The following is a 57,671-nucleotide window of genomic DNA, read 5'->3' as shown; positions in this document are numbered from 1 at the left end:
TCGCCAAAGATGGCGCGGAGCAGGCGCTCCTCAGCGGTCAGCTCGGTCTCGCCCTTGGGGGTGACCTTACCAACCAGAATATCACCGCTCTTGACCTCAGCGCCGATGCGGATGATGCCGCGCTCGTCCAGGTCTTTCAGAGCGTCCTCGGAAACGTTGGGGATATCACGGGTGATCTCCTCAGGTCCGAGCTTGGTGTCACGAGACTCTGTCTCGTACTCTTCAATATGAATGGAGGTATACACATCCTCGCGGACGATCTTCTCGTTCAGCAGGACGGCGTCCTCGTAGTTGTAGCCCTCCCAGGTCATGAAGCCGATCAGAGCGTTCTTGCCCAGAGAGATCTCACCGTTGCGCATAGCCGGGCCATCGGCCAGCACCTGGCCGGCCTTGACGGTCTCGCCCACTTCCACGATGGGGCGCTGGTTGATGCAGGTGCCCGCGTTGGAGCGGGCGAACTTGACCAGCGGGTAGTTGTCCAGGGTGCCCTGCTCGTTGCGGACCACCACATGGTCGGCATCCATCTTCTCCACAACGCCGTCGTTCTTTGCCAGAACAGCGGTGCCGGAGTCGGTAGCTGCCTTATACTCCATACCCGTTGCCACAATGGGCTGCTGGGTGACCATCAGAGGCACTGCCTGACGCTGCATGTTGGAGCCCATCAGTGCACGGTTACAGTCATCGTTCTCCAGGAACGGGATGCAGGCGGTCGCAACAGAGACCATCATACGGGGCGAAACGTCCATATAATCGACCTGTGCGGCGTCGATTTCCAGAATGTCGTCGCGGCGGCGGGCAGAAACGCGGGGACGGATGAAGTGCTTGCCCTCGTCCAGCGGCTCGTTGGCCTGTGCCACAACGTACTCGTCCTCGACATCAGCGGTCATATACTCGACCTCGTCGGTGACGACCTGATCGATCAGCTTGCCGTTCTCATCGTAGGTCTTCTTCACCTTGCGGTAAGGAGCCTCCACGAAGCCATACTCGTTGATCTTGGCGTAGGATGCCAGATAGGAGATCAGACCGATGTTGGGGCCTTCAGGGGTCTCAATGGGGCACATACGGCCATAGTGGCTGTAGTGGACGTCGCGGACCTCGAAACCCGCGCGGTCACGGCTCAGACCGCCGGGGCCCAGAGCGGACAGACGGCGCTTGTGGGTCAGCTCAGCCAGAGGGTTGTTCTGGTCCATGAACTGAGACAGCGGGGAAGAACCGAAGAACTCCTTGATGGCTGCCACCACAGGGCGGATGTTGATGAGGGCCTGCGGGGTGATGACGCTCTGATCCTGGCTCTGCAGGGTCATGCGCTCACGGATGACGCGCTCCATGCGGGAGAAGCCGATGCGGAACTGGTTCTGCAGCAGCTCACCGACGCTGCGGATGCGGCGGTTGCCCAGGTGGTCGATATCATCGGTGGTGCCGATGCCATGGCCCAGGCCGTTCAGGTAGTTGATGGAAGCCAGAATGTCGGTCACGGTGACCGTACGGCCGATCAGCTGGTCGTGGTTGCGGCGCAGCATCTCTTTCTGCTCTTCCACATCGGAAGTGGTGTCCAGGATCTTCTTGATCTCGTCAAAGGAGCAGCGCTCGTTGATGCCGCACTCCTTGACGTCAAAGGAGAAGAAGCCCTGTGCGTCCACACAGCCGTTGGTGATGACCTTGACGTTCTTGTCCTCGACTTTCAGGATGACGACATTGACGCCTGCGGCATCGGCTTTCTCAGCCAGCTCGCGGCTGATCTTGGTGCCAGCCTCCACGATCAGCTCACCGGTCAGGGGAGCCACGATGTTCTCAGCGGCAACATAACCCATGATGCGGCGTGCCAGAGAGAGCTTCTTGTTCATCTTATAACGGCCGAAACGGGACAGATCGTAACGGCGCGGGTCGAAGAACAGCATGTTGATCTGGCTGGTAGCAGACTCCACTGTGGGAGGCTCGCCGGGGCGCAGCTTGCGGTAAACTTCCAGCAGGCCCTCTTCCTGGTTCTTGGTGGTGTCCTTTTCCAGGGTAGCCAGGATGCGCTCGTCGTCACCGAAGAAGTTCAGGATGTCCTCATTGGTGGACAGGCCCAGTGCACGGCACAGCACGGTGACAGGCAGCTTGCGGTTCTTATCAATACGGACATAGAACACGTTGGAAGCGTCGGTCTCGTACTCCAGCCAGGCACCGCGGTTGGGGTTCATGGTAGCGCTGTACAGGTCGTTACCAACTTTATCCTTGGCATCTCCGTAGAATACGCCGGGAGAACGGACCAGCTGGCTGACGATGGCACGCTCCGCACCGTTGATCACAAAGGTGCCCGCATCGGTCATCAGCGGGAAATCACCCATGAAAATTTCCTGGTCCTTGACTTCGCCGGTCTCCTTGTTCAACAGACGGGCGGTAACGCGCAGGGGGGCAGCGTAGGTCACGTCGCGCTCCTTGCACTCCTTGATGCTGTACTTGGGCTCCTTATCCAGACGGAAGTCCACAAAGCTCAGCGCCAGGTTACCAGTGTAGTCCTCAATGGTGCCGATATCGTGGAAGACCTCTTTCAGGCCCTCGTCCAGGAACCACTGATAAGAGTTCTTCTGGACCTCGATCAGGTTCGGCATACTGATGACTTCGTCGATGTGGGAGAAGCTCATGCGCTCGGTTTTGCCGAGCTTTACGGGCTTGACTTTCATCATAAAATCAACCACTCCTTACTTTTATACTCTACGGATTTGCAATAACGCAGGTCGAATTTTGAGCAGACACACATAATCCGACCCACGCTCCGCGGAGAAGTTCGGCGTTTTTCACAAACTTTTCGGTTCAGTCCTCCAAGCTCGCTCCACGCAAACTCCCTTTTTGGCGCACTAGGCCATTATGTGATACTGGTTTAGTATACCCCCTAAAAGCCTTGCTGTCAAGCCATTTTTCGCATTTTGGTGCAAAAAATTTCCCGGAAGCCCTGTTTTGCAGGACACCCGGGGGCGTGTAGCTTTTGGTTGATTTAGGCCTTGATTTTTTCGTTTTTCATGTTCCTGCCAAAAACAGGGTTGTGCATTTTGTACAGGTTGGCTCTTGCACAGGGCTTACTCCTCCAGATAATCCCGCAGCCGTTTGGCCCGGCTGGGGTGGCGGAGCTTGCGCAGGGCCTTGGCCTCGATCTGGCGCACTCGTTCCCGGGTGACATGGAACTCCTTGCCCAGCTCTTCCAGTGTCCGGGCCCGGCCATCTTCCAACCCGAACCGCAGGGCAATGACCCGCTCTTCCCGGGGCGTCAGGCTCTTGAGCACATTCATCAGCTCCCGCCGCAGCAGCTGCCGCCCGGCCTCGTCCACCGGGACGCCCGCCTCCTCGTCCTGGATAAAATCCTCCAGATGGGCGTCCTCTTCCTCGCCCACCGGCGTTTCCAGGCTCACGGGCTCCTGGGCCAGCTGTAATAATTCCCGCACCCGGGCGGGCTCCATCTCCAACTGGGCCGCGATCTCCTCCGCCGTAGGCTCCCGCCCGTTTTTGCGGAGCAGCTCCCCTGCTGTCTTCTTCACCCGGTTGATACTCTCCACCAGATGCACCGGGATCCGGATGGTCCGCCCCTGATCGGCAATGGCCCGGGTGATGGACTGCCGGATCCACCACGTCGCGTAAGTGGAAAACTTGAAGCCCCGATCCGGCTCAAACTTTTCTGCCGCTTTCATCAGGCCCAGGTTTCCCTCCTGGATCAGATCCAGGAACGGCAGGCCCCGCCCGGCGTACCGCTTGGCCACCGAGACCACCAGCCGCAGATTTGCCTCACTCAGGCGTCGGCGGGCTTCCTCGTCCCCGGCCTGCGCCGCCCGAGCCAGCTCTGCTTCTTCGTCGGCGGAAAGGAGCGGCACCCGCCCGATCTCCTTTAAATAGGTCTTTACCGGGTCATCCAGCGCCACGCCCTCCGCCGAGAGCTCGTGTTCCAGCCGTCCGATCTGTGCCTCATCCAGCGGGGGCAGGTCGGGGTCTTCCTCTTTCACGGTCACGCCCCGGGCTTCCAGCGCCGCATGGAGCGCATCCAGCCCAGCCGCATCGTACTCCTGCTCGTCCATCGCCCGGCCGATCTCCTCCGGCGTCAGAGTATGCCGCCGGGCACGGGCCGCCAGCAGCCGGGCCAGTTCCTCTGTTTGTGACATTTTCTGCATGATTCTTTCTCCTTCCGGCTCCAGCCGGGTGGAGGAGGGTCATGCCCTGTTATTCTTCCGGGGGAAGATTCCCCTGTTTTTTCTCCCGCATCGACTGGAGATACTGCTCTAATTGATCGTTGGACATTTCGGCCGCCTTTTTTGCTACCGGGGTACCCCGGGCAATGCGGTCCAGGTAGAGCCGGATATCGTCCGGCGTACAATTCACATCGCTGTATTTTGCCGCAAGGGCGCTCAATTCATTCAGCGCTTCTTCGCTGACGTAGGCACGCAGGGTGGCCAGACTCAGCTCGATCCCCTGCTCCCGGCACTGGATCATGGCCTGATACAGCTCCCGCTGCTGGGGCAGCAGGAACTTTTCCGCCGGGAGCTGGCTGCGCACCATGTCCAGATAGCCGGGCTCCCGCAGGATGGCGGCCAGCAGCCGCTGCTGCGCACTGGCCACACCCAGCGCCTCGGCCCCGCCCATGCTGTAGGGCACGTTGATCTGGTTCATCTCGCCCTCTTTGAGCCGGGCACGGCTCCGCTCCTGCCGGCGCTTGTAGCCTGCCCGCTTGACCGCCGTTTCCAGCTGGGTCATAATGGCCGTCTTGGAAACATTGGTCTCCTCGGCCAGCCGCCCGGCGTAAACTTCCTGTTCCGTGGGGTTGGAGCGCTCGGCCAGCATGTCCACGGCTTCTTTGATGTATTCCAGCCGCTGGCCGTCCTGGCTCAGGTCATATTTGTCCCGCAGCCGCTTGAGGCGGAAATCCAGCGCGTTGCCCACGCCGTCCAGCAGAGCCTTGAACCGCTCTGCCCCGTATTTCTTGATGTACTCGTCCGGGTCCTTTGCCCCGGGGATCTGCAAAACGCCCACCTTGACCGGACTGTTCCGGAACAGCTCCAGCGAGCGGAGGGTGGCTTTCTGGCCCGCCTCGTCCGAGTCGTAGCTGAGGATGACTTCCTCTGCATACTGGCTGATGAGCTTGACCTGATCCGGCGTCAGGGCCGTGCCGCAGGCGCAGACCGCCGTGTCAATGCCCGCCTGCTGCATACTGATGACATCCATATAGCCCTCGCAGAGGACAAAGCGGCGGGAGGCACTCTTCTTGGCGATCTGCAGTGCGAACACCGTATCAGACTTGTGATACACCAGCGTTTCCGGGCTGTTGACATACTTGGGCTTGGAGTCGTCCAGCACGCGCCCGCCGAAGGCGATGATGTTGCCCCGCAGGTCAAAAATAGGGGTCATCACCCGCTTCCAGAACAGGCAGTAAATGCGGCCGGACTGGCTGCGCTTGAACAGACCGCTGGCGTCCAGCTCCTGCTGGTTGTAGCCCTTATCCCGCAAAAACTGGTAGAGAGCCTGCCCGTCGTTGGGGGCATACCCCAGCCCGAACCGGACAATGGTCTTATCGTCCAGCCCGCGCCGCCGCCAGTAAGCCCGGGCCTGCCGGGCCTCCTCCACGGTAGAGTTGAGGCAGGCATGGAAGAACCGCGCGGCCTCCTTGTTCATGGAGAGGATCCGGCTGCGCATCCGCCCGGTCTTATCGTCCTCTTCGGGCTCCGGCATTCCGGCCCGGGCCGCCAGCAGCTTGACCGCCTCCGGGTAATCAATGCTGTTGATCTTCTTGGTAAAAGTAATGGCATCGCCGCCCGCGCCGCAGCCAAAGCAGTAAAAGCTCTGGGTGTCCGGGTAAACATAGAACGAGGGAGATTTTTCGCTGTGGAACGGGCAGAGCCCGCCGTACAGCCGCCCCTTGCGCTTGAGCTGGACATAGCTGCCAATGAGCTCGGTGATGTCCGTCCGGCGGGTCAGCTCTTCAATGTATTCGTGTGGGATCATGGTCTCTTTTGCTGCTCCTTTTTAAAGAACGTGCCATTTGCGGGGCACAAAAACATCCTCGAACGTCCGGATGGCAAACTCATCGCTCATGCCGCTGATGTAGTCCGTCACCGCACGCTCCCGCCCCTCCTGATAGGCCAGCTGCAAATAGAAGTTGGACATCTGATCAATGTGGGTCAGGTAATATTCGTAAAGCTCCGTGAGCACTTTTTCCACTTTCTGCTCTTCCCGCTTGGCGGTGCGGTCCACATACACGTTGGCGTACATGAAATCTTTCAGGGCCAGAAACGCTTCGTGCTCCTCGGCTCCCACGCCAACATCTCCGTCGCTGTGGGCAAGGATGCTGCGGATCATGGTGGTGATGCGTTCGGATTTGGTATTGCCCAGCACCGCCGTGCACTCCTTGGGCAGGATGTCCGGGTCCAGCACACCGGCCCGGACGGCGTCCTCAATATCGTGGTTGACGAACGCGATCTGATCCGCCATCCGGACGATGCGCCCCTCCGGCGTGGCCGCCCAGGTACCCTTGGTGTGGGTCACAATGCCGTTCCGCACCTCCCAGGTCAGGTTGAGGCCCTGGCCCTCTTTTTCCAGCTTGTCCACCACCCGCAGGCTCTGCATATAGTGCTTGAAGCCATCGGGGCAGAGCTTGTTCAGGGCAGCTTCGCCCGCATGGCCAAACGGCGTGTGGCCCAGGTCGTGTGCCAGGCCGATGGCCTCGGTCAGGTCCTCGTTGAGCCGCAGCGCCCGGGCAATGGTCCGGGCCACCTGGGTCACTTCCAGCGTGTGGGTGAGGCGGGTGCGGTAAAGGTCGCCCTCCGGCGAGAGGAAGACCTGTGTCTTCTGTTTGAGGCGGCGGAACGCCTTGCAGTGGATGACGCGGTCCCTGTCCCGCTGGAACACGGGCCGGATGTCGTCCGGTTCTTCCTGCCGCTGCCTTCCCCGGCTCGCATCGCTGAACGTCGCCCAGGGGGCAAGGGTCAGCCGCTCGATCTCTTCGGTACGTTCCCGCACATTCATCCACAGTCCCTCGCTTTCTGTTATGTTGTCCTGCTCTCCCCTTTCTCAGCGCGCAGCGGATCCCAAACGCCGCGCCTTGGCAGTATTGTACCGCGTTTGTGCTGTCGAAAGGGGAAGATGCCTGTCTATTCTAAAAATAAAAGTTTATTTTGGATGGCAGGCCCTCTGCCTGTCATCCAAATTTTCTCTTTATGCCATCCAAGCCGTTCAGAACGGGGCGTAAAACGGCTTGGAAACGCTCACATTTGCCCCGCCCCGGGTCAGTTCCCGCAGCTGCTCCAGCAGCGGGAACTCGGTGCCCTCCGGCATCTGCCAGCGCAGAGCCACCCGATCCGTGAATTCCGGTTCGGCCAGCTTGGCCCCTGCCCCCTGGATCAGGAGGCTTGCCCGCTCATAGAGGGAGTAATCCACGGTCACGCTCAATTCAATGACGCTGCGCACCGTGACGACCTCCGCATTTTCCAGTGCCCGGGCCGTAGCCGTGGTGTAAGCCCGTACCAGGCCGCCCGTGCCCAGCAGCACCCCGCCAAAGTACCGGGTCACCACCACGATAAGGTCGGTCAGGCCGCTGTGCTGCAGCACTTCCAGTGCCGGGGTGCCCGCCGTCTTCGCCGGTTCGCCGTCGTCGGAGTAGCGCTCCCGGTTGCCCTCCCTCAGGCGGTAGGCATAGACGTTGTGGCGGGCGGTGCGGTTTTCCGCCCGCACTTTTTCCAGAAATGCCACAGCGGCCTCCTCGCTGTCCGCAAAGGAGAGCTGCGCAATAAAGCGGCTCTTTTTTTCTTCGTACTCGCCAATGGCCGTGCCCCGTATGGTGCGATAATCCTCCACAGTCTTCCTCCACAGTCTTCCTCCATATCCTCTCTCCGGCTCCCCTGGTAGGACAGACTCCCTCCGGCCGGAGGGAGATGCCGCGTCAGCGACAGAGGGAGGACGGCTGACCGCGCCAAAGCGCGGTTTGAGAGGTTTATTATCAAAATAAGTATAACATAAAAAAGAATACAAAAAAAGCCCGACAAATGTTCCTGCGCATCTGTCGGGCCGCGGTAATGGCTTATGTATTTGATTGTGGATCACTCGGTGACCAGCATTGCCCAGTTGGTACCGTAATCGCTGTTGGTGTCATAGTAGCAAGAAACGCACATCTTGCGGGCTTCCGGATCGAGGAGGATGGCACGGTGGCCATCGGAATTCATCCAGGAATTGACGACCTCTTCCGGCTGCGGCTGCCCCAGGCAGCAACTTCGCCAACGGCCTGATCTTTCACGTTAAAGGTGTTCAGCACGGTGAAGCAGCTGGTACCATCGGGACGGGTGTGGGAGTTGACCTCTGCCAGCTCACGAGCGCGGAGCTCGGTAGCGGCGTTCAGGTTTGCACCGCCCAGAACCAGGGCGTTCAGGCCGCGGCTGGTGCGCTCTTTGTTGACCAGAGTCAGGACCTGCTGAGAGAACTCGTCAGCGTTCACCGGGTAGGTGCAGATGACCACCCAGTAATCGCCGTACTCACCGCCATGATAGTGGCCGACGCCAATGTTCTTGACATTGCCATCCAGCAGGCAGGCGCGGAAGTAATCATTGCTCATCCAGGCTGCAACGGTCTCTTCAGGAGTCTCGGTGCCTGCCCAGTAAGCTTCGCCCACGGAAGCATCGGTCACGCCATACTCGCTGAGGATGGTGAACTCGCGCTGGCCATTGGGACGGACATAAGAATAGCGGGAGGTGAGCTCCTGTGCACGAGCCTGAGCGGCGTCGTTCAGGTTCTGGCTGCCGATGGTCACGGCAGAAACGCCAGCGTTTGCACGCTCCATGTTGATCAGCTGCAGGAACTGCTCGCTCTCGCTGCTGGAAGCAGCGGAAGCAGATGCTGCAAAAGCGGATACGACGCACAGCATAACAATGCAGAGCATCATTTTCAGAACATTGTTCTTACGCATATTCAAGACTCCTCGTTGACGATGTTGCAAAAAAGAGCATTGTAAACGCACCAAGAGCGTATACAATACTCTTTCAAGGTGCAACTGGCTGCCATTTTACAGGCCCTATAGCTTTGCGTCACAGCCTTTCGACTGCTTTGCCGGCTTATGAAAATTTACAATCTCTTCAACGAACTCCGAAGACTGCGTTTCTGTTCAGGCAAAAGAAAAAGAGCATTGAATTGCAACATACAGCAAAACAACACTCATACAAGTAATGTGCAACTGGCTGCCATTTTACAGGCCCTATAGCTTTGCGTCATAACCTTTCGGTCATTTTGCTAAATATTCAATTCGCAGTCTCCTTTTCAGGAGCCTTCCGGAAACTTATCCTCAGGGGAAAGTGTTCTGCTTTTCAGCACTCCGCTTTCCACAGCTGTAGTATAGCACGGCCTGTCATCCCTGTCAACCGTAAACCGTCAGAAATTGAAGATTTTTTTCACATCCTGTCGCGATCCGTCTCTCCCCTGCCTTTTGCAAACAAAAAAGAGAGGGCGGCTCTCCGGTACCGCCCTCTCTCAATGTTCAAAACGCCTCAGATTACTGAGCAGCCTTGGCTGCCTCGATCTGCTTGACCAGCTCGGGCACGACCTTGAACAGATCGCCCACGATGCCGTAATCGGCCACACCAAAGATGGGTGCGCCTCATTTTTGTTGACAGCGATGATGCACTCAGAATCCTGCATACCTGCGGTGTGCTGGATGGCACCGGAAATACCCAGAGCCACATAGATCTTGGGGTGCACGGTCTTGCCGGTCTGACCGACCTGATGGTCAGCAGTCATCCAGCCTGCATCGGTCACGGCACGGGAAGCGCCGACCACGCCGCCGCCCAGGGCTGCCGCCAGCTGCTCAGCCAGCTCGATGCCCTTGTTGACATCCTTGCTGATGCCGCGGCCCACAGAGACGATCACGTCCGCGCCGATCAGATCGACCAGCTTCTCAGCGGCCTTCTCAACGCTCAGCACTTCCGTCTTGATGTCGTCAGCGGTCAGGCTGAATGCGGGCTTCACAATCTGGCAGGCATCAGCCTTAGCCTGATCGAACGGAGCCTTCTTCATAACGCCGGGACGGACAGTGGACATCTGGGGACGGAAGCGGGGGCAGATGATGGTAGCCATCAGATGGCCGCCGAACGCGGGACGGGTCATCTTCAGGTTGCGATCCTCATAATCGAACTTCTGCTTGGAGAGGTCGATGGTGGAGCTCTCTTTCAGGAACTCGACATACTTTGCGGTATCCACATCCAGGTGGGTAGCATCAGCGGTCAGGCCGGTGTGCAGACGGGCTGCGCAGCGGGGGCCCAAATCGCGGCCAATGTTGGTCGCGCCGATCAGCAGGGCCTCGGGCTTGTACTCGTTGACCATGTCGCAGAGGACCTTGGTGTAAGCGTCGGTGGTGTAGTCTTTCAGCAGCGGGCTCTCGCAGACCATGACCTTATCGGCACCATAGCCGCCCAGCTCCTTGGCAATGCCTTCCACGTTGTCGCCCAGCAGCAGGCCGGTGACCTCGCAGTTCAGCTCGTCAGCCAGCTTACGGGCCTCGCTGACCAGCTCGAAATCGGTGGGCATCAGTTTGCCCTGGCGCTGCTCACAGAAGACCCATACGCCCTTGTACTCGTTAAAATCAGCCATTGTAATCCTATGCTCCTTTCATCAGATCAGGTGCTTCTTGGCCAGGATACCAGCCAGCTGAGCAGCGACATCGTCGCCCGTCAGCATGGTACCTGCGCCCTTCTGCGGAGGAGTGAAGGACTTAAAGACGTTCGTCGGAGAACCCTTCAGACCGATGGTATCGACCTCGATCAGCGGATCGTCCTTCAGAGCGTTGTAATCGAACACTTCCATCGGCTTGTCGTAGCAGGTGAAGATGCCATTGACGCTCATGTAGCGGGGCTCGTTCAGCTCCTTGATGCAGGTCAGCAGGCAGGGAGTCTGAACCTTGACCATCATGTAGCCGTCTTCCAGCATACGCTTCACGGTCAGGGTGTTGCCGTCTTTCTGGATGTCGGCAACGTAGGTCACCTGAGGCAGGTGCAGCTTCTCTGCGATCTGCGGGCCAACCTGAGCGGTATCGCCATCGATTGCCTGACGGCCGCAGAAGACAACGTCCTCGGGGCCAACGCCGATCTTATTGACAGCAGCAGCCAGAATCTGGCTGGTTGCAAAGGTATCAGAACCGCCGAACTCACGGCCGGAAACCAGAACAGCCTTGTCAGCGCCGCGGGCCAGCAGCTCACGCAGCATACCCTCTGCCGGCGGGGGACCCATGGTGACAACAACGACCTCGCAGCCGGTGGCGTCCTTGAGCTTCAGGGCAGCCTCCAGAGCGTTCAGGTCATCGGGGTTGGTGATGGTTGCCATGGAGGCACGGTCCAGCGTACCGTCCGCCTTGACGGCCACCTTACCGGAGGTATCAGGAACCTGCTTTACACAAACAATTGCTTTCATTGTAAATCTTGCCTCCCTTACTTCAGCAGAGCGCCGGAAATGACCATCATCTGCACTTCGCTGGTGCCCTCATAGATCTCCGTGATCTTGGCATCACGCATCATGCGCTCGATGGGATAGTCACGAGTGTAGCCGTAGCCGCCGAACAGCTGCAGGCAGCGGCGGGTCACGTCGCTGGCGGTGCGGGCTGCGATCAGCTTAGCCTGAGCGGCCTCAACACTATAGCGGACCTTTGCACCGTCCATAGCCTGCTGCTTCTTCAGAGCAGCTGCATAGACCAGGTACTTGGCAGCTTCCACGCGGGCCTTCATCTCAGCCAGCTCGAACTGGGTGTTCTGGAAAGCGGAAATGCTGCGGCCGAACTGCTTACGCTCTTTGACGTATGCAACGGTCTCTTCCAGAGCGCCCTCGGCAATGCCCAGAGCCTGGGAAGCGATGCCGATACGGCCGCCGTCCAGGGTAGCCATAGCCAGCTGGAAGCCCTTGCCGCGCACGCCCAGCATACGGTCTTTCGGAATGCGGCAGTCCTCAAAGATCAGCTCGCAGGTAGAAGAACCGCGAATGCCCATCTTGTCCTCAGCCTTGCCGACGGAGAAGCCCGGGTCGGTACGCTCCACGATGAAGGCAGAGCAGAGCTTAGTGGGACGACCGCGCTTATCCAGCACGTTATCGGTAACGGCGATGACGATGAACACATCAGCAAAGCCAGCGTTGGTGATGAAGATCTTGGAGCCATTCAGCACCCAGTAATCGCCATCTTCCTTAGCAATGGTCTGCTGACCCTGTGCATCGGTGCCAGCGCCCGGCTCGGTCAGGCCGAAAGCGCCCAGCCACTCGCCGCTGCACAGCTTGGCAGGTACTTTGCTTTCTGCTCAGGGGTGCCATTCTCATAAATAGGAGCAGCGCACAGGCTGGTATGAGCAGAGACGATGACACCGGTGGTGCCGCAGACCTTGCTCAGCTCCTCAACTGCCATGACGTAGGACAGGACATCGCCGCCTGCGCCACCCACGGAAGTGGGGAAATAAATGCCCATCATACCCAGCTTGCCCATCTTCTCGACGGTCTCTTTGGGGAAGTACTCTTCGGCGTCAACTTTCTTAGCCAGGGGCTTGACTTCGTTTTCAGCAAACTCGCGGTACATCTTCTGTACCATCTGCTGCTGCTTGGACAGAGTAAAATCCATCGCTATATCCTCCTAACGGGTATTTTTTCAGTTCCTGAGCAGTGCTTGTCCGCTCAGTGCAAACAAATTCCTCCCGGCCGCTTTCCCGCGGCCGGGAGAAACGTTTTTCAGAAATTACAGCTCATCAACAGGGGTCTTGGTGCGGTCTGCGTTGTAAACGTAGAAGCCCTTGCCGGTCTTGCAGCCCAGGTTGCCGCCGCGGACCATCTTACGGATCAGCGGGCAAGCACGATACTTGCTGTCGCCGGTCTCCTTGTACAGGACGTCCATGATGGCCAGGCAGATGTCCAGGCCGATGAAGTCGCCCAGCTCCAGGGGTCCCATGGGGTGGTTTGCACCCAGCTTCATAGCGGTGTCGATGCCAGCAATGTTGGAGACGCCCTCCATCTTGATGAATGCAGCCTCATTGATCATGGGGATCAGGATGCGGTTGACGACGAAGCCGGCAGCCTCGTTGACCTGCACAGGGTTCTTGCCGATGGCAACGGAGATCTCCTTGATCTTCTCAACGGTCTCAGCGGGAGTGTTGCAGCCTGCGATGACCTCGATCAGCTTCATGCGGTCTGCGGGGTTGAAGAAGTGCATACCGATCATGGGGCGGCTCAGGCCCTTGCCGATCTCAGTGATGGACAGGGAGGAAGTGTTGGAAGCAAAGATGCACTCGGGCTTGCAGATCTTATCCAGCTCGCCAAAGGTGGTCTGCTTGACTTTCATGTCCTCAAATGCAGCCTCAACGATCAGGTCGCAGTCCGCGCACAGGTCCTCTTTCAGGCCCGGGGTGATGGCACCAACGATGGCGTCCACTTTCTCCTGGGTCATCTTGCCCTTAGCGATCAGCTTCTCGTAGCCCTTCTTGATCTTTGCCAGACCATTCTCGGCCCACTCCTGCTTGATGTCACACAGAGCAACGGTGTTGCCCTCAACCTGTGCAAATGCCTTTGCGATGCCCTGGCCCATAGTGCCAGCGCCAATAACACCGATCTTCATAGGATATCTCTCCTTTAAATATTTGATGTTAAGTAATCTTTTCTTACGCTCTCCCCTCTCCCGGGGAAAGCTTAAAACCGGAATGTTTTAGTTGTTGGTGAACACTGCCTTGGGCTTCGGCTTCTCACGAGAGAGGAAGCATGCCATACCCTCGACCTGATCGTGGGTCTCGAAGCAGTCGCCAAACAGCTTTTCTTCCACTTCCACAGCCTTTTCAATGGGGAGGCTGATGCCGTCATTGATGGCTTTCTTGCAGTTGCGCACTGCAATGGGAGCGTTCTTGGCGATCTTGCCAGCCAGCTTCAGGACATTCTCCATCAGCTCAGCCTGCGGATACACGGCGTTGACCAGGCCAATGCGCAGAGCCTCGTCAGCCTTGATGTTCAGGGCCGAGTAGACCAGCTGCTTTGCCATGCCCATGCCGACCAGACGAGCCAGCCGCTGGGTGCCGCCGAAGCCCGGGGTGATGCCCAGACCGACTTCCGGCTGGCCGAAGACAGCGTTGTCGGAGCAGATGCGGATGTCGCAGCTCATTGCCAGCTCGTTGCCGCCGCCCAGTGCAAAGCCGTTGACCGCTGCAATGACGGGGACGGGGAAGCTCTCGATCATGAGGAAGACATCGTTGCCCAGCTTACCAAAAGCTTCGCCCTCTGCCTTGGTCATGGTGCTCATGGAGCCGATATCCGCGCCGGCCACAAAGCTCTTGTCGCCCTCGCCCGTCAGGACGATGCAGCGGATGGTGTTCTGATCCACAGCCTCAAAAGCTGCTTTCAGGTCAGCCAGAACTTCGGGGTTCAGGGCGTTCAGTGCCTTGGGACGATCGATGGTGATGATCTCGACAGCGCCCTGCACCTCGGTTTTTACAAATGCCATTGTGAAAACCTCCATTCATTTTTCAAAGCAGTCCCCGGGCAGAGGCCACTCCCCTGCCCGGGACTGTTATTCTACTTATTTGTTTCCCGTGGAGAACTTAGTCCATCTCAACGATGGTAGCGCAGCCCATGCCGCCGCCGATGCACAGGGTAGCCAGGCCCTTCTTAGCGCCGCGATGCTTCATCGCGTACAGCAGGGTGACCAGGATACGAGCGCCGGAAGCGCCGACCGGGTGGCCCAGAGCAATTGCGCCGCCGTTGACGTTCAGCTTCTCCTGATCAAAGCCCAGAGCCTCGCCGACAGCCACAGACTGTGCCGCGAATGCCTCGTTAGCCTCGATCAGATCCATATCAGCAACGGTCAGGCCGGTCTTTGCCATGACTTTCTTGGTAGCAGCGATGGGGCCCAGACCCATGACTTCGGGCTCAACGCCAGCCAGAGCGCCTGCGACCCAGGTAGCCAGAGGCTTCACGCCCAGCTCCTTGGCCTTCTCCTCGCTCATCACGACCAGAGCAGCAGCACCGTCGTTGATAGCGGAAGAGTTGCCGGCGGTCACGATGCCGTCCTTGGTGAAAGCAGGCTTCAGGGTGCCCAGCTTCTCAACAGGGGTCAGACGGGGGCCTTCATCGGTATCGAACACGGTGTCGCCCTTCTTGCCCTTGATGACAACAGGAACGATCTCATCCTTGAACGCGCCGTCCTTAATGGCCTTGTCAGCCTTGACCTGGCTGTTGTAGGAGAACTCATCCAGCTGCTGACGGGTGATGGGGCTGTAGCCGTACTTCTTCTGGTAGGTCTCGTTGGTGCAGACATTCTCAGCGGTCATGCCCATGTGCTTGTTGAAGCCGCATGCATCCCACAGAGCATCATTGACCATGGTGTCCACCAGCTCGCTCTTGCCCATGGGAGCGCCCATGCGGTAGCCGTAGCGGCCCTTCATCATTGCGAACGGAGCCATGTCCATGTTCTCCATACCACCGGCGACCACGATGTCAGCATCGCCAGCCTCGATCATCTGAGCAGCCATGTTGACGCAGTTCAGGCCAGAGCCGCAGACCACGTTGACGGTGACGGCGGGGGTCTCAATGGGCAGACCGGCTTTCAGGGCAGCCTGACGGGCAACATTCTGACCCAGGCCAGCCTGGATGACGCAGCCCATGTAAACATGATCGACCTGCTCGGGAGCCACGTTAGCGCGGTTCAGAGCCTCCTTGATAACGATGGAGCCCAGCTCCGCAGCGGGGACGTTTGCCAGGGTGCCGCCGAACTTGCCAATGGCGGTACGGCATGCAGATGCGATAACAATTTTCTTCATGTTAAAAGCCTCCTGAATTTATGTTGGGTGATTTTAGAGCCTTTGTTATTCAAAACGCCCGTGGGCGCTTTTGCATGGGATTCAGAGCTTTCCGGCTTCCCGCAGGGCGTTCATCTTCCGTTCGACCGCCGCCTCCACATTGGGGGTAACGAACTTGGAGATGTTGCTGCCGTAGTGGGCGGCCTCCTTGACGATGGTCGAGGAGAGGTAGCTCCATTTGATGCTGGTGGCAAGGAACATTGTTTCAATGCCAGGCATCAGCGCGTGGTTCGTCTGGGCCAGCTGGATCTCGTTTTCAAAATCCGTCACGGCCCGCAGGCCCCGCACCATCACCGAAGCGTGCTTCTTTTTGGCAAAATCCACAGTCAGGCCGTCGAAGCTCTCCACGGTGACATTCGGGATGTCCTTACAGCACTCTTTCAGCAGCTCTACCCGCTCCTCAATGGTGAACAGAGGGTCTTTCGCGCTGTTGATGAGCACAGCCACGATCAGTTTGTCGTTGATCTTTGCCGCGCGCTTGATGATATCGAGATGGCCCCGGGTGACAGGGTCGAATGAGCCGGGATAAATTGCCGTTACCATGGTGTCCTCCTTGTGCGCTTGGGTGAAAAGCGCGTTTTGGTTCTGCCATGATAGCACTTTCCAGTCTCCGGGGCAAGCAGCGCCTCGTCATATCGTTAATTTTTAAACAATTAACGGTGCACACCAGCGCGCACACTTGCTACGATACTAGTAAACCATATTGTCAAAATTTTATCAAGACCATTTTCTGAAAAATTTGTTTTTGCCGTACCAAACTATCGTCATAAAATGCTAAGATTTTTAGTCAAATTGCCATCAGCTCCGATTTTTTCGCAACAGGGTATTGATTCTGCAATTTGTTAATGTTATAACTAAGTTGCATGGCATCAGGATATCACTCACCTGTGAAAGTCATGTGTACAGATTGCATCCATTTGGTAAATACTCTGTACATTTTATATCGTTCCGCAGGGAACTGTAAGGTTATATTGTTCCGCAGGGAATTGTAAGAATTTACAATTTCTTTATGTTATTATCGGAGAGGATGGTTTATAATGGATTTTATGGAACTGTACGCGCAGAAAAAGATGACTGCCGAGCAGGCTGCCGCTCAGGTCAAGAGCGGTGACTGGGTCGATTACGGCTGGGCGGTCAACACGCCTGTGGCTGTGGACGCGGCGCTGGCCAAGCGCCTGCCCGAGTTGGAGAACGTCAACTTCCGCGGCGGTATCCTGATGTGGGTGCCCGAGATCTTCCAGATCGACGACCCGGCTGCCCACATGACCTGGAACAGCTGGCACATGGGCGGCATTGAGCGCAAGGCCATTGCACAGGGCTTCTCGTTCTACTCCCCCATCCGCTACTCGGAGCTGCCCCGCTACTACCGCGAGAGCCCGGACCCGCTGGATGTTGCCATTTTCCAGGTGACTCCCATGGACGAGCACGGCTATTTCAACTTTGGCCCCAGTGCAAGCCATCTGGGTGCCGTGTGTGAGAAAGCCAAGAAGATCATCGTGGAAGTCAACACCAACATGCCCCGGTGCCTGGGCGGCATGGAGAACTGCGTGCATATTTCCAAGGTAAGCGGCATCGTGGAGGGCAGCAACCCGCCCATCGGCCAGATGGCTGCCGCCGGCCCCGCCTCCGAGGTGGACCTCAAGGTGGCAAACCTGGTGGTGCCCCTCATCCCCAACGGTGCCTGCCTGCAGCTGGGCATCGGCGGTATGCCCAACGCCATCGGCAGCCTGATCGCACAGAGCGACCTGAAAGACCTGGGCGTCCACACCGAGATGTATGTTGACGCGTTCGTCGATATCGCCAAGGCCGGCAAGATCACGGGTGCCCACAAGCAGCTGGACAAGGGCCGTCAGGTCTACGCGTTCGGTGCCGGCACCAAAAAGATGTACGACTACCTCGATAACAACCCCGAGTGCATGTCCGCTCCCGTGGATTACACCAACGATATCCGCAGCATCTCGGCTCTGGACAACTTCATCTCCATCAACAACGCGGTGGATATCGACCTGTTTGGCCAGGTGAATGCTGAGAGCGCCGGTATCAAACACATCTCGGGTGCCGGCGGCCAGCTGGACTTCGTGCTGGGTGCTTACCTTTCCAAGGGCGGCAAGAGCTTCATCTGCCTGTCCTCTACCTTTATGAATAAGAAGACCGGCAAGCTGGAGAGCCGCATCCGCCCCACGCTGGAGAACGGCAGCATCATCACGGATACCCGTGCCAACCTCCACTATCTGTGCACCGAGTACGGCTGTGTCAACCTCAAGGGCCTGACCAGCTGGGAGAAAGCCGAAGCCCTCATCAGCGTGGCGCACCCGGATTTCCGTGAGCAGCTGATCGCCGAGGCCGATAAAATGCATATCTGGCGCAGGAGCAACAAGCGCTAAGCATCGCCGCAGGGATTCCTGCTGTCTGCGGCGGGAATGGAGTCTGCCATGATGGACAAAAAACCACACATCAAGCCCTACCTCTACGGGATGCTCGCAGGGTTCGGGGCCATCAGCCTGAGCATCATCTTTTTCTTTTTCATCTACCGCTTTGAGGGTTTTGGCGACGCTGTCTCCAAACTGACCAGCATCCTGATGCCGTTCATCTACGGCGCGGTCATCGCCTACCTGCTCAAGCCGGTGTGCAACACGGTGGAAAACTTCCTCCACCGCCTCTTCCCGGAAAAGATGAAAGGGCTGGTCAGTGCGCTGTCCGTCGCGGCCACCCTTCTGTTCGGCCTGCTGGTGATCTATGCCCTGTTTATGATGATCATTCCCCAGCTGGTCACCAGCGTTACCACCTTGTACTACACGGCCCGCGCCAACCTGAACAACTTCATCCGCTGGGTCAACAATCTGGAGTTCGTGGCCGACAACGAGGTCATTATGGACTACGTCAATAAGGCCTACAACGCCATCTCGGTGGATCTGGACAGCTGGATCAAAAACACCCTGATGCCCTCCATGCAGAACATCGTCAGCGGCGTGGGCATCGGCGTGCTGAATGTGGTCACCGTCTTCAAAAACCTCATCATCGGCATCATCGTGGCCATCTACCTGCTGGCCAGCCGCAAAAAGTTTGCCCAGCAGGCCAAGCTCATCCTCTACAGCATCCTGAAGCCCCGCTGGGCCGACACGATGCTCAACGAGGTGCTCTATGCCGATAAGATGTTCGGCGGCTTTATCAATGGCAAGATCATGGACTCCGCCATCATCGGCGTGCTGTGCTACATCGTCTGTGCCATCGTCAAGTTCCCCAGCGCGCTGCTGGTGTCGGTCATCATCGGTGTCACCAACGTCATCCCGTTCTTCGGGCCGTTCATCGGCGCGGTTCCTGCCACCCTGCTCATCCTGATCCAGAGTCCCATCAAGGCGCTCTGGTTCGTCCTCTTCATCCTGATTCTGCAGCAGCTCGACGGCAACGTCATCGGGCCCAAGATCCTGGGCAACTCCACGGGTCTGTCCAGCTTCTGGGTGCTGTTCGCCATCCTGCTGTTCGGCGGCCTGTGGGGCTTTGTGGGCATGATCATTGGTGTGCCGCTCTTTGCCGTCATCTACGACGTGGTCAAAAAGCTGGTCATCCACGGCCTGCGCCGCAACGATGAGCTGGAGATGCTGGGCACCTACCACGAGGCCTTTGGTGACCCGGAGGAGGACATCCCCGCCGCGCCGGAGGCCCCCGCCCAGAACGAAGAATAATTTCCCGGACCGTATAAAAGAGCTGCCGCGCAAGGGTTTTATCCCTCACGCGGCAGCTCCTTTTTGCGTTTTATTACAGCTCGATGACCTCCAGGTCTTCCGGCACAAACAGATTGCCGTGGAAATACTGCCTGCCCTCGGCGGTGTACAGCTCCTTGCGGCGGGCGATGTTCTGATCCTCCGTGTGGTAGAGCAGCAGGTTCTTCACGCCCAGGCTCTCGGCCAGCTCTGCCGCGTCTTTCACGGTGGAGTGGTGTTTCTCATAGGGGTGGAAGATATCCGCCTGCCCGTGGAGGCAGAACGCCTCATGCAGCAGCCAGGTGCTGTGCTCGGCGTACTGCTTCTCGCACTCGTTGTAGGGCTCGTCACCGCAGCAGGTCAGCTTTTCGCCGCTGCCCAGCTCCATGCAGAAGCCATACTGCTTGGCCTTGGTGGAGCCGATATCAAAAAACGTGGTCTTCCGGCCCAGGATGGTCTTCTCTTCCCCGTCGGCCACCGCAATGAGGTGCAGGCGGCTGTCCAGGAACGGCAGCTCCTTTTTCTGCAGCAGCTTGCCCGCCAGGTCCCGCAGCAGGGCAATGACCTCATCGTGGGCGTAGATGGTCGCCTCGCCCTCGTAGGTACCTTCCGCATGTGCTGGCAGATCATCCGCATCATCCAGATGATGCCCAGCAAGTGGTCGATGTGCTTGTGGGTGACAAAGATGGTGCGCATCTGCCGCCAGTCCAGCCCGGCGTACTTGAGCTGATGCAGCACGGTCATTCCGCCGCCGCCATCCACCATAAAGTGGTCATTGCCATCGCTCAGAACAAAACAGGTATTGTAGCACTCCGTTACCAGTGCATTGCCTGTGCCCAACATAGTCAGTTTCATAGTCTGCTTCTCCTCAAAAACTCTCTTGTTCCCGGCCAGAACCGCCGGCTTTTAGTATAACATAGTGCAGGCCGTGTTTCCACCGGCAGGGCCATTCCAAAATCGAATTTTCCCCGGTATGCACAAAGGCCCCGCCTCCGTGAAAGAGGCAGGGCCTTTGGCATCATTCATTCGAAGAGTAAAACCCTCTCCGTCAGCGCCCACGCGCTGCCCCCTCTCCCAAGGGAGAGGCAAGTCTTCCCCCTTTGGGGGATCTGGCAAACCCGACAGGATTTGACTGAGCGGGTCAGACAGCGGGTTTCCAATCTTTATAGTTCTCGTAGCGGCTCTCTTTGATTTCGGTGTGGGACCAGATCTCATCCGCCATGGGCTGCCAGCTCTCCGCATAAGCCTTGCACTTATCACACAGGTGGTCCACCGTCTCCGGCGACTGCATATCCGTGTTGTGGGCCCCCGTCTCGTGCACCATCTGGCGCAGCAGCTCGGGGTTTTCCAGCATCGGGCAGGGGCGCAGGTGGTTCTTGTTGAACGGCTGGCCGTTGTGGTACGCCATAAACAGCGGGCTGTGCAAGATCTCCAGAATGCTGCTGTCGTGGATGTTGGCGTTGGAGTAGTGGATAAAGACACAGGGCTCCGCGTCGCCCGCCGAGTTGATATGGAAGTAGTTGCGTCCGCCGGCGATGCAGCCGCCCACAAACTCGCCGTCGTTCTGGAAGTCCATGGGGTAGAACGGGATATCGCTCTTCTCAGAGCGCAGGTAGCGGATGCGGTCGATCATATATTTGCGCTGGGCAGGGCTGGGCATCAGCTCCGGAGCGGCATCGTTGCCCACCGGCATATAGTGGAAGTAGAACCCGAAGTGGGCGCCTTTCTCGCAGAGCATCCGCATAAAGTGGTCGCTGGTCACGGCCTCGAGGTTGGCACTGGTGTAGCAGATGGAAGTGCCAAACAGAATGCCGTACTCCTTGAGCAGGTCCATGGCGTGCATGACAGCGTTATAGTGGCCGTCGCCGCGGCGGGCGTCGTTGGTGGAGGGAGTGCCCTCAATGGACAGCATGAACGCAATGTTGCCCAGCCGGACCACCTCTTTGCAGAACGGCTCATCAATGAGGGTGGAGTTGGTGTAGATGGCAAACTGCACATCATTGTGCTTCTCGGCCAGCTTGAGGATATCCGCCTTGCGGACCAGCGGCTCGCCGCCCGTCAGCATATAGAGGTAGACGCCCAGCTCCTTGCCCTGAGTGATGATCTTATCCATATCTGCAAAGCTGAGGTTGTTCTTGTGGCCGTACTCCCCGGCCCAGCAGCCCACGCAGTGCATGTTGCAGGCCGAGGTGGGGTCAAACAGGATCAGCCAGGGGATGTTGCACTGGTACTTGACGCGGTTCTCCCGGATGGTCTTGGTGCCCCGGAAAAACGCCTCGTACCCCAGGTTGAGAGCCGTGGTGCGGGCCACGTTGGGGTTGGTCTGGTCCAGCACGCAGTTGATGAGCTTGGACCACTTGCTGTCCGGGTTGCCCAGCACCAGACGGGCATGGTCATAGGTCTCCTCGCTGAAGCTGTCGCCATAGAACTGCTTTGCAAAATCGACCATCTGAACCATGGCTTTCTGGCGGTCTTTATGGACATGGGAAAGCGCTACATCGATCAGCTTCCCCGCTGCGGCGCGCTCCATCTTATGGGTCAGGGAATCAAATGTCGTGTTGCTCATAACCTGTTTCCTCCTGCGTGTTCTCTCCCGGGCGGTGTGGGTCGCCTGGGAATTTCTCTTTGCTCAAAGTGTAGCATTCTCCGCGCGGGCAGGCCATAAACAGACAAAGCGCCGTGATGGAAAACCCATCACGGCGCCTGTTTTGATGAAACTTTGTTAATCCTTTGGCAGGGCAACCGTACCGCCGCCGGCCTGAAACTTGAGCAGCGTGCGGCGGATGCCGCCGTGCAGCAGCTTGTTGAGCCGCCGGGTCAACAGTATGGGGTCGGTCTTCATATCCTTGCGGATCCATTCCAGCACCATGCCCACCAGCGCATACTTGAAGAAATCAATGACGAACTGTTTGTCCTCATCCTGAATGGAGATGTCCTGCGTTTCCTTATCCACAAATTCGTGGAGCAGCGGGTCCACTATTTTATAGAGGTACTGTTCCACCTGCTCCTGGCTGATGGAACGGTAAACATTGAGAACCAGCAGCTTATTCTCCTGAATTTTGAGCAGAACGTCCAGGAACGCTTTATCCCAGTCGTCGATGTCTTTCCGGCCCTCCATCGCCTGCCGGGCATCCTCCACCATGATCCAGTCCACCAGATCATAGATATCCTTAAAATGGTAGTAAAACGTCATCCGGTTGACACCGCAGTCCTCGGTGATATCGTTGATCGTGATTTTATTGAGCGGCTTTTGAACCAGCAGCTTTTTGAGCGAAGCTTCCAGCGCCCGTTTTGTCGTCTGTGCCACAAGACCCATCCTTTCCCGGCTGTGCTCCGCGCGGGCACGGCCTGTTTCACTGGGAAGCAACAGCTTCCATAGGTAAGCATACCGCAAAGCAGGAACGGTTTGCAAGTAGATTTTCCGTCTTTTCCATGAATATTCTGTGTTTTCAGCAAGTTGCAAAGAATCTTTTCCAGACTTTCGTCGGTTTTCCTCTTGACAAGCGTAAACTGCACATTGTTTCTTTCTTCCATAACACCCGGCAAAAAATTCCGCCCTCCTCTTGATTTCTCCCCCCTCCCCGCTTACAATGGAATCACATGGCGAAACAGGTTCGCCACGGAGAAAGCGAAGCGCGCTTTGTATTGGGAAAGAGGTTTTTGCTATGATCAAAACCATTGGATTTTTAGGCTGCGGCAACATGGGCGGTGCCATCGCCCGGGCGGTGTGCAAGGCCGCCGACCCGCAGAACGTCTATCTGGCCAACCGGACGGCCTCCAAAGCCGAAAAACTGGCCGGGGAGCTGGGCTGCAATACCACCACCAACGCGGAGGTGGCGGCCCGGTGCGACCTGATCTTCCTGGGTGTCAAGCCTCAGATGATGGAATCCCTGCTGGCCCCGCTCAAGTTCAGCCTGAACGAGCGGCCCGGCCGCTTCATCCTCTGCAGCATGGCGGCAGGCCTTTCCATTACCCGCATCCAGGAGATGGCAGGCGAAGATTACCCCGTCATCCGCATCATGCCCAACACCCCCGCCATGGTGGGTGCCGGCATGATCCAGTACTGCTCCTCCAACGTGACCGCTGAGGAAGAGGCCGAGTTTTTGAAGCTGATGGCCCCGGCCGGCCGGCTGGATGCCGTGCCGGAATCCCTCATCGACGCGGCCAGCTGCGTGTCCGGCTGCGGCCCGGCCTGGGTGTACCAGTTTATTGAGGCACTGGCCGACGGCGGCGTGGCCTGCGGCCTGCCTCGGGCCAAGGCGCAGGAGTACGCCGCCCAGATGGTGTTGGGCAGTGCCAAGATGGTGCTGGAAAGCGGCCAGCACCCCGGTGCCCTCAAGGACGCCGTGTGCAGCCCCGGCGGCAGCACCATCCAGGCGTCCGGGTGCTGGAAGAAAAGGGCCTGCGGGGCGCTGTCATCGACGCCGTGCTGGCCGCCTACGATAAGACCAAAGAGATGGGAAAGGGTTAACGCGTTATGCGCATCGTGATCAAAGTAGGCACCTCCACCCTGGCTCACTCCACCGGGCGGCTGAACATCCGCCATGTGGAAGAGCTGGTCAAGGTGCTGAGCGACTTGAAAAACGCCGGGCACGAGGTCATCCTCGTCTCCTCCGGTGCCATCGGGATGGGCGTGGGCAAGCTCTCGCTCCCGGCACGCCCCACCGATATGTCCACCAAGCAGGCCTGTGCGGCCGTGGGCCAGTGTGAGCTGATGTACACCTACGACCGCCTGTTTACGGCCTACAGCCACACCGTGGCCCAGATCCTGCTCACGGGCGTGGACATTGAGCACACCGAGCGGCGGCAGAATTTCCAGAACACCCTCTCCCGCCTGCTGGAACTGGATGCCCTGCCCATCATCAATGAGAACGACACCGTGGCCACCGATGAGATCACCTCCATTGGTGATAACGATACGCTGGCCGCCATCGTCTGCTGCTGCGCCAAGGCCGATTTGCTGGTGCTGCTGAGCGACATCGACGGCCTGTACACCGCCAACCCCCACACCCACCCGGAAGCAGCGCTCATCCCGCTGGTGGAAGAGATCACCCCGGACGTGATGGCGCTGGCCGACGGGGCCGGCTCGGCACTGGGCACCGGCGGCATGTCCACCAAGCTCCGCGCCGCCCGGATGGTGACCGCCAGCGGAGCCGATATGGTCATTGCCAACGGTGCGCACCCGGAGCTGCTCTATGACATTGCCGAGGGCAAACCGGCAGGCACCCGCTTTGCCGCACACCGACAGGAGGGCTGACCCATGACGACACAGGAAATTCTCGAAGCTGCCCGCGCGGCCAAGCAGGCCGTGGCGCTGGCCAGCAGCCGCACCCGGCAAAGCGTCCTGGAGCGGATGGCAGACGCCCTCTGCGCCCCGGACAGCGTGGAAGCCATTCTGGCCGCCAACGCGGAGGACATGGCTGCCGCCAAAGGGCACATCAGCGATGTGATGCTGGACCGCCTGGCTTTGACGCCGGAGCGGATCGGTGCCATGGCAAAGGGCATTTTAGAGGTGGCCGCCCTGCCAGACCCGGTGGGCGCGGTCCTGAACCGGGTGGAGCGCCCCAACGGGCTGGTGATAGAAAAGACCGCCGTGCCCATGGGCGTTATTGCCATCATCTACGAGAGCCGCCCCAACGTGACCAGTGACGCCGCCGCCCTTGCCATCAAGAGCGGCAACGCCTGCATCCTGCGCTGCGGCAAGGAGGCTGGCGGAGCGCCAGCGCCATCGTCACCGCACTGCGCCGGGGCCTGCGGGAGAACGGCCTGCCCGAAGCCGCCGTCTCTCTCATTGAGGACACCACCCACGCCTCCGCCAACGCCCTGATGACAGCCGTGGGCTATGTAGACCTGCTCATTCCCCGGGGCGGGGCCGGGCTCATCCGGGCCTGCGTGGAAAACGCCAAGGTCCCCTGCATCCAGACCGGCACCGGCATCTGCCACATCTTTGTGGATGACAGTGCCGACCAGCCCAAGGCACTGGAGATCATTGAGAACGCCAAAGCCAGCCGCCCCAGCGTCTGCAACGCGGAGGAAGTCTGCCTGGTGCACAGCGGCATTGCGGCAGAGTTCCTGCCCAAACTTGCCCAGCGGCTGGGCCCGGACCGCGCGGCCAGAGGGCTCCACCCCGTGGAGCTCCGGCTGGACGAGCGTGCCGCCACCCTCCTGCCCGGCATCGGTGTGCCCGCCGGGCCGCAGGATTTTGACACCGAGTTCCTTGATTACATTCTGGCCGTTAAAATCGTGGACAGCGTGGAGGAAGCCATTGCACATATCGCCGCCCACTCCACCGGCCACAGCGAGGCCATTCTGACCCAGGACAATGCCCATGCCGCTCAGTTTACCGCCGCGGTGGACAGCGCCGCGGTCTATGTCAACTGCTCTACCCGCTTTACGGATGGCGGCGAGTTTGGCCTTGGCTGTGAGATGGGCATTTCCACCCAGAAGCTCCACGCCCGGGGCCCATGGGCTGGCCGAACTGTGCAGCTACAAGTACATCATCCACGGCAACGGCCAGATCCGCTGATTTTACACAAGTTTTACATTCAAAACAGAAGTAAAAAATTTTCACGCTCCCGGTAATTCCCGGTGAAATTCACTCTGTTTCATTTGTTCCATTTCACGCTGTTTCGTACAGGCCCGTGTCCAAGCCGCACGGGCCTGTATTTTGTTTTATCGATATGGACTGTTTTTTCAGCACAAACATATTTTGCAAAGTGCTTGTCAAGAGTTTTGAAAGGATTTTTCACTTGTATCCAAATGTTCCCCATTCTTAACAATTATTAAGTCATACTTTTGCTCATTTTCTTGCTAAAATCACAACAAAACGCTTGACAAAGCCCTGTTTTCTGCGGTAAAACAATAATGGAAAGTTTGGGAATGATTCTAGTAGGTTTATGCCGAATGGAAAAAGTGTATTTGCAAAAAAGCCACCCCGCATCATTCGCCACCCACAACACTATACTGAGAATGAAGGAGAGAGCGCTATGACAATTGCCATTCTTGCACACGATTCCCGCAAGGAACTTGCACTTCAATTCTGTACCGCATACAGCGGGATCCTTTCCCGCAACACAGTCATCGCCACCGGTACCACCGGGCGGATGCTGGCCCAGGCCACCGGCCTGCCCGTGCACTGTTACCTCTCCGGCAAGCTGGGCGGCATCCAGCAGATTTCTTCCCGGGTCGCCTGCGATGAAGTGGATCTGGTGCTCTTCTTCCGCGACCCGCTCAAGGCGGACTCCGGCAATTCCAGCGAGCAGAACCTGCTCCGCCTGTGTGATATGCACAGTGTGCCCATTGCCACCAACATTGCTACTGCCGAGGTGCTGCTGCGCGGCCTGGACCAGGGCGACCTGGACTACCGCGACGGGATGCACCCGGAAATTCTGGAGCCCATTTCCGTCCACTGTGCCGTGTGCTGAAAAGCTCCGGCTTTGGCCGTTTGATCTGTTTGTGTATAGAGGGTATAAAAACAGCGCCGCAGAGCGTACCAAAACTCTGCGGCGCTGTTTTTTCTATTACGGAGCTCACGGTGGGAACGGCCTGCCCCGCGCTTTGGATTTTGTCTGGTTCAGTCCTTACTTTTCCAGGCCAGCCATCTGTTTGATGGCTTTCATGGCAAAGGTCAGGGTGCGGCCCATGGCCACACCGGCCATCAGGCAGGGATAGTTATTGGCAAAGAAACTGCCGGACATATCGCCAGTGACATACAGGCCGGGCATGGGCTTGTTGTCGTTATCCAGAGCCTGGCCTTTTTCGTTGATGGCAATGCCCTGCTCGGTGCACAGGAGGGAGGCGCCCAGCCAGCAGCCATAGAACGGAGCCTGGCGGATCGCACTCAGACGGTAAGCAGGCTTGCCGAAGTCCACATCGTTCTGGTTATCGTACAGCTCGTTGTAGCGGTCGATGGTAGCCAGGAACGTGTCCTTAGCCTCTCCGGTGAAGCCCAGCTTGTCGGCCAGCTCCTCGATGGTATCGCATTTGAAGAGTGCACCTGCCTCGATGGCTTCGTCCATCTTGCTCTGGAGATATGCCTCACCGCCGTTGCGGGTCTGGGCAGAGCAGCCGATGGTGTGGAACCGCTTGGCGTCTTCCAGAATGTTGGCATCGCAGATCTGGGCATAGACGCGGCCCGGCTGGTGGGCAGCGGCATAGACGATATCGTTATAGGGGCAGCTCTCGTTGGCAAAGCGCTCACCGTTGCGGTTCACCTTGAGGAACGGCTGGGTACCGGGGTTGTACTGGCGGATGGTGCCGGGGAAAGCCTTGCCGCCAAAGGCGCTCTCACTCTCCACATAACCGCCATCCACGCCGGGGGCCACGATGCCGCGGTCGAACAGCATGGGAGCAGCTTCCTTATCCAGGTTGGCGCCTGCCCAGACAGCGGCACGGATGCCGTAACCCTTATCGGACGGAGAGTAGGAGCAGGCCGTGGTGACAGAGGTACCCAGCGGGTCCAGCTGCTCCATCATGTAGGGGTTGCCAGGGAAGCCGCCGCAGGCCAGCAGGACGCCGTCGTTGGCGTTGTAGCGGATGAAGTGGCCATCCTCCGTGCTCTGGGCGATGATGCCCGTGATACGGCCGTCCGCGTCCTTTTCCAGTTTGGCAAGGCTGGTCTTGAAGTCCACGGTATAGCCCAGTTCCTCGATGTACTGCTGCAGCAGAACGTTGCGGGGCGTGCCGGACTTGGACTCACTGGCCATGTAGTTGTGCTCCTGCACCGGGAAGAGGTAATCGGTGTTGTGCTCGCCGTTCTCATCCGGCCACTTGGCCTCGTCCCCTGCCGTGAACTCGCACTCCCAGCCGTACTTGTCTTCCAGGATGCTGCGCATGAAATCGTGCATGGCGGCAGACTCGTTGATCCAGGTCTTGACGACCCGCTGGTCGCACTTGCCGGAAGCATAGCGGGAGATCTCGCTCAGGAGCTTGGCCTTATCAGTGGCGGGAGCGCCTGCGTCTTTGGCAGCGGAGGAATCGATGGCACCGTACCAGTGGCGGGTGTCCTGCACGGCGCTGTTCTGCTCCACCACCCGGAAGTTCAGGCCGTTGGCAGCGGCATAGGCAGCGGCAAACATGCCGCCGTTGCCTGCACCAACGATAACGATGTCGGTGTCGATGGTCTCAGTGATGGAAGCCTCATCGATGTCAGGCTCCTTGCCCAGCCAGTCGGTCTCGTCGCCCGTAGGCAGCTGGACCGAAGTCACGGTTGCCTCGCCCTTGGCCTGTGCAAAGCAGCTCTTGGCGGCTTTCATCACGGCATCGGACGTGATGGTGGAGCCGGAAACACCGTCGATCTCGCCGTTGGCGGAAGCCAGCAGCTGCTGCTTGAGCTGGTCGGCAGCGGCAGCGCCGTAGGAAGCGGTCTCACCGGAGGTATCCACGACCACATCGGTGACAGCGCTGTCCGAGAACGTCATGGTGACCTTGACGGTGGAAGAGATGCCCTCCGCGGTGCCCTCATAGGTACCGGGGATGTAGCTGCCCGGGGCAGCGGAAGCTGCACCCGAAGAAGCAGCACCGCCCTTACAGGCAGCCAGGGCACCGGCGGTCACGCCAGACATGGCAGCAGCGGCTGCGATTTTCAGAAAGCCTTTGCGGGAAATCTTGTTCATGGAGGTTTGATCCTTTCCTTGCTTCGTGATTTTACCATCTTATCTGCCCTTTGACGGGAAAGGCGACCTCGTTCGATAATAATTTAACACAAATCCCCAGCCCTGTCCTTTAAGAATTTTTAAGCTTCTTTGCCGCTTCCCAGCCCGATTTCCCGTTGATTTTACACGGGCAGGGCTGTTTTGTTATTTTTTTGCTTATCTTTTTCAAAACAAAGCGCCCGCTGCTTAAGTTTCCTTAAGAAGCGAGCGCTCATTCCCTAAGCAATCTTAAATTTTCAGTCCGCACCACGGCCCTCCGGCTGGAAGATATAGCCTTTGCCCCAGACATTTTTCAGGTAAACGGGCTTGGCGGGGTCCGGCTCGATCTTGCCGCGCAGGTTGTGGATGTGCACCTGCACGGTGCGCACATCCCCCAGGCTGTCCTTGCCCCAGATCTTCTGGTAAAGCTCGTTGGCGGTAAAGAACGTGTTGGGGTACCGGACAAACAGCGAGAGGATGCGGTACTCCATATCGGCCAGGTGGATGCTCTGGCCGTCGTGCTCCACACTGTGGCGGTTGGCGTCCAACGTAAAAGCCGCGCAGTGATAGCCATTGACATTGGGCTCGGCCGCGTCCATCTGCACCCGGCGGATGTTGGCCATGATGCGGGCCAGCAGCACTTTGTTATGATAGGGCTTTGTGAGGAAATCGTCACCGCCCATCTCCAGCGCCCGCACCACCGTGTCGGTATCGTCCAGGCAGGAGGTAAAGATGATGGGGCAGTGGTGCCAGCTGCGCAGCCGCTGGCACAGGTCCACGCCGTTGGTATCCGGCAGCAGGATGTCCATGAGAATGACATCAAATTTTTCCCGGGCGTGGCTCAGTGCATCACCGCCCGTCTCAGCGCACACCACCTCAAAATTCTGCTGGCTCTGCAGAAAATACCGGGTGGTGTCGCGGATCACCGGGTCATCTTCCACCATTAAAACGCGGATCATCCCTATTTGCTCTCCCCTTTTTGGCTATTCTTTGTTATACTATTAACAGTATACCGTATCCGGTTCAAATTCTCAACTGGTTTCTGGGGGAGGAATCCAACATGAAATGGAAAAAACAGCTCTGTGCCGCGGCGGCGGTGCTGCTGGCACTGGGCATCGCACTGGCGGGCGTCCTGCTCAATCAGCATTTTCTCGTTCTTTCCGGGGGCATCTCACGGACAGAGATTCAAAGCCCCCTGGGCGACCTGGTACGCAGCCATCTGCAGCTGGTGGCGCTCATCGTCTTTGCCACGCTGGCCGCTGCCATCCTGGCCCTTTACCACTACAAAAAGCAGCCGGAGCTGCGCTATTTTCTCCTCTATCTGGCAGTTCTCTTTTTCTGGGGCACCCTGGCAGCCTTTTTCCCTGCCGGGTTTCAGGGGCTGCTCCAGCGGTTCATGCGGCTGTTTTTTGCCATCACGATCCTGGCGTCGGCCCTGCTCTCCACAGCGCTGCTGGCCCTGCCTCTGCCCGCCAAATGGGTAGTGCCCGCCTCGGCAGTCTTTCTGCTGCTGGGGCAAGTCCGCTTGCCCATCCTGCGGTTCGGCACGCTGACGGCCGGCATGTGCATCTGCCTCTACCTGCTGCTTTCAGCCTACCTGCGCGGGTACGAAGCCGCCGGGCTGCTGCTCTTTCCCTGCGCCATCACAACAGGGTTCCGGGTGTGGGCCCTGCTGCCCATTCTCCCCTTTTATGTAGAGTGCTACCCGCTCTACCTGCTGCGGTGCGCCCGGGTGTTCGATATCCCGTTTGCGCTGGGCTGCATGACTTACGTCTGCCGCCGCTTTGCTTTGCAGTTTGACCGTACCGAGCAGCTGGCCCAGGAGCTGGACACCCGGGTCATCGAGCGGACCCGGGCCCTGACCGAGGAGACCGAAGCCCGCAAGAGCATGATGCTGAACATCTTTCACGACCTGCGCAGCCCGCTGTTTGCCGTGAGCAATGGGCTGGATACCCTGGCCGAGGCTCCCGACGCCCTGCCGGCCCTGCTGCCGGCCCTGCAGCAGCGGGTGGCTTTTGTCCGCAGTCTGACGGAAGACCTTTTTCTGGCGGCCAAGCTCGAGCAGAAGCAGGTGCTGCTCAATGAGGACCGGGTGGCCCTGAACGAAGCCACCGCCGCCGTCTGCGCCGCCTGCCAGAGCGAAGCCGCCCAGAAAGGGGTCACCCTCCGGGCGGAGACGGACTGCTTCCTGCCCGTCTGGGGCGATAACGTGCGCTTACAGCAGGTGGTGCAGAACCTCGTCACCAACGCCATCCACTATACTCCTGCGGGCGGTGTGGTCACAGTGACCTGCGCGCGGGAGGGCGGAACCGCCCGGGTGACGGTGCAGGACACCGGGTGCGGCATTGCGCCGGAAGATCAGGCAGCCGTGTTCGACCGCTATTTTCACACCACGGCCAACACCAAGCACGATTCCACCGGCCTTGGGCTGACCATCGCGCAGGAGCTGGCTCATCTCCACCACGGGGAGATCACCCTGCAAAGCGAGGTGGGCAAGGGCAGCCGCTTTACGCTGAAGCTGCCAATTTTGGAATAACGTCCTTGCCCTCTCAGGCGCGTCCGCGTCAGCTGTGGCGGAGAGGTTGCCTTAGTTGTTAAAGTAAGCGTTCTGCACGGCCAGCAGCACACCGGCACGGCTGGCGGCAAAGTTCAGGCCGCCCTGCAGGTAGCAGGTGTAGGGAGCGCGGAGGGGGCCGTCGCAGGAGAGCTCAATGGTGCTGCCCTGGGTAAAACTGCCGCTGGCCATGATCACCTCATCGGTGTAACCCGGTTCCGGGCAGGGTTCCGGGGCCGCGTAGCTGTCCACCGGGCTGGCGGCCTGCACACCGCGGCAGAAGCCCACCAGGGCATCCGCCGTGCCGGCATCAAAGCAGGTCACGATGTCGTTGTGGTCGTCGCAGTAGCGCGGGATGGGGTTCTTGCCCAGCAGCTCCAGCAGGCACTGCGCATAGATGGCGGTCTTGATGGCCTCGCAGACCACGCCGGGGGCATAGTAGAAGCCCAGGTACATATCACGGGGCGTTTCCAGCGTGCAGCCCAGCTCCTTGCCCAGGCCGGGGGCGTTCAGACGGTAGGCGCACAGCTCCACCAGATCTTTCCGGCCCGCGATGTAGCCGCCCGTGGGGGCAATGCCGCCGCCGGGGTTCTTGATGAGGCTGCCCACCACGAGGTCCGCGCCCACCTGGCAGGGCTCCTGCGTCTGGGTGAACTCGCCGTAGCAGTTGTCCACAAAGATGATGATGTCCGGGTTTGCCCTGCGGGCCGTCTCGGCGATCTTGCGGATGGTCTCGAGGTCAAAAGCGTTGCGCTGCAGGTAGCCACGGCTGCGCTGGATGTGGCAGACCTTAGCCCCCGGGGCTTTCTGGGCAATCAGCTCATAATCCGGGGTAAAATCGGGCTTGAGGGGAGCTTCGTCGTACTTTACGCCGTAGTCCATCAGGGTGCCGGTGCCCTTGCCCTTGCCATCCAGACCAATGACACCCTCCAGCGTATCGTAGGGACGGCCGGTGGCGGCCAGCAGGGTATCCCCTGCCCGCAGTAGACCAAACAGGGCCACGGCCAGAGTATGGGTGCCGCTCTGGAACTGGCTGCGCACAAGGGCGTCTTCCGCGCCCATCACCTGGGCAAAGATCTGCTCGAGTTTGGCGCGGCCGGAATCCCACAGGCCATAGCCCGTGGTGCCCAGCATATCGGTAGAAGACATCTGGGTATCCCCAAAAGCCTTGAGCATCTTGAGCTGGTTGAAATCCCGGATCTCCTCCATGTGGCGGAAATAGGGCTGGCAGAGCTCCATGGCCTTTTCGTCCAGGGCGAGCACCTCGGGTTTATAATCAAAGAAATGGTTCAGCATTGACATGTTTAAAAATTTTAATCCTTTCCAATCGGGCTTTCGTAACGCGCAAGGGTGCCAAGCGGGTGGAAGCCGAGTTGTGTGTAAAAATGCACCCGCTCGGGGCTGCAGAGGAAAACGGGCTGATCCCCCTGCGCGGAGAGGGCGTTGGCCATCTGGACGATGAGCCGCCCGCCGACCCGCTGGCCCCGGAGAGCTTCGGCGGTCTGGCCGCAGGCCATGTAGGCCTGCCCGTTGCAAAGGGCGTAGGCTCCCACCGTGCAGACGATGTTCCCGCCCTGCTCCAAGGTCCAGACCAGTGCCTTGCCCCGGCTGCGCTTGGTGCAGAGCTCCGAGTAAAAATCATCCCGCCGGGCAGGCCGGTCCGGGAACAGATTTTCCGCCACCGGGCCGGAAGCCGGATCTTCCACAAAGGTCAGGCTCTCCCAGAGGGCTTTCTGCGCCTCGGTCTGGGCTGGCAGGGGCAGCTGTTCCCCCGCCGCAAGGCCGAAGATGGTGTGGTCACACGTCTTTTGCCAGCCCACAGGGGGCGGGCACTCGGCCTCATCCAGAATGACGGCCCTGCAGCCGCAGAAATTCAGAAAACTGGCCAGCTCCTCGGGGTTGGCGTGGCCTGCCGCCCAAGCCGTGCGGCCGCCGATGTCCAGCGCCAGCGTCGGCCCGGCAAAGAAACGGCCCGGCTGGGCTTTGCCCAGCAGCTGCAGCGCCAGCGGCAGGGTGGCCCCGCAGCAGAGCTTCCCCCGGCAGGCGTTCAAAAAGCGCTGACGCTGGCGGGGCGTGTTTACCTGTGCGATCACTTGAGCTCGTTGACGATCTTCTTGAACTCGCGGCCGCGCACCTCAAAGTTGGGGTAGAGGTCAAAGGAGGCGCTGGCGGGCGAGAGAATGATCTCATCGCCAGGGTGAGCGGCGGCTCGGGCCAGCTCCACAGCATGCTGCATGTTATCAGCGTGCTCGATGACGAGGCCGCTGGCGGCAAAATCCGGATGCTCCCGCACCACTTTTTCAATGCGGGGGCCGGTAGCGCCCATGAGGATCAGGGTCTTGACGTGCCGGATGACCTCCGGTGCCAGAGGCTCATAGGGGATGTGCTTGTCGTAGCCGCCCGCGATGAGGATGAGCTTCTGGTTGAAGCTGCGCAGGCCCGCGATGGTACGGGTGGGGCTGGTGCCGATGGAGTCATTATAATAAGTAACGCCGTCCAGCACACGGACCGGCTCAATGCGGTGCTCCACACCCGTAAAGGTGCTGCCCACTTTCTGGATGGCTTCTACCGGCACCTCGCCCCAGACGGCAGCGGCAGCTGCCAGCAGATTCTCGATGTTGTGCAGGCCCCGCAGCTTGACGTCTTTCTGGGCCAGGAACGGTGTCACAACGCCGTCCTCGGCCATGCAGAGCATTCCGTCATCCCGCAGGAAAGCACCATTGTCGGTCTCGTGCAGGCGGGTGAACCAGACCTGCTTGCCCTTGCAGTCGGCCTGCATCCCACGGGTGATCTCGTTCTCATAGCCCAGCACCTCGCGGCAGGGCGGCACCTGATGGATGAGGATGTTCCGCTTGGCGTCGATGTACTCCTGCATATCCTTGTGGTGGTCCAGATGGTTGGGGGTAACGTTGGTGACCACCGCGATCTTCGGGCTCTTGTGCATACTGATCAGCTGGAAGCTGGACAGCTCCACAACCGCCACATCCTCCGGAGCCACCTCGGGCAGCATGGGCAGCAGAGCGGCGCCGATGTTGCCACCCAGGTGCACCTTGCGGCCAGCGGCCTCATAGAACTTGGAGATGAGGGTGGTGGTGGTGGTCTTGCCGTCGGAGCCGGTCACGCCCACGATCTCACAGGGGCAGAAATCAAAGAAAAGCTCCACCTCGCTGGTGACCATGGTACCCGCCGCCATAGCGTCCTGCAGGGGCTTTTCAAAATAGCCCACAAAGCCGGGGGTACGCATGATGATGTCCTGGCCTTTGAAGCCTTCGAGGTAGTTTTCGCCCAGGCTCAGGTCAATGCCCAGCTCCCGGATGGTGGCAGCGTAATCGCCAAAATCGTCCACGGACTTCTTCTGGTCGCAGAGGGTCACATGAGCGCCCAGCTCCACAAACTCCTTGATGAGCGCCTTATGGCTGACGCCGGCACCAATGAATGCAACCTTTTTGCCCTTGATCAGTGCGGCAAGCTGCTGCTGTTCTTTCTGCATAAATCAGGTTCCTCCTATATAAATACAAAGTGATGCACTATTTCAAAAGGGATTCCGCCTTATTTTACACCTTTTCGGTCTGCTTGGCAACGGAAAACCGCCAAACGGAGCAACAAAATCCCCTGAGAAATTCACAAAAAGACAATTGTCTTTTCCCCTGCTTTCTGCTACACTTACAGTGCGCCTTTTTTCGACGCTGCATCAACGGGTTATTCCGGCCCGTGCCCTGCAGCGCCCGGCACACGCAAAACGGGGGCCTGGAGCCCTGAAAGGAACTTTCCCTTTGAAACGATCTACCAACAAACAAAATCTTTCCCACGGCCCGCGCCGGGTGCTCTGTGCCCTCCTCGCTGCCGTGTTTGTGCTCAGTCTGGCCGGGTGCGGCTCGGGCTCGGCCAGTTTTACCTGGTTCGTGGATACCATCCCGTCAAACCTCGACCCGCAGGTAGCCTCCACGGCTTCGGACGTCATCGCCTGCGAGAACCTTTACAGCGGCCTTGTCCGTAAGGACGCCAGCGGCAAGCTCGTCCCCGCCCTTGCGGAACACTGGGAAGTCTCCCCGGACCGCCGCACCTACACCTTTACGTTAAAGAGCGGCCTGACCTATGCCGCCACCAAGGGCGCAGCCACCGACTACGCCATCACAGCCGAGGATTTCGTGTTCGCGTTCCGGCGGATGTTCCGGGCCGATACTGCTTCTCCCTATGCGGTGGAATTTTCCCCCATTGAGAACAGCGCCGCCGTGCTGGCAGGCCAGCTGCCCGAGACAGCCCTCGGCGTTCAGGCGCGTGGCGATGCCACCCTTGTGTTCTGCCTGAGCGAGCCGGACGAGAATTTTCTCTCCAAGCTCACCCTGCCCGGCGCCATGCCCTGCGACGAGGACTTTTTCAACAGCACCCGGGGTACTTATGGCCTGAGCGCCGCCTCCACCCTTTCCAGCGGCAGCTTTTACCTTTATAACTGGACCGCCAGCGGCCTGTTCCTCCGCCGGGAACCCAGCGGGAACCGCGTTGACAGCCTGCGGCTGGTGCAGAATACCGGTGCCTCCGGCCAGTCGGCAGCCCAGCTCATTGCCAATGAAAAATGCTCCGCGGCTCTGGACGAAACCGGCGAGGCCACCAGCCTGCAGAGCATCTCCTACTCGGATACCGCCTGGAGCCTGCTCTTCAACTGCAATTCCGTGTTTGGCTCTACCCCGCTGCGGCAGGCGCTGGCCGAGGTGGCCCGCACCGCCGCCAGTACCCCGGACTCCGGGCTGTTCGCACCGGTCACGGGGCTCATCCCGGATGGGCTGACCGTGGACGGCATCGATTACCGCGACGCCGCAGGCGACCCTACCCCCGCCCCGGTCGATGCTGCCAGCCTCTACCGCGAGGCCCGGCAGGGAATGTCCAACTCTGATTTCAACAATGTCACCCTCCTGCTGCCCGCCGGCAGCGGCCTGACTCAGGCAGCCGAGGAGATCAACGGCGAGTGGCAGAAACAGTTTTCCCTCTTCTTCTCGCTGGAAGAAGTGGAGCCGGAGGAATTTGAAAAGCGGCTTGCCGAGGGCAATTACACCATTGCGCTGGCCCCCATCAGCGCCGAGAGCGGCAGCGTATACAACGTGCTGGCCCAGTTCACCGCCCAGGGCGGCGGGCTGACGGGCTACGCCAACTCTCTTTACGCCACCCAGCTTGCCGCCAGCAGCACCGCCACGGGCAGCGCCCGGTGTTCCCTGCTGGCCGACTGTGAGCGCCAGCTGCTGAGTGACTGTGCCGTGGTGCCGCTGTTCAGCCAGCAGAAGCGGCTGCTCATCGCGGACGGCATCCAGGGATTGGTGTTTGACCCCTTTGGCCCGGTGCTGGACCTGACCGACACGACCCAGAATTAAAGGCCAGATCTTTTTACGGCAAAAGGCCGGAGCTCCTGCAAACGCGGAGGCCCCGGCCTTTTTGTTGTGTTTTACAGTGCCGTGCCGTTTGTCGGCACAAAAAAGCGGCTCATGTCCGCATGTTCCAGCTGCAGCAGGCGCACTTTTTTCTCAATACCACCGGCATAGCCTGTCAGGCTGCCGCTGGTTCCCACCACCCGGTGGCAGGGGATGATGATGGAGATTTCATTGTGGCCTACCGCCCCGCCGACTGCCTGTGCTGACATCCGGGTCTTGCCCTGTTTTGCAGCCAGCTGCCGTGCCAGCGCGCCATAGGTCGTGGTCTGGCCGTAAGGGATCTGGAGCAGCAGCTCCCACACGGCCCGCCGGAACGGCGACCCAACGGGGTGGAGCGGTGGGGTAAAATCCGGCTCCCGGCCGCTGAAATAAACATCCAGCCAGCGCTTTGCCGTTTGTAAGGCAGGCGTCTCTCGCTCCTGCTGTTCCGGGCCAAGGATATTGGCGAAATATTTTTCTCCCTCAAACCAGAGGCCGGTCAGGCCCACCTCATCCGCCGCCAGCAGGATGCCGCCCAGCGGGGAATCGTAATGCAGGGTGTACATCCTGTTGCATTCTTCTTTCTGGCTCAGGCAGGTAGTCTCTCCCACTCCATCCTGAAATCGCATTTACATCTCGCTCCCTATTTGAACGGCTCCCTGCTCCCGCAGTTTCAGGCGGTAACAGCTGCCCGGGCCAAACACGCTCTCGATGGCCGCGCAGTAAGCTTCCAGCAGCGGGGCAGGCACAAAGGCCTGGATCGTCCCCGCAAAACCGCCGCCCTGCATCCGCCAGGCTCCGCCGCCCGCTTCGAGGATGCTCTGGCTCAGCGCCAGCGCGATGCTCAGCCCTGATGCCGCGGGTCGGAGGCGCAGTAGACGTTCTGACAGTACTCAAACGAGGAATGGCCATTTGCCCGGATGAGATGCAGAAACTCCGCAAAGTCTCCTCGTTGCAGGGCATTCTTCTGGGCCAGCGCCCGGGCGTTTTCCTGATAATAATGGATGGCCCGCAGGACCGCTCGATCCCCGCATTGAGTGCGCAGCCGGGGCAGCGCCTGCCAGAATGCTGTTTCCGGCACCCGCCCCAGCACATTCTGGCCCAGACAGGCCGCCACAGCCTCCATTTCCCGGCGAATGGCCGCGAATTCCCCGGTCAGCTCGCTGTGGCTGGCCTGGGTATCGGTCACGCAAAGAGTAACCCCCTCCGGCAGCAGACCCGCCGCGTGGATTTTTTCAATTTCAGGGGCACAGGGGTCCGCAAAATTTGCAAAGATGACGCCGCCCACGGCACTGGTCAGCTGGTCCAGCAGGCCGCAGGGCTTGCCGAAATAAGTATTCTCCGCATACTGACAGATCTTTGCCATCTCCGGCCCCGAGAGGCCGCAGCCATACTCCCCGTTGAGGACGACGGCCATTCCCATCTCAAACGCCGCCGAGCTGGAAAGGCCGGACCCCCGCAGAACATCGCTGGCGGTGTAGGCATCAAAGCCGCCGATCTCTTTCCCCAGCGCCCGGAACCCCTCCGCAATGCCCCGGATCAGGCTGGCGGAATGGGTGCTCTCCCCCTGTTGGGGCTCCGGCTCGCTCAGGTCAATGACGTCCAGCTTGTTGAACCCCCGGGATTTGACCCGGATGAACCCGTCATCGCTGGGGGACGCCACCGCGATCAGATCCAGTGTCACCGCCGCCGCCAGCCCATAACCGTGCTGGTGGTCGGTGTGGTTGCCGCCCAGCTCGGTCCGGCCCGGGGCCGAGTACAGCCGCACCTGCCGCCCCGGCCCAAAGTAGAGCTCAAACTGTTCCAGTGCCGCCGCATAGCGTGCCCGCTGCCGCCTCAGCTCTGCCGCACCGCCGCCGTACAGCGCCCACAGTGTCTCGTCCCATTTACCCGCCAGAATTTCGTCCCGGACCTGTGCACTCGTTGCCATCGCAGAACCTCCCCGCAAAATTCCTCCATGCTGGTTTGATACAACTATTTTAATGCATCGACGCCCGATTTTCAATTCGATTGCCGAAAAAAGCATTTTTTTGGTGTCCAGCCCAAAGAATAAGATGTACTTTTGTTGAATTTGCAAGGGCAATTGTGGTATACTGGCACCAGAAATCTGACAGGCGGGAGGGAGCCACAATGGCAGACGTTTATAAACAGTCGTTCAAGCAGAGCGACACCAATAATATTGAACTTTCCATCTTCAACTGTGGTTTGGAGCGCTGCGCCCCCGGCCAGACCTGGGGGCCCGGCATCCGCGACCATTACCTCATCCACCTGGTCGTCTCCGGCCGGGGCGTATTTGAGGTGGGCGGCAAGACCTTTGCGGTCGCGCCGGGCGATCTGTTCTTTGCCAAGCCCAGCCAGCTCATCCGGTATACGGCGGATGAGCAACAGCCCTGGGAGTACAGCTGGGTCGGCTTCAACGGTGCCTGCGCCCATAAGCTGGCCGCTCAGCTCCCCTTTACCGATGAAGCACCTGTCCACCACACGCAGGACCCGGAGGGGATGCGGGCAGCCCTGACCAACATCTACTCCTCCCGCGGGCTGCAGCCTCAGGACGAGGCTGCCATGGTGGGCTATCTCTACCTGTTCATCTCCGCCCTCATGCGGGAGACCAGCGAGTCCAAGCCCCACAGCACTTCTTCCTCCAGCCAGTATGTGCTCAACGCCATCAAGTACATCCAGTTCAACTACTCCCACGACATTTCCATCGACGATGTGGCCAAGAGCGTGGGAGTTTCCCGCAGCCACCTGTACCGGGTGTTCATGCTCAACGTGGGCCAGAGCCCCATTGATTACCTGACCGAATACCGCATCAACGAGGCCTGCAAGCTGCTGCGGGCAGGCAACTTGTCCATTGCAGAGGTGGCCATCTCGGTAGGCTTCTTTGATCAGTTCTATTTTTCGCGGGTGTTCAAGCGCGCCAAGGGCGTGCCGCCCAGCAAATACATGGCCACCCAGACCGATCCTGCCGCCGCGCCGCAGGAAAAACCATAAGGAGACCGTTCCAACATGCCTTTACAGAAAAATCAACTCCTGACCCTCCGCATTGAGCGCCTTTCCAGCGACGGCAGCGGCGTGGCCCACTCCGCGGACGGCGAGGCCGTTTTTGTACCCAACACTGCCCCCGGCGATGAAGCGCGGATCAAGATCGTCAAAGACTGCGGCCGCTACGCGTTTGGCATTCTGGACCAACTGCTCACCCCCTCGCCCGACCGCGTGGAGGTAGACTGCCCGGCCGCCGGTCCCTGCGGCGGCTGCAGCCTGCGTCATCTCAGCTATAAGGCAGAGCTGCAGGCCAAACACGAGAACGTAGCAGACGCGTTCCGCCGCATTGGCGGGCTGGATGTCCCTGTGCTGCCCACAGTCCCCTCCCCCGAGGTGGACCGCTACCGCAATAAAGTGCAATTCCCGGTCGGGCGGGACAAAAACGGCCAGCCCTGCATTGGTTTTTATGCTGGCCGCACCCATCGCATCGTCCCCTGCCCGGACTGTAAGCTGCAGCCCGGCGTGCTCAATGAGATCGGCAACGCGCTCTGCGCATTCTTCGCCGCCCATGGCATCCAGCCCTACGACGAGGAGAGCGGCAAGGGCCTTGTCCGCCACATCTTCCTGCGGCGGGGGGCACACAGCGGCCAAATCATGGTCTGCCTCGTCTGCACCCGGGCAAAGCTCCCCCACAGTGAGGAGCTGGTGGCCCAGCTGCGGGAGCAGTTTCCGGCCATTGCCACCATCTTACTGAATGTCAACGCAAAAAATACGAATGTCATTCTGGGCAGCGAGACCCACCCCCTGTATGGCCCTGGCTACCTCGAAGACACCCTCTGCGGCGTCCCCGTCCGGCTGGGCCCCCTGTCGTTCTATCAGGTCAACACACTGGCCGCTGAGCAACTCTACGGCATCGCGGCCCAATATGCCCAGCTCACCCCGGACGACCTGCTGCTGGACCTCTACTGCGGCATGGGCACCATCGGCCTTTCGATGGTAGACCACTGCCGGGAGCTGGTGGGTGTGGAGATTGTACCAGAGGCTATTGAAAGCGCTAAGGCAAATGCCGCTCGGATGGGCGACGCCATCGCCACCAAGAGCCGCTTTTTCTGCGCCGACGCCGGCGCTGCCGCCACCCGCCTCGCGGCTGAGGGCCTGCGCCCGGACGTCATCGTCCTCGACCCGCCCCGCAAAGGCTGCGATGAAGCCACCCTTTCTGCTGTTGTCAAGATGAATCCCCAGCGGGTGGTCTATGTCAGCTGCAACCCGGCCACCGCCGCCCGGGACGCCAAGTGGCTGGAGACACAGGGGTACCGCACGGAAAAGGTGCAGCCTGTGGATTTGTTCCCGAGGACGAGGCATTGCGAGTGCGTACTCTTGATGTCAAAAGTGCAGTAATATCATGCGATGATTCGTTCAATATCGTTCGGACATCATTTTACAGTCTGAACCGTTCTCGTCCTTGGAAACAGGTCGAGGGCAGTTTTTGAGAATTTGGGCAATATCTAAATCGTAGCCACAGGGGTAGCAGATAATTGAGTTTCTGGATTAGATGTTTGGGCTAACAGCAAATCCGGCAACTCAGGTATCTTGGGGTATCCAGTGTAGGATTTAGATGTCAAGAAGATTTTAGATATAGAAAAGACCGCCAGTGTATTTGGTTTCTCGTACACCGGCAGTTATTTTTTGTGCCCACAAATATTGACTATAGTTATTTAGTCTGCTATAATTATTGTGCCCACATAAAATCGAGGTGATAGGCATGAGGGGCAGACCTAAAAAGGAAACCACAAGAGATCTAGTTTATAAAGTTCGTTTAAATGCTGAAGAAGATCGGATGCTTACATGTGCTAGCAAGTTGACAGGTCAGGCAAAATCCGAAGTGTTCCGAAAAGCTTTGCTCAGTTATTATAAGGCGGTTGAAGTTAAAGAGCACATAATAAATACTAATGCAGCGGCATCGGGTTGGTCCGTAGACCATATAAGTCAGCAACGGCTAATAAAATGTCCTTACGCCGATTGTGGCGAAGAGTTTGTTGTCGACTTCTCCGACTACAGTGATGAACAGGATTCTGAAGAACCCATGGGATACCGCTGTGAGCATATCTTCGATACCACCGATATTGAATGTCCGGAATGTCATCGTCATTTGCATGTGAATGGCGTTATCTCAGAATATCCTATTGGAGCATATGAATTTGAGCAAATAAATGTCGAGGAGGAAAAAGCATGACAACCGAAAGCATAATTTCAGATAGTAACGAACCCGGCATATTAACGGAGCCACGCCCCACCGATTTTATTCCGTTTCCATACCACCTGACAGAGAACAATCCGCTAAGTATGATTATGGATGAAGTAATCAACTCTGCAAAAGATGAGCGTATAAATGCAAAACGTGCGTTATCAGCCAACATCGCATCAACCACAAGAGTGCAAAATCAGAATTATCGTGTGCTTGCTGCTTGCGAGTGTGAACTTCAAAGAGAAGGTCTTTCACAAGAACATCGGGATGAAATTCTAAAGACTATGCGTACAATTGCTGAATCGACAGCCCGTGAAAACGCAGCCAGCCGAGAATTTCAAAAAGAACAGCTAAACAATTCTCATAAACGCCTTTTTGAATTCATGGGCGCAGCTATTATTTTTGTTATGTTTGGCAGCACATTACTTATTAGACCCAAATTGTAAATGGAGTTCTATCGGCTTATACTTACTAACGCAAAAACGCCGCCAGCGTATCATGTGAAATCTATCACATGGTACACTGGCGGTTTATCATTTTATCAACTTATACAATTCTCATCCTGCGAGAATCCTCCTCACATATTCATAATTTCCTGAATTTCATCTACACTTATAGGATCTGCAATATTTAACGGTTCCATTTGGTCGTAAGTTAGTATCCTGTTTCTGCACATTGCAGGTTCATCAAAATTTAAGCTATCCGCTTTTAGTGCTTTGCCAAAATCTGATAGTACATAATACGCCCCATCTTGTTCAAACAATCCATACTGATACAACGAGGCTATCATCACATTCAAGTTTGATTTCTCGTCCTTGCCGAAGTCTTTAATATAATTCAGTTCTTCTGATGTGCATAGATTAAGAAAGTTTGCCAACTTATAATACAACGCGACATTCATTTCGGTCAACAAAAAGCACCTCGTAAGATTAGCAAAACAATCAACCTTTGCATCCTCGTCAATTTTATCTATCAGTTGCATTTGCCTTTTTACAAAAACACTGTAATCGACATTATCCCCACTGAACTTATTTGACATTTCAACCTGTTCATCAAAGGACTTAAATGTGCCATACAAATACCTTTGCATCTTATCCCAGAACAGTGCAGTCGGTATGTGGAAAACAATGTCTTTCACATCTCTAACACTATCCATGGCAGCTCCATTATCATGAAAGAGCACCACTTTGATAAGATTGTAAAATGAATCCCCAGCGTACTTTTTAATATCTTCATTTTTCAAAATTCCCGTCAATGTAGCAACTTGCTCTTCCAACATATTCCAAAACCTCCTACTAACATAATACGTTATTCAACTTATTATCATTATATCTGGCATTTCACAGAACGTCAAGAAGCACATTTTTTCACGCAGGCACATCAATACTCAGTCCGGACTTCAGTTCCACGGTGTAGTGGTCATCCCAGACCATGATTTGCCGGAGCCAGCGCTTGACCAGCTTTTCATCAAACTCGGTCAACTCATTTCTCTGCTGTCCAATAAAATCCTGCAACTCCTTGATGAGCTCCATCTGGATTGCCTTGGTGGTTTCATCGGAATCGGTTTGCCGTTGCAGTTCGCGCAGGTGGAAAATCTCCTCGGCAACATCATCGTAGGCTTCACGATTGTTGGCACGGTTCAACAGTTCCTGTTGGAGCACCAGCAACCGTTCCGCAATGCGGTCTTTCTGGGCAGAGGTATCATTCCGCAGCACAAGCATCAGATTCTTCTGGAGCTGTTCCTTGTATGTAGTCTTCGCACTCAGCATTTCATTCAAGGCTCTCAAAATGACCTGTTCAAGTTCTTTTTCGTTGACTGTTCTGGCATTACAGACCCCACCACCCTGTTCCAGCCTGCTTGCGCACCGCCAGACAATGGAACGGCAGCCGTGGTTGTTCCAGTGGATGCGCTTGAACACCTCTCCGCAGTTTCCGCAGACCACCACCTGTGAAAAACAATGCGTGCAGCTGTACATCCGTTTCTTCCCACTGGGGCTGGCCTGCACATTCCTGCGGCGTACCAGTTCTTCCTGCACCTTCATGTAGATTTCCTTGGGGATAATGGCCTCATGGTCATCTTCTACATAATACTGAGGTGCGATGCCGTTATTGGCCACACGGGTCTTGTTCAGGATATCGATAGTGCAGGTCTTCTGAAGCAAAGCGTCGCCAATGTACTTCTCATTGGTCAGAATCCTCTTGATGGTGCTGGTGTGCCACTTCCTGTTCCCTGCCCCGGTCAGGATGCCATCTGCTTCCAGTCCATGGCAAATCATATCCATCCACGGGATGCAGTTCAAGGGTTTGGGATTTCCCAACAAGTATTTTGCAAATCAAAATAAGCAGATGTATATACGTCTGCATTGCTTGCTGGCACTGCGTACCGTAAAACTCCCGTTTCAATCTTCACGAGTGATTTTTCTTGGAAGAAGCCCCGCCGAAGAACATCTGCCTGCCGTTATACAAACGATGGAATGTATGAAAAAGAAAAAACACATCTCTGAGGAGCAGCATTATCTATGTGAAATCGGTCTGGAAAAGATGCCCTATCGGTCTTCCTGGCTCTACAAATCTTATACGGAGGAAAGTCACACACACATCACGATTGCGGCCTATTATAATGTAGACGAGGCTTTTCTTCAGGCTCCCACCGCAGCATGGAGAGATCTATGGGATTGCCGTATCGTACTTCGCAAGTCGATATTCTCCGTCTATTCAGAAAGCGATTTGAACCTTCCATTCGGAAAAAACGGAAAATTCTTATTCCAACTTGGGTATACTCCTGTTGTGTCCGACATGAAGAAAATCGTTCAGAAAACTGCCGCATTGTCTTTCCCACCATGGGCGTTAGCCGTATGGGATATGGATACTGCAACATTATATATGGTCAAATACGACAGAAGTCATTGATTTTTTTTGTTTATCTGTGATACCATTCGTTACGAAACCTCCATCATTGCTCTCTTCGCCTATGGTGGAGACTCCGGCACTCAAAGAAATTTTCCGAAAAACACAACGAGGTGACCATTTTTGAAACGTCGAACTTTTCTTGTCTGCACCGCTGCACTTTTTTGCAGTGCGTTTCTGGCAGTGGGCTGCACTCAAAAAACCTCTCAGCCCGTCCTTCAGCAAATCGAATACTCCAATTTAGCAGATTCGGATACACAGGATCTTCTTTCCAAACTTTTGCAGGATGCCGGCGTATCCGACCTGCGGATACAGACCTTCTTTGATCATGTGCAAAAGTTCAACAATGCTGTGGACCCGGCATGGCTCACCACAGGGTTTGAAAATGCCAAGCCTTCGGATCTGAAATACGATCCTTACTCCATGCAGGACGCATGGACGGAAAAATATGACACCTTCCCCGGCTGGAACTGTCGGATTACCGCTTGTGGGCTGTTCGGTGATTTTATCACTGTCACGGGCAAGGCAGACCTTGACTCAGCCGAGGACACCCTGTTTATGGACTATGAAACACTGGATTCTGACCCGGAATCCCTTTGCGGCGATGAACGGCAAAAGTTTGATGCGCTGTTCGCCCCGGTCAAAACCACCAATACGACCGATATTCCTACCCATTTGAAAACGATTCAGCAGGAATGGAAGAAACGCGGCCTCTCCTTCGTGGAAGATGATAAGATCCGTCTCGTCTCCGTGGTTCTGCACGACCAGTTCTCTGAAACGGACAATTCTCTTATGATCGGTCATGTCGGCGTTATGCTTCCCACATCGGATGCGGTATATTTTGTCGAAAAGGTTGCTTTTCAGGAGCCGTATCGCTTGTTGAAGTTCAAAAATCGAACCGAGTTGAGCGATTATCTGATGCTGAAATACGACAACTCGTGGGGACAGGATACCGCCCACACCTTTATTATGGAAAATTCAGACCTGATGGACGGCTGGCGCATTCTTGAAAATCAGGAAAATGCAAGTTAAAAGCATCCAATTTACTGAGAACCGTTCGGTCTGACAGATCATTCGCCCTCTGATGTCAAAAGGACGCTGCAACCTCTCACCCAGAGGCGGCAGCGTCCTTTTTATATATCGGAATGTTTGGTTTGCAGGGGAACTCCGGGTTTATGACAGGGTATGTATAATGTGCAGAGCCATATCAGCATTTTCTTTGTCCACAAACACCTCTGTGACATACCTCGGTTTTATGCCGAGAGTTCCAATTCTCGCTTGGTCAAATGTGTTATGCCGATTGACATCTTTGGATTTGCAATAGAATTTAATTCCAGCTGCTGCCAACGCATCCGTGATGCGATTGCATTGGTAAGGGTCAGAAACTGTTGCAACCAGAGATTTGAAAAAATGTTCTAACATAAAGAGACCTCCTTGTATACCCTCTAAAAGTAGTTTTGGAGCTGGGGACTGGCTATTATGTGATAAGCCTTTGGAGTATGCCCAGCTTGTGCTGGGTAGTGAGATTGAGCATCATCTCTCGCTCGGCTTCAACCATGGCAGAGTAGAAAATTGACCTTTAATTAAAATATCCAAGGCAAAACAACAGTCCTCTATCATTCATTTAATCGATTCCTTTGAGTTTTCTTTGTATAAATCATCTAAAAGCTCTTTTTGTGTTTGCTCTACTGCTTTGCTATAATGTTCTCTAGCTTCCTCTCCTTGTAACGTTTTATACCCGCCATTTCCGTCTGGAATATCAACACGAACAACATTTTGCTCATCTAATTCGGATGCTGCATTAAGTGCGTCTTCAATTTCTTTACTGCCCATAATTTGTGGAGCATCAGTCATTATTGGCCTGCCCAATATTAATATTAGTAGCACCGCTATTACCGCAAACATTAACACAATTTTTCTTGCTCTCATCCGAAACGCTCCTTTTTAGATTTATTTCTCATTGCGGGGCTTTTTAATTTTGTAATTCACAATCCGACTTGCAAGATAAATTATCCAAAAAGTAAGGATATAATTGTTAGTTATAAACTTTGTAAAGGTCGCTTGTTCCCCTAATCTTATTTCAACAAAGAAAAATATCAAATACTGCACAACTAGCATACTACCAACGTCTACTACCAGTTTTTTCACTATCTTCGGCTCCTCTCTATAAACCCTTTTATCCAGATAACGCAGCAAATCACTGGTTTGTTGCAAGATTTTCTGTTTTTATCTATCTTAACAAAAAATCGCCCATGTGAACGTGCTTTCCACCCCAGTTGGCGTGAAACGGCGGTTCAATCCAGCAGCCTGCGCCGCACTCTGCAAGCATTTCTTTCAAAAGCTGCGCCCGTTTTGCGTGTTCGGAAGGGCGGGTATGATTATAATCATACAGCCGCTCCATGCAAAGTTCCTGCTCTGCCATGATGGATTCATCCGTTGGGTCGTAGACTTGTTGGCTGTGGATCGCATTTTTTATCGGCATGGTTCTACTCTCCTTATTTATAAGGAATCTTTCTCATTTTTCAGTAGATTCTTCCAGATTCTTTCGGTACTGTGCCGGACTGACACCATACTCTTTCTTGAATACCCGGCTAAAATAGAGTGGGTTATCATACCCTACGATCTCTGCAATTTCTCCAATATTGTATTCGGTGTTCTCCAATAAGCTTTGTGCATTTACCATCCGAAGGGACAGGATGTATTGTGCAGGGCTTATTTTCATGTACTGCTTAAAATTACGGATAAACCAGTTCGTACTGATATGCAGCGATTCTGCGTAATCGTCCACACTGACCTTTGTATTATAATTCTCGTTAAAGTAGGCAACGGCGGCTTCGATTTCTTCGGGGATGCTTGTAGTTGTTTTCTCGCTTTCCTGCTGTTGTCTGCTTACTAAAAGCAGAATGATGTTGAAGAGAGAAGCAATATAGTCTTCATAGCCATATTCACATTGTTGCAGTTCCCGGATGATCTTTCGGAACAGCATTTTGTAATCCGGCAGTGTGCCGCTGTAAAAAACGTGCTTGTCCAAGGGGATTCCGTGATAGTTCAGGACGTTTTTGACATCATATCCTGTAAAGTGAATCCAGAACACCTCTGGATGATCTTCTACATAGTAGACATACTTCTGGATTTCTTTCGGCTGATAAAGCACCATGTGTCCAGAAGTCACCACTTCCTCAACACCATCGAACCAGAAGTGTGCTTTACCAGATGCCACATAGAGGATTTGATAGTCTCTGCGACCCTTTGCCCAAAAAGTAGGTAGCTTAGGGCGTTTTTTCAAGCGATAAGTGCCGCAACTGCCTACGACCAGCGGCTTTGAGTAGTCTTTGAAATCCAAACGGGAGTTGTTCAAATATCCTGAGTTGAAATACATCCCTGCGTCCTCCTCGTCTTCAGAGATTTTGCAGTGATTTGGGAAATGTTCTATCAAAAAATTACAAACTCTTTGATTTTGTGCATATTTTGTTCCATCTTGTCTATATCTTTTCGCTCCATTAGATTCTATAATATTTTCAGACGAAACGCAAGAGATTTGGGCAACTTGCGTAACGAGAATTCCAGTCTGAAGTGCGCAGCAGATTGGTCGCGCCCACACAAAGCAAGCAAGATGGGAGAAAGCACAATGACTGAGAAACGTTATCTAAAGTGGTATAATAAAGTCGGCTATGGTTCAGGTGATATTGCAGGCAACGTGGTGTATGCATTCCTGTCCTCCTTCGTCATGATCTATCTGACCAACACCGTTGGCCTGAACCCCGGTATTGTCGGCACTCTGATTGCAGTTTCCAAACTGCTGGACGGTGTGACGGACATTTTCTTTGGTTCTTTGATTGACAAAACGCACTCTAAGATGGGTAAAGCCCGTCCGTGGATGCTGTACGGCTACATTGGCTGTGCCATTACGCTGGTGGCAATTTTCGCCATCCCGACCAATCTGGGACAGTTTGCACAGTACGCATGGTTCCTGATCGCATATACTCTGCTGAACGCTGTATTCTACACTGCCAACAACATTGCTTACTCTGCACTGACTGCTCTCATCACGAAGAACAGTGCCGAACAGGTCGAGATGGGTTCTTGGCGTTTCATGTTCGCCTTTGCCACCAGCCTGCTCATCCAGTCCATCACGCTGGGTGCTGTTACGACATTGGGCGGTGGTGCTGCCGGTTGGCGCACTGTTGCAATCATCTACGCCATCATCGGTCTGCTTGTCAACACCCTCTCCGTTTTCTCCGTGAAGGAACTGCCGGAAGGCGAGTTGGTGGATACCACCGACAAAAAGGAAATCGAGCAGGACGAAAAGTACAATCTGGTTCAGGCTGCAAAGCTGCTTGCTGGTAACAAATATTATATGATGATTTGCGTCACCTACATTTTGCAGCAGATCTACGGTGCCATGATCAGCATGGGCACCTACTATGCAACCTACATCCTTGGCAACCAGAATCTGTTCGGTGTATTCTCTTGGGCAATCAACATCCCTCTGATCATCGCACTGGTGTTCACCCCGACCTTGGTTGCAAAGTGGAATGGAATGTATCAGCTGAACGTCATGAGCTATACTCTGGCAACCGTTGCCCGTGCACTGGTCGCTGTAGCTGGTTACATGGGCAGCGGCAATGTGACCTTGATGCTGCTCTTTACTGCAATCGCAGCTCTTGGTCAGGGTCCTTGGCAGGGCGATATGAACGCTGCGATTGCTGCTTGCTCGGAATATACTTGGCTGACGAAGCATAAGCGCGTGGATGGCACGATGTACTCCTGCACTTCTCTCGGTGTGAAGCTGGGCGGCGGTCTGGGTACTGCCATCACCGGCTGGCTGCTGGCTGCAAGCCATTTCGATCGTGCGCTGGCTGTCCAGCCCGAATCCTGCATCTCGATGCTGAAGATCATGTATCTTGTGATTCCGTTTGCTCTGGATGCCATCATCACCTTCATTCTCTCTCGTATGAAGGTCGAAGAAGCAAATGAAAAGCTGCGTGCAGCAGTCTGATAACAAGCCATTATCATTTCTCCTTCATCTGCTGTTCCCCGGAGGAATCCAGCGATTCCTCCGGGGAGGCTGGAGAAAGATTATAAAATTATAAAAGGTAAATGAGGAAATACTATGGCTGCATTTGATTTTGCAAAAGTAAAAGACCCCACCTTTTTCAAGGACAACGTGCTGAATGCTCATGCAAGTTTCCGCACCTATGCTTCCCGCGAAGAATATCTAGCAGGAGAATCTTCGCTTGCGATGAGCTGGACGGTATCTGGAAATTCGCCTACGCAAAGAACTACACCAGTGCCATCCCCGGCTTTGAAAAGACGGATTACGATTGCAGCGGTTGGGACGACATTCATGTTCCGGCACACATCCAGATGGAGGGCTACGACATTCCCCAGTACGCGAATGTTCAGTATCCGTGGGATGGCCGTGAAGAAGTACAGCCGGGTGAGATCCCGCAGCGGTTCAATCCGGTGGCAAGCTATGTGAAATACTTCGAGCTGCCGGAATCCATGGAGGGCAAGCCCATCCACATCGAGTTCGAGGGTGTGGAAAGCGGCATGGCTCTTTGGCTGAACGGGTCTTATGTGGGTTACACCGAGGACAGCTTCTCCGCACACGCATTCGATCTGACTCCCTATCTCCAGCCGGGCGTGAACAAACTTGCTGTGCAGGTGTTCAAGTGGACTTCCTCCAGCTGGTGCGAAGATCAGGACTTCTTCCGCTTCTCCGGCATCTTCCGCAGCGTGTGGCTGTACGCCATCCCCACCGTGCATCTGGAAGATGTATCCGTCAAAACGCTGTTTGCCGGGGATGATTTTACTCATTCCACGCTGGAAGTTGCATTGCAGGTGGAGGGTAAGGGCGCAGCCCGTCTGACCCTGCGCCGCAGTGAACTGGAAGTGTTCTCCGAAAAAATCCCGCTGAACGGCGGCTCTGCGCTATTCAGCCATGCGGTGGAGAACCCCCACCTGTGGAGTGCAGAGGACCCGGCTCTGTATGAACTGGAAATCGAGCTGCTGGACGATGCAGGCCATCTGGTAGAGGTGACCGGGCAGAAAATCGGTTTCCGCAAGTTCGAGTTGAAGAACAATCGGATGCTGCTCAACGGCAAGCGCATCGTGTTCAAGGGTGCCAACCGTCATGAGTTCAGCTCCATTACGGGTCGTGCTGTGGGCGTACACACCCATGAGGAACTGCTTCGGGACATCATCACCATGAAGCAGAACAACATCAATGCCATCCGCACCAGCCATTACCAGAATCAGGATGCACTGTACGACCTGTGCGACGAGTACGGTCTGTATCTGATCGCAGAGAACAATCTGGAATCCCATGGCACATGGGACATCCATCAGGCGGGCATTTGCGGCATCGAGGGCGTTTTGCCCAATGATAAGCCGGAGTGGAAAGCCGTCCTGTTTGACCGCATGAATTCCACTTACCAGCGTGACAAAAACCATCCTGCTGTTCTGATCTGGTCTCTGGGCAACGAATCGTTTGGTGGTGAGACCCTGCTCCAGATGGCAGAGATGGTCCGCCGCTTTGATGACACCCGTCTGGTGCATTACGAAGGTGTGGTCAATGATCCCCGCTTCCTCGAAACCACCGATATCGAGAGCCATATGTACAGCACGGTCAAGGACATTAAAGAGTATCTGGCACAGGGCGATAAGCGGCCTTATATCGAGTGCGAATACTCTCATGCTATGGGCAACTCCAACGGTGCTTTGCACAAGTACACGGAACTTGCCGACCAGAAGGACTGCGGCTATCAGGGCGGCTTCATCTGGGATTACATCGACCAGTCCATCTGGAAAAAAGACCGCTACGGCAAGTGGTTCCAAGCCTACGGCGGCGACTTCGGTGAGCGTCCTACCGACTATAATTTCAGCGGAAACGGCATTGCCTACGGTGGTGATCGTGCTCCTTCTCCCAAGATGCAGGAGGTCAAGTTCTGCTATCAGAACATCGCCGTCTCCATCGACAACTCTGGCTTTGAAGTCTGGAATAAGAACCTGTTCACCTCTACGGATGCTTTCGACTGCGTTGCACTGCTGCACCGGGATGGAAAGTTGTATCAGCAGCAGGAACTGACCAATATTGATGTTGCTCCCGAAGAGCGTTCCAGCTTCCCGCTGCCGTTTATGGTTCCTGCGCTCCCCGGTGAATATGCAGTGACCATCAGCTTCCGTTTGAAGGAGGACACCAGCTGGGCAAAGAAAGGTCATGAAGTCGCCTTTGGGCAGGGTGTGATCGCTGTGGTCCGTTCCGTTCCCAGCAAGAAGGTCACGCCGTTTACCGTTACGCACGGTACACACAACATCGGTGTCCGTGGTGAGAATTTCGATGTTTTGTTCTCCGATCTGAACGGCGGTCTGACTTCCTACCGCTATGCCGACAAGGAGATGATTCAGGAGATCCCCCGTCCCAACTTCTGGCGCGCTCCCACCGACAACGACTGCGGCAACAACATGGGCGGCGTTCGCGGTCAGTGGAAGCTGGCAAGCCTGTACGCTACCGCCAAGGGCATCGGCAAGGAGATCCCGTCTGTTCATGGCGGCACCATCCTCCAGAACCCCACCTGCGAGATGGAAGCCGACAGCGTGGTCGTGACCTATCTCTATAACCTCCAGACCAGCCCCGCAGCAGAGTGCAGCCTGCAGTACCGTGTGTTCGGTGATGGCCGCATCCAGACCACCCTGCACTATGACCCGGTGGAAGGACTTGCAGCAATGCCGGAGTTCGGCGTACTGTTCAAGATCGACGCTGACTACGACACGGTAGAGTGGTACGGAAACGGCCCTGCGGAGACCTACTGGGATCGCCAGCATGGTGCAAAGCTGGGCATTTACCAGAACAAGGTCGCAGACAATATGGCGCAGTACCTTGTGCCGCAGGAGTGCGGCGCAAAGACCGCTGTGCGCTGGGCAAAGGTAGTGGACCGCAAGGGTCGCGGGCTGCTGTTTACCGCAGATGCCGCAAAGCCCATGTTCTTCTCTGCGCTGCCCTACACTCCCCATGAAATGGAGAGTGCCAAGCACCCCTACGAGCTGCCCCCGGTCCATTACACGGTGATTCGTGCCATCGGCGAGCAGATGGGCGTTGGCGGTGATGACAGCTGGGGTGCCAATGTCCACCCGGAGTATATTCCTGATGTGACCAAGCCTGTGGAGTTCACCTTTACGTTCCGTGGCATCTGACCCTCGTTATTAAGACACCTTCGCGTTGAGATAAGGACATCCCTGCATGAGATTCCTATCAAAAGCGAGGGTGTCTTTTTTGGTATCAAAAAATCAACGGCTGCAGCGGCATCAGCTTATCCGCAGGGTAGATGTTTATCGTGGGTATCAGCTCAACATTACTTTCAATTTCGACCTTACGCCGTACATTGAAAGGGATGATGCGGCAGCCTGCTGAAAAGCCGGGCGGCAACCATTCCTTTTTGAAAATGGTGTAAAGTCAAAAGTTGGGGGTTGTATCGAAACCGCCTGCAAAAGCCTGAAAACGGTGCAGGCGAAGCAATGCAGTCCCCCCAAAAAAATCGGCTTCAGCAAAAAGAAAAGCACCATACTTCCTACGAAGTACAGTGCTTTTTATATGGAGATTACCGGGATCGAACCGGTGACCTCTTGCATGCCATGCAAGCGCTCTCCCAGCTGAGCTAAACCCCCAGATGTTTGTTGTCGTCCGTGACGACGCTAGTAATTATAGCAGGCAAAGTCAGACTTGTCAACGGTTTTTACAAACTTTCTGTACAAAAAATCTCCGCCAGGGCACATCTACAGCTCCGGCGGAGATTTTTATGGTTCATTCCGTTTTCTATGCCATCAGGCCTTGGCGTACTGGCGGTCAAAGATCTGCGGTGCAACACGGATCAGCAGCACAGCGCCTACCACGGTGATGAGCGTTTCGGGCAGCATGTAGCTGGCGTTATACACCAGGCTGTATGTCCAGGCGCTCAGGCCGTCGCTCAGGTTGCCCCAGACAAGGACACCGGACAGGAAGCTGCACATAAACCGCAGGAAGCCTGCCACAGCGGTACCCACGGCCACGCCGACCATCCGGTTCTTGAACGGACGGGCAAACAGCTCTGCCATGCCCAGTGCCATAAAGGCCACCAGATAGTCCAGCAGCACTTCGCCCAGGAAATAGATGAACGTCGGGGTCGGAGGTGCCCAGAAGCCCAGCAGCATCTGCAGGCAGCCATTGACCAGACCCGTGAACAGGCCCCACTTGACGCCGTGACGGAACGACACCAGCACGAACGGCAGCATACTCAGCAGGGTAACAGAGCCGCCGTTGGGCATGGTGAAGATCTTGATGTTGGACAGCACCGTGCCAATGGCGATCATCAGAGCGCACTCCACCAGGATACGGGTCTTGGAGTAGGTTTTCGACATAGAGATTCCTCTTCTCTTATAAGTAGTACACAAAAACAAAAACGCGCCCGCATTCCGCAGGCGCATGGGCTGTTTGTGAAAAATCCGGACTTTCCGCAAACTACCTACGCCGGCATTACCCGGATCAGGTTCGAGGGTACTCTGCCACGTGCAGATCTCAGCCTTTCGGCGCCCCTGTTTTTATGTCCAGTTCCAGTATATCCGCTGCAGGGCAAATGTCAAGCCCCGGCAGACATATTGCCGCCCCGGGCCGCATATTTTCTAGTAAGCAATTCAGGGCAGGAGGCGTTGGCCATGAAAGGAGATCCGGAACAGCGGGCAGTCCAGCTGGGCGAATACATCGTCGCGCACCATGCCACGGTGCGGGGCGCCGCGCAGGCCTTTGGGTGCAGCAAATCCACCGTCCACAAAGACGTCTCCACCCGCCTGCGGGCGGTCAGTCCAGAGTTGTTCGCTCAGGTGCAGGCTGTGCTGGCCCGCAACAAAGCAGAACGCCATCTGCGGGGCGGAGCGGCTACCCGCCGTAAATATCAACACTCTCCCTGAAAATATCACAGTAAACCGGCGCGCGGTCCGCCCTTTCCGGGCTCTGCACGCCGGTTTTGTTATTTTTCCCCGGTTCGGAACTGCCCCAGCGCGGCCTTTTCCAGCCGGCTGACCTGTGCCTGACTGATGCCGATTTCCTTTGCCACCTCCATCTGGGTCTTGCCCTTGAGGTAGCGCAGCTCCATGATCTTCTTCTCCCGCGGGGTCAGTCCGGCCACGGTCTGCCGGAACTGCAGCCCGCTGATCCAGCTGTCCTCACCGTCCGGGTCCCGCACCTGGTCAATAACATACATGGCATCCCCGCCATCGGTATAGACCGGCTCCTCGAGGCTGATGGGCTCCACCACCGATTCCAGCGCCGCCGCCACTTCCCGGCGGGACATCCCGGCCTGCCGGGCGATCTCCTCCACGGTCGGCTCCCGGCCCAGTTTCTTTTCCAGCTGCTCCCGGCTCTGCATGGCCCGGTAGGCCGTATCCCGCAGGCTGCGGCTCACCCGCAGGGCGTTGTTGTCCCGCAGAAAGCGCCGGATCTCCCCGATGATCATGGGCACCCCGTAGGTGGAGAACCGCACCTCCTGGGCCGGGTCAAAGTTGTCGATGGCCTTGATGAGCCCGATGCAGCCCACTTGAAACAGGTCATCCAGGTTCTCGCCCCGCTGGGCAAACCGCTGCACCACACTGAGCACCAGCCGCAGGTTGCCCTCGATCATGCTCTGGCGGGCGCTCTGGTCCCCTGCCCGCGCCCGGGTCAGCAGCTGGCGCTTTTCCTGCTCGGATAAGATTGGCAGCTCGGCGGTGTTCACGCCGCACAGTTCCACTTTGTTGTACATCCCCCGCCCCTCCGGTTTCGTTTGGACTTCACCGGAAGTATGGGCGGGGAGGGTGTATCCCATTCATGGGAAATTAAACCTCTCAGTCTCGCTTCGCTCGCCAGCCACTCCCCTTTCGGCACTTTCGTGCCACCCTCCCCGGCGGGAGTCTTTCCTAATAGGGGAGCCCTTGGCAGGCGGGCAAGTTTACGCCAAACGAGTAGGTTTCCATTTTCGGCGGATGCCGGGCCCTGCGGACTCGGTTAGGTTTCTTCTAACTGTTTGCGCAGGTCCCGGATGATCCGCTTTTCCAGCCGGGAAATGTAACTCTGGCTGATGCCGATGGCGTCGGCGGCCTCTTTCTGGGTGCGCTCCACGCCGTCCACGAGGCCGAAGCGCAGCTCCATGATCTGCCGCTCCCGGGGGCCGAGCCGCTCCACGGAGCGCCGCAGGGTGGCCCGCTCGGCGTCCTGCTCCAGCCGGAGGCCCACCTGGTTCTCGTCGCTGCCCAGCACATCCGAAAGCAGCAGCTCGTTGCCGTCGCCGTCAATGTTGAGGGGCTCGTCAATGCTGGCCTCCTGCCGCCGGTTGGAGCTTTTGCGCAGGTACATCAAAATTTCGTTCCCGATACAGCGGCTGGCATACGTTGCCAGCTTGATGTTCCGCTCGGGCGTGAACGTATTCACGGCCTTGATGAGCCCGATGGTGCCAATGGAGATCATATCCTCCTGCGGCACCCCGCTGCTCTCGTACTTTTTGGCCAGGTAGACCACCAGCCGCAGGTTGTGGGTGATGAGCTCATCCCGGGCGGCAGCGTCACCTGCCATCATCCGGGCAAGGAGCTGCTTTTCCTCCTCCGGCGTCAGGGGCGGCGGAAGACTCTGCGCCCCGGAGACATAGTGTACCCCGCCCGGGCAGGCCAGGGCAGCCCACAGCCGATCAAACAGCAGTTTCAATATTTGAAGCATCATGATCCCTCCATCACGTCCGACCCCACCAGCAGCGTCCAGCCCGGGGGCGGGGGCGGCGTATCACAAAAGGCGGCATACAGGCCATGCCGTGTCTGCTGCCGTCCCCGAGCCGTCCAACGCAGCGCCCGCGCCGGGACGGCAGGCAGCAGGCAGTGCCCCGCCACTGTATCGCAGGGGACGAGCCGCACTCCCAGCTCCGGCGGGGGCAGGATGCCGCTCCCGGAAAACGTTTCTTTTAAATAAGTACGTAAGGCAGGCGGCAGCCGGGCTTCCACGGCCGCAAAGCGTACCAGCACCACCCCGCAGCCGGAGAGCGGCTCCCGCACCCCAAACCCGGTATCATGGAACGCCCGGACAGGGAGCACCACGCCCGCTATCTCCAGCTCTGCCGGAAAACAGGCCTTCTTTCCGTCCCCCAGCAGATGGAGGGCCAACGTCAGCCCGCCGTACACACAGCCGGCGCTCACCAGCAGCACCTCCGGCGAAAGCGGCAGATAGACGCTGAGGTTGTTCACCTCCATCCGGGCCCCGGGCAGCAGCACCGCCCCGGTGAGCATCAGGTTGAGCAGCCAGAACCACGCCAGCAGCCGCACAAAAGCCCGCCACCCCGGTGAGCATCAGGTTGAGCAGCCAGAACCACGCCAGCAGCCGCACAAAAGCCCGCCACCCCGGCCAGCCATAGGCCGCGGCCACGGCCAGCGCCCCGGTGCCGCCCTTGTAGAGCAG

At 56.9% G+C, this 57,671-nt stretch carries 46 protein-coding genes, 1 tRNA gene, 8 pseudogenes and 3 riboswitches (1 of these 58 running past the window's edge); of the genes and pseudogenes, 18 read left to right on the top strand and 37 right to left on the bottom strand.

The annotated features are described in order from the left end of the window. The 14 genes and pseudogenes from DXA70_RS00260 to coaD all read right to left on the bottom strand — a co-directional run. Nucleotides 1–2,669: pseudogene (locus DXA70_RS00260) on the bottom strand (DNA-directed RNA polymerase subunit beta); its annotated part reaches 981 nt to the left of the window's first position; the annotation flags it as partial. A 390-nt stretch (nt 2,670–3,059) separates the two neighbouring features. Continuing rightward, nucleotides 3,060–4,139: an RNA polymerase sigma factor RpoD gene (rpoD, locus tag DXA70_RS00255; RefSeq protein ID WP_022257789.1), complete on the bottom strand. Its 1,080-nt coding sequence runs from the start codon at nt 4,137–4,139 to the stop codon at nt 3,060–3,062. Between the two features lie 49 nt (nt 4,140–4,188). Beyond that, complete coding sequence (gene dnaG, locus DXA70_RS00250; protein ID WP_128117218.1) at nt 4,189–5,964, bottom strand: DNA primase; 1,776 nt, start codon at nt 5,962–5,964, stop codon at nt 4,189–4,191. Between the two features lie 21 nt (nt 5,965–5,985). After that, entirely contained in the window at nt 5,986–6,984 is a 999-nt protein-coding gene (locus DXA70_RS00245; protein WP_128117217.1) for a deoxyguanosinetriphosphate triphosphohydrolase, read from the bottom strand. A gap of 207 nt (nt 6,985–7,191) precedes the next feature. Beyond that, the gene (locus DXA70_RS00240) at nt 7,192–7,812 is read right to left on the bottom strand and encodes a YigZ family protein (RefSeq protein WP_128117216.1); all 621 of its coding nucleotides are present in this window, start codon (nt 7,810–7,812) and stop codon (nt 7,192–7,194) included. Between the two features lie 242 nt (nt 7,813–8,054). Continuing rightward, a complete protein-coding gene (locus DXA70_RS13685; RefSeq protein ID WP_199522831.1) occupies nt 8,055–8,177 on the bottom strand; it encodes a hypothetical protein in 123 nt (40 codons plus the stop codon). Further along, nucleotides 8,174–8,914 (bottom strand): CAP domain-containing protein, encoded by a 741-nt coding sequence (locus DXA70_RS00235; protein WP_199522830.1) that lies wholly within the window; start codon nt 8,912–8,914, stop codon nt 8,174–8,176. The genes DXA70_RS13685 and DXA70_RS00235 overlap by 4 nt, the downstream gene beginning before the upstream one ends. A gap of 76 nt (nt 8,915–8,990) precedes the next feature. After that, a riboswitch (cyclic di-GMP riboswitch) is annotated at nt 8,991–9,066 on the bottom strand. 104 nt (nt 9,067–9,170) lie between these two features. Continuing rightward, a riboswitch (cyclic di-GMP riboswitch) is annotated at nt 9,171–9,246 on the bottom strand. A 247-nt stretch (nt 9,247–9,493) separates the two neighbouring features. Then, a pseudogene (acrA, locus tag DXA70_RS00230) lies at nt 9,494–10,587 on the bottom strand (acryloyl-CoA reductase electron transfer subunit beta). A 21-nt stretch (nt 10,588–10,608) separates the two neighbouring features. Continuing rightward, nucleotides 10,609–11,403 carry an acryloyl-CoA reductase electron transfer subunit gamma gene (gene acrB / locus DXA70_RS00225; protein WP_128117215.1) on the bottom strand — a complete coding sequence of 265 codons (795 nt, stop codon included), beginning with the start codon at nt 11,401–11,403 and terminating at the stop codon, nt 10,609–10,611. Nucleotides 11,404–11,420: 17 nt separating this feature from the next. Further along, nucleotides 11,421–12,589, bottom strand: a pseudogene (locus DXA70_RS00220) (acyl-CoA dehydrogenase). Nucleotides 12,590–12,703: 114 nt separating this feature from the next. Further along, nucleotides 12,704–13,576, bottom strand: coding sequence for a 3-hydroxyacyl-CoA dehydrogenase NAD-binding domain-containing protein (locus DXA70_RS00215; protein WP_022257781.1), 873 nt, complete (start codon nt 13,574–13,576; stop codon nt 12,704–12,706). A gap of 87 nt (nt 13,577–13,663) precedes the next feature. Beyond that, complete coding sequence (locus tag DXA70_RS00210; RefSeq protein WP_022257780.1) at nt 13,664–14,449, bottom strand: enoyl-CoA hydratase-related protein; 786 nt, start codon at nt 14,447–14,449, stop codon at nt 13,664–13,666. A gap of 97 nt (nt 14,450–14,546) precedes the next feature. Then, entirely contained in the window at nt 14,547–15,764 is a 1,218-nt protein-coding gene (locus tag DXA70_RS00205) for an acetyl-CoA C-acetyltransferase (protein WP_128117214.1), read from the bottom strand. Nucleotides 15,765–15,845: 81 nt separating this feature from the next. Beyond that, nucleotides 15,846–16,346, bottom strand: a complete 501-nt coding sequence (coaD, locus tag DXA70_RS00200) for a pantetheine-phosphate adenylyltransferase (protein WP_022257778.1) — start codon at nt 16,344–16,346, stop codon at nt 15,846–15,848. 494 nt (nt 16,347–16,840) lie between these two features. Between coaD and DXA70_RS00195 the strand changes: the two genes are divergently transcribed. Together DXA70_RS00195 and DXA70_RS00190 are read left to right on the top strand one after the other, a co-directional pair. Further along, a complete protein-coding gene (locus DXA70_RS00195) occupies nt 16,841–18,187 on the top strand; it encodes a butyryl-CoA:acetate CoA-transferase (RefSeq protein WP_112115269.1) in 1,347 nt (448 codons plus the stop codon). A 48-nt stretch (nt 18,188–18,235) separates the two neighbouring features. Next, nucleotides 18,236–19,486 (top strand): AI-2E family transporter, encoded by a 1,251-nt coding sequence (locus tag DXA70_RS00190; RefSeq protein ID WP_128117213.1) that lies wholly within the window; start codon nt 18,236–18,238, stop codon nt 19,484–19,486. A 73-nt stretch (nt 19,487–19,559) separates the two neighbouring features. Here DXA70_RS00190 and DXA70_RS00185 read toward each other — a convergent pair. From DXA70_RS00185 to DXA70_RS00175, 3 genes and pseudogenes are all read right to left on the bottom strand, one after another. Further along, nucleotides 19,560–20,359 (bottom strand): annotated as a pseudogene (locus DXA70_RS00185) (MBL fold metallo-hydrolase). Nucleotides 20,360–20,645: 286 nt separating this feature from the next. After that, on the bottom strand, nt 20,646–22,070 hold the full coding sequence (locus tag DXA70_RS00180; protein ID WP_128117212.1) for a radical SAM protein: 1,425 nt from the start codon (nt 22,068–22,070) through the stop codon (nt 20,646–20,648). A 156-nt stretch (nt 22,071–22,226) separates the two neighbouring features. Then, on the bottom strand, nt 22,227–22,820 hold the full coding sequence (locus DXA70_RS00175; protein ID WP_347553443.1) for a TetR/AcrR family transcriptional regulator: 594 nt from the start codon (nt 22,818–22,820) through the stop codon (nt 22,227–22,229). 349 nt (nt 22,821–23,169) lie between these two features. Between DXA70_RS00175 and proC the strand changes: the two are divergent. The 4 genes and pseudogenes from proC to DXA70_RS00155 all read left to right on the top strand — a co-directional run bounded on the left by proC (nt 23,170) and on the right by DXA70_RS00155 (nt 26,928). Next, nucleotides 23,170–23,975 (top strand): annotated as a pseudogene (proC, locus tag DXA70_RS00170) (pyrroline-5-carboxylate reductase). 6 nt (nt 23,976–23,981) lie between these two features. Further along, the gene (proB, locus tag DXA70_RS00165; RefSeq protein WP_022256981.1) at nt 23,982–24,761 is read left to right on the top strand and encodes a glutamate 5-kinase; all 780 of its coding nucleotides are present in this window, start codon (nt 23,982–23,984) and stop codon (nt 24,759–24,761) included. Between the two features lie 3 nt (nt 24,762–24,764). Then, nucleotides 24,765–26,030, top strand: a pseudogene (locus DXA70_RS00160) (glutamate-5-semialdehyde dehydrogenase). 460 nt (nt 26,031–26,490) lie between these two features. Continuing rightward, nucleotides 26,491–26,928 carry a methylglyoxal synthase gene (locus tag DXA70_RS00155; RefSeq protein WP_128117210.1) on the top strand — a complete coding sequence of 146 codons (438 nt, stop codon included), beginning with the start codon at nt 26,491–26,493 and terminating at the stop codon, nt 26,926–26,928. Nucleotides 26,929–27,084: 156 nt separating this feature from the next. Here the strand turns inward: DXA70_RS00155 and DXA70_RS00150 are convergent, their stop codons facing one another. Further along, the gene (locus tag DXA70_RS00150; RefSeq protein ID WP_128117209.1) at nt 27,085–29,118 is read right to left on the bottom strand and encodes an FAD-binding protein; all 2,034 of its coding nucleotides are present in this window, start codon (nt 29,116–29,118) and stop codon (nt 27,085–27,087) included. Between the two features lie 275 nt (nt 29,119–29,393). Continuing rightward, entirely contained in the window at nt 29,394–30,095 is a 702-nt protein-coding gene (locus DXA70_RS00145; protein WP_022256977.1) for a response regulator transcription factor, read from the bottom strand. Between the two features lie 101 nt (nt 30,096–30,196). Here DXA70_RS00145 and DXA70_RS00140 point away from each other — a divergent pair, with 101 nt between their 5' ends. After that, the gene (locus DXA70_RS00140; RefSeq protein ID WP_128117208.1) at nt 30,197–31,672 is read left to right on the top strand and encodes a HAMP domain-containing sensor histidine kinase; all 1,476 of its coding nucleotides are present in this window, start codon (nt 30,197–30,199) and stop codon (nt 31,670–31,672) included. Between the two features lie 51 nt (nt 31,673–31,723). Here DXA70_RS00140 and DXA70_RS00135 read toward each other — a convergent pair whose 3' ends face one another. From DXA70_RS00135 to murD, 3 genes are read right to left on the bottom strand one after another with little or no spacing between them, the layout of a single operon-like run. Further along, nucleotides 31,724–32,986 carry a methionine gamma-lyase family protein gene (locus tag DXA70_RS00135; RefSeq protein WP_128117358.1) on the bottom strand — a complete coding sequence of 421 codons (1,263 nt, stop codon included), beginning with the start codon at nt 32,984–32,986 and terminating at the stop codon, nt 31,724–31,726. A 17-nt stretch (nt 32,987–33,003) separates the two neighbouring features. Continuing rightward, entirely contained in the window at nt 33,004–33,783 is a 780-nt protein-coding gene (locus DXA70_RS00130; RefSeq protein ID WP_128117207.1) for a GNAT family N-acetyltransferase, read from the bottom strand. Continuing rightward, nucleotides 33,780–35,180: a UDP-N-acetylmuramoyl-L-alanine--D-glutamate ligase gene (murD, locus tag DXA70_RS00125; protein WP_112115257.1), complete on the bottom strand. Its 1,401-nt coding sequence runs from the start codon at nt 35,178–35,180 to the stop codon at nt 33,780–33,782. The genes DXA70_RS00130 and murD overlap by 4 nt, the downstream gene beginning before the upstream one ends. A 283-nt stretch (nt 35,181–35,463) precedes the next feature. Between murD and DXA70_RS00120 the strand changes: the two genes are divergently transcribed. Then, nucleotides 35,464–37,053, top strand: coding sequence for an ABC transporter substrate-binding protein (locus tag DXA70_RS00120; protein ID WP_199522829.1), 1,590 nt, complete (start codon nt 35,464–35,466; stop codon nt 37,051–37,053). 71 nt (nt 37,054–37,124) lie between these two features. Here the strand turns inward: DXA70_RS00120 and DXA70_RS00115 are convergent, their stop codons facing one another. The 3 genes from DXA70_RS00115 to DXA70_RS00110 form a co-directional block, all read right to left on the bottom strand. After that, nucleotides 37,125–37,655 (bottom strand): methylated-DNA--[protein]-cysteine S-methyltransferase, encoded by a 531-nt coding sequence (locus DXA70_RS00115; protein WP_128117356.1) that lies wholly within the window; start codon nt 37,653–37,655, stop codon nt 37,125–37,127. Nucleotides 37,656–37,718: 63 nt separating this feature from the next. Beyond that, nucleotides 37,719–37,877, bottom strand: a complete 159-nt coding sequence (locus tag DXA70_RS13860) for a hypothetical protein (RefSeq protein ID WP_243000885.1) — start codon at nt 37,875–37,877, stop codon at nt 37,719–37,721. A gap of 56 nt (nt 37,878–37,933) precedes the next feature. Beyond that, entirely contained in the window at nt 37,934–39,019 is a 1,086-nt protein-coding gene (locus tag DXA70_RS00110) for a galactokinase family protein (RefSeq protein ID WP_243000882.1), read from the bottom strand. Nucleotides 39,020–39,219: 200 nt separating this feature from the next. On the opposite strand from DXA70_RS00110, the gene DXA70_RS00105 reads away from it, so the two are divergent. The 4 genes from DXA70_RS00105 to DXA70_RS00090 all read left to right on the top strand — a co-directional run bounded on the left by DXA70_RS00105 (nt 39,220) and on the right by DXA70_RS00090 (nt 42,762). Then, nucleotides 39,220–40,080 carry an AraC family transcriptional regulator gene (locus tag DXA70_RS00105; protein ID WP_112148206.1) on the top strand — a complete coding sequence of 287 codons (861 nt, stop codon included), beginning with the start codon at nt 39,220–39,222 and terminating at the stop codon, nt 40,078–40,080. Between the two features lie 15 nt (nt 40,081–40,095). Next, on the top strand, nt 40,096–41,469 hold the full coding sequence (rlmD, locus tag DXA70_RS00100) for a 23S rRNA (uracil(1939)-C(5))-methyltransferase RlmD (protein ID WP_128117206.1): 1,374 nt from the start codon (nt 40,096–40,098) through the stop codon (nt 41,467–41,469). Between the two features lie 364 nt (nt 41,470–41,833). Further along, complete coding sequence (locus DXA70_RS00095) at nt 41,834–42,304, top strand: hypothetical protein (RefSeq protein WP_128117205.1); 471 nt, start codon at nt 41,834–41,836, stop codon at nt 42,302–42,304. Next, the gene (locus DXA70_RS00090) at nt 42,301–42,762 is read left to right on the top strand and encodes a hypothetical protein (protein WP_128117204.1); all 462 of its coding nucleotides are present in this window, start codon (nt 42,301–42,303) and stop codon (nt 42,760–42,762) included. The genes DXA70_RS00095 and DXA70_RS00090 overlap by 4 nt, the downstream gene beginning before the upstream one ends. A 131-nt stretch (nt 42,763–42,893) precedes the next feature. Here the strand turns inward: DXA70_RS00090 and DXA70_RS00085 are convergent, their stop codons facing one another. Both DXA70_RS00085 and DXA70_RS00080 read right to left on the bottom strand, forming a co-directional pair. Beyond that, complete coding sequence (locus DXA70_RS00085) at nt 42,894–43,595, bottom strand: hypothetical protein (RefSeq protein WP_128117203.1); 702 nt, start codon at nt 43,593–43,595, stop codon at nt 42,894–42,896. A gap of 88 nt (nt 43,596–43,683) precedes the next feature. Next, entirely contained in the window at nt 43,684–44,616 is a 933-nt protein-coding gene (locus tag DXA70_RS00080; RefSeq protein WP_243000880.1) for a recombinase family protein, read from the bottom strand. A 4-nt stretch (nt 44,617–44,620) separates the two neighbouring features. Between DXA70_RS00080 and DXA70_RS00075 the strand changes: the two genes are divergently transcribed. Further along, nucleotides 44,621–45,226: a hypothetical protein gene (locus DXA70_RS00075; RefSeq protein WP_128117202.1), complete on the top strand. Its 606-nt coding sequence runs from the start codon at nt 44,621–44,623 to the stop codon at nt 45,224–45,226. A 120-nt stretch (nt 45,227–45,346) separates the two neighbouring features. Continuing rightward, complete coding sequence (locus DXA70_RS00070; RefSeq protein WP_243000878.1) at nt 45,347–46,255, top strand: DUF4300 family protein; 909 nt, start codon at nt 45,347–45,349, stop codon at nt 46,253–46,255. Nucleotides 46,256–46,396: 141 nt separating this feature from the next. Here DXA70_RS00070 and DXA70_RS00065 read toward each other — a convergent pair whose 3' ends face one another. Then, a complete protein-coding gene (locus DXA70_RS00065) occupies nt 46,397–46,645 on the bottom strand; it encodes a hypothetical protein (protein WP_055192190.1) in 249 nt (82 codons plus the stop codon). A 46-nt stretch (nt 46,646–46,691) separates the two neighbouring features. On the opposite strand from DXA70_RS00065, the pseudogene DXA70_RS13855 reads away from it, so the two are divergent. Beyond that, nucleotides 46,692–46,799: pseudogene (locus DXA70_RS13855) on the top strand (DUF6061 family protein); the annotation flags it as partial. Nucleotides 46,800–46,843: 44 nt separating this feature from the next. Here the strand turns inward: DXA70_RS13855 and DXA70_RS00060 are convergent. From DXA70_RS00060 to DXA70_RS00045, 4 genes are all read right to left on the bottom strand, one after another. Next, nucleotides 46,844–47,152, bottom strand: a complete 309-nt coding sequence (locus tag DXA70_RS00060) for a hypothetical protein (RefSeq protein WP_128117201.1) — start codon at nt 47,150–47,152, stop codon at nt 46,844–46,846. A 21-nt stretch (nt 47,153–47,173) separates the two neighbouring features. Next, nucleotides 47,174–47,371, bottom strand: coding sequence for a hypothetical protein (locus DXA70_RS00055; RefSeq protein ID WP_128117200.1), 198 nt, complete (start codon nt 47,369–47,371; stop codon nt 47,174–47,176). 82 nt (nt 47,372–47,453) lie between these two features. Continuing rightward, a complete protein-coding gene (locus DXA70_RS00050; protein WP_128117199.1) occupies nt 47,454–47,705 on the bottom strand; it encodes a maltose acetyltransferase domain-containing protein in 252 nt (83 codons plus the stop codon). Nucleotides 47,706–47,738: 33 nt separating this feature from the next. Beyond that, on the bottom strand, nt 47,739–48,602 hold the full coding sequence (locus DXA70_RS00045) for an AraC family transcriptional regulator (protein ID WP_128117198.1): 864 nt from the start codon (nt 48,600–48,602) through the stop codon (nt 47,739–47,741). Nucleotides 48,603–48,851: 249 nt separating this feature from the next. Between DXA70_RS00045 and DXA70_RS00040 the strand changes: the two genes are divergently transcribed. Next, nucleotides 48,852–50,222 (top strand): glycoside-pentoside-hexuronide (GPH):cation symporter, encoded by a 1,371-nt coding sequence (locus DXA70_RS00040; RefSeq protein WP_128117197.1) that lies wholly within the window; start codon nt 48,852–48,854, stop codon nt 50,220–50,222. 215 nt (nt 50,223–50,437) lie between these two features. Then, nucleotides 50,438–53,419 carry a glycoside hydrolase family 2 TIM barrel-domain containing protein gene (locus tag DXA70_RS00035; protein ID WP_128117196.1) on the top strand — a complete coding sequence of 994 codons (2,982 nt, stop codon included), beginning with the start codon at nt 50,438–50,440 and terminating at the stop codon, nt 53,417–53,419. Nucleotides 53,420–53,817: 398 nt separating this feature from the next. Here DXA70_RS00035 and DXA70_RS00030 read toward each other — a convergent pair. Both DXA70_RS00030 and thiT read right to left on the bottom strand, forming a co-directional pair. Then, nucleotides 53,818–53,890 (bottom strand) — tRNA-Ala (locus DXA70_RS00030). Between the two features lie 156 nt (nt 53,891–54,046). Continuing rightward, nucleotides 54,047–54,619, bottom strand: a complete 573-nt coding sequence (gene thiT / locus DXA70_RS00025) for an energy-coupled thiamine transporter ThiT (RefSeq protein ID WP_022256219.1) — start codon at nt 54,617–54,619, stop codon at nt 54,047–54,049. A gap of 84 nt (nt 54,620–54,703) precedes the next feature. Then, nucleotides 54,704–54,805: riboswitch (TPP riboswitch) on the bottom strand. A 108-nt stretch (nt 54,806–54,913) separates the two neighbouring features. On the opposite strand from thiT, the gene DXA70_RS00020 reads away from it, so the two are divergent. Then, nucleotides 54,914–55,165 (top strand): sporulation transcriptional regulator SpoIIID, encoded by a 252-nt coding sequence (locus DXA70_RS00020; protein WP_128117195.1) that lies wholly within the window; start codon nt 54,914–54,916, stop codon nt 55,163–55,165. A gap of 59 nt (nt 55,166–55,224) precedes the next feature. Here DXA70_RS00020 and sigG read toward each other — a convergent pair whose 3' ends face one another. The 3 genes and pseudogenes from sigG to DXA70_RS00005 form a co-directional block, all read right to left on the bottom strand. Continuing rightward, nucleotides 55,225–55,995 carry an RNA polymerase sporulation sigma factor SigG gene (gene sigG, locus DXA70_RS00015; RefSeq protein WP_128117194.1) on the bottom strand — a complete coding sequence of 257 codons (771 nt, stop codon included), beginning with the start codon at nt 55,993–55,995 and terminating at the stop codon, nt 55,225–55,227. 242 nt (nt 55,996–56,237) lie between these two features. Continuing rightward, nucleotides 56,238–56,942: a sigma-70 family RNA polymerase sigma factor gene (locus tag DXA70_RS00010; protein WP_199522834.1), complete on the bottom strand. Its 705-nt coding sequence runs from the start codon at nt 56,940–56,942 to the stop codon at nt 56,238–56,240. Continuing rightward, a pseudogene (locus tag DXA70_RS00005) lies at nt 56,942–57,541 on the bottom strand (sigma-E processing peptidase SpoIIGA); the annotation flags it as partial. The gene DXA70_RS00010 and the pseudogene DXA70_RS00005, both read right to left, overlap by 1 nt. Nucleotides 57,542–57,671: the final 130 nt, after the last annotated feature.

This window comes from Faecalibacterium sp. OF04-11AC, from assembly GCF_003460645.1.
GTDB classification, from domain to species: domain Bacteria; phylum Bacillota; class Clostridia; order Oscillospirales; family Ruminococcaceae; genus Faecalibacterium; species Faecalibacterium prausnitzii_I.
Note: the sequence above shows the minus strand (reverse complement) of the source record. Positions and strands in the feature narration are given on the sequence as shown.

Coding starts and splice junctions, on each gene's coding strand:
- DXA70_RS00065 (WP_055192190.1), bottom strand. CDS start 46,645: ATGTTAGAACATTTTTTCAAATCTCTGGTTGCAACAGTTTCTGACCCT.
- DXA70_RS00115 (WP_128117356.1), bottom strand. CDS start 37,655: ATGTACACCCTGCATTACGATTCCCCGCTGGGCGGCATCCTGCTGGCG.
- proB (WP_022256981.1), top strand. CDS start 23,982: ATGCGCATCGTGATCAAAGTAGGCACCTCCACCCTGGCTCACTCCACC.
- DXA70_RS00045 (WP_128117198.1), bottom strand. CDS start 48,602: ATGTATTTCAACTCAGGATATTTGAACAACTCCCGTTTGGATTTCAAA.
- coaD (WP_022257778.1), bottom strand. CDS start 16,346: ATGGTAACGGCAATTTATCCCGGCTCATTCGACCCTGTCACCCGGGGC.
- DXA70_RS00135 (WP_128117358.1), bottom strand. CDS start 32,986: ATGCTGAACCATTTCTTTGATTATAAACCCGAGGTGCTCGCCCTGGAC.
- DXA70_RS00140 (WP_128117208.1), top strand. CDS start 30,197: ATGAAATGGAAAAAACAGCTCTGTGCCGCGGCGGCGGTGCTGCTGGCA.
- DXA70_RS00040 (WP_128117197.1), top strand. CDS start 48,852: ATGACTGAGAAACGTTATCTAAAGTGGTATAATAAAGTCGGCTATGGT.
- DXA70_RS00245 (WP_128117217.1), bottom strand. CDS start 6,984: ATGAATGTGCGGGAACGTACCGAAGAGATCGAGCGGCTGACCCTTGCC.
- murD (WP_112115257.1), bottom strand. CDS start 35,180: ATGCAGAAAGAACAGCAGCAGCTTGCCGCACTGATCAAGGGCAAAAAG.
- DXA70_RS00105 (WP_112148206.1), top strand. CDS start 39,220: ATGGCAGACGTTTATAAACAGTCGTTCAAGCAGAGCGACACCAATAAT.
- DXA70_RS00145 (WP_022256977.1), bottom strand. CDS start 30,095: ATGATCCGCGTTTTAATGGTGGAAGATGACCCGGTGATCCGCGACACC.
- DXA70_RS00210 (WP_022257780.1), bottom strand. CDS start 14,449: ATGGCATTTGTAAAAACCGAGGTGCAGGGCGCTGTCGAGATCATCACC.
- rlmD (WP_128117206.1), top strand. CDS start 40,096: ATGCCTTTACAGAAAAATCAACTCCTGACCCTCCGCATTGAGCGCCTT.
- DXA70_RS00190 (WP_128117213.1), top strand. CDS start 18,236: ATGATGGACAAAAAACCACACATCAAGCCCTACCTCTACGGGATGCTC.
- DXA70_RS00195 (WP_112115269.1), top strand. CDS start 16,841: ATGGATTTTATGGAACTGTACGCGCAGAAAAAGATGACTGCCGAGCAG.
- sigG (WP_128117194.1), bottom strand. CDS start 55,995: ATGTACAACAAAGTGGAACTGTGCGGCGTGAACACCGCCGAGCTGCCA.
- DXA70_RS13685 (WP_199522831.1), bottom strand. CDS start 8,177: ATGAATTCCGATGGCCACCGTGCCATCCTCCTCGATCCGGAAGCCCGC.
- DXA70_RS00020 (WP_128117195.1), top strand. CDS start 54,914: ATGAAAGGAGATCCGGAACAGCGGGCAGTCCAGCTGGGCGAATACATC.
- rpoD (WP_022257789.1), bottom strand. CDS start 4,139: ATGCAGAAAATGTCACAAACAGAGGAACTGGCCCGGCTGCTGGCGGCC.
- DXA70_RS00060 (WP_128117201.1), bottom strand. CDS start 47,152: ATGAGAGCAAGAAAAATTGTGTTAATGTTTGCGGTAATAGCGGTGCTA.
- DXA70_RS00050 (WP_128117199.1), bottom strand. CDS start 47,705: ATGCCGATAAAAAATGCGATCCACAGCCAACAAGTCTACGACCCAACG.
- DXA70_RS00150 (WP_128117209.1), bottom strand. CDS start 29,118: ATGAACAAGATTTCCCGCAAAGGCTTTCTGAAAATCGCAGCCGCTGCT.
- DXA70_RS00095 (WP_128117205.1), top strand. CDS start 41,834: ATGAGGGGCAGACCTAAAAAGGAAACCACAAGAGATCTAGTTTATAAA.
- DXA70_RS00110 (WP_243000882.1), bottom strand. CDS start 39,019: ATGGCAACGAGTGCACAGGTCCGGGACGAAATTCTGGCGGGTAAATGG.
- DXA70_RS00215 (WP_022257781.1), bottom strand. CDS start 13,576: ATGAAGATCGGTGTTATTGGCGCTGGCACTATGGGCCAGGGCATCGCA.
- DXA70_RS00180 (WP_128117212.1), bottom strand. CDS start 22,070: ATGAGCAACACGACATTTGATTCCCTGACCCATAAGATGGAGCGCGCC.
- DXA70_RS00010 (WP_199522834.1), bottom strand. CDS start 56,942: ATGCTTCAAATATTGAAACTGCTGTTTGATCGGCTGTGGGCTGCCCTG.
- thiT (WP_022256219.1), bottom strand. CDS start 54,619: ATGTCGAAAACCTACTCCAAGACCCGTATCCTGGTGGAGTGCGCTCTG.
- DXA70_RS00175 (WP_347553443.1), bottom strand. CDS start 22,820: ATGGGTCTTGTGGCACAGACGACAAAACGGGCGCTGGAAGCTTCGCTC.
- DXA70_RS00155 (WP_128117210.1), top strand. CDS start 26,491: ATGACAATTGCCATTCTTGCACACGATTCCCGCAAGGAACTTGCACTT.
- DXA70_RS13860 (WP_243000885.1), bottom strand. CDS start 37,877: ATGCAGGGCGGCGGTTTTGCGGGGACGATCCAGGCCTTTGTGCCTGCC.
- DXA70_RS00085 (WP_128117203.1), bottom strand. CDS start 43,595: ATGTTGGAAGAGCAAGTTGCTACATTGACGGGAATTTTGAAAAATGAA.
- DXA70_RS00235 (WP_199522830.1), bottom strand. CDS start 8,914: ATGCGTAAGAACAATGTTCTGAAAATGATGCTCTGCATTGTTATGCTG.
- acrB (WP_128117215.1), bottom strand. CDS start 11,403: ATGAAAGCAATTGTTTGTGTAAAGCAGGTTCCTGATACCTCCGGTAAG.
- dnaG (WP_128117218.1), bottom strand. CDS start 5,964: ATGATCCCACACGAATACATTGAAGAGCTGACCCGCCGGACGGACATC.
- DXA70_RS00205 (WP_128117214.1), bottom strand. CDS start 15,764: ATGAAGAAAATTGTTATCGCATCTGCATGCCGTACCGCCATTGGCAAG.
- DXA70_RS00090 (WP_128117204.1), top strand. CDS start 42,301: ATGACAACCGAAAGCATAATTTCAGATAGTAACGAACCCGGCATATTA.